This window comes from Candidatus Venteria ishoeyi, from assembly GCF_030378065.1.
Classification (GTDB): domain Bacteria; phylum Pseudomonadota; class Gammaproteobacteria; order Beggiatoales; family Beggiatoaceae; genus Venteria; species Venteria ishoeyi.
Window position 1 is genome coordinate 1 of the sequence record NZ_JAUCGJ010000036.1, and the last position, 50,182, is coordinate 50,182.

General features: G+C 44.6%; 42 protein-coding genes. 20 read left to right on the top strand and 22 right to left on the bottom strand.

Annotated features, from left to right (window positions below; genetic code table 11):
- The first annotated feature begins 7 nt into the window (after window positions 1-7).
- From aroB to QUF61_RS12450, 12 genes are all read left to right on the top strand, one after another.
- Entirely contained in the window at window positions 8-1,093 is a 1,086-nt protein-coding gene (gene aroB / locus QUF61_RS12395) for a 3-dehydroquinate synthase (RefSeq protein WP_289681996.1), read from the top strand.
- A 157-nt stretch (window positions 1,094-1,250) separates the two neighbouring features.
- Window positions 1,251-2,408, top strand: a complete 1,158-nt coding sequence (locus QUF61_RS12400) for a deoxyguanosinetriphosphate triphosphohydrolase (protein ID WP_103921019.1) — start codon at window positions 1,251-1,253, stop codon at window positions 2,406-2,408.
- Window positions 2,409-2,425: 17 nt separating this feature from the next.
- Window positions 2,426-4,036: an AAA family ATPase gene (locus QUF61_RS12405; RefSeq protein ID WP_289681957.1), complete on the top strand. Its 1,611-nt coding sequence runs from the start codon at window positions 2,426-2,428 to the stop codon at window positions 4,034-4,036.
- Between the two features lie 9 nt (window positions 4,037-4,045).
- On the top strand, window positions 4,046-5,251 hold the full coding sequence (locus QUF61_RS12410; protein WP_289681959.1) for a hypothetical protein: 1,206 nt from the start codon (window positions 4,046-4,048) through the stop codon (window positions 5,249-5,251).
- A gap of 158 nt (window positions 5,252-5,409) precedes the next feature.
- Complete coding sequence (locus tag QUF61_RS12415) at window positions 5,410-6,501, top strand: Fic family protein (protein ID WP_289681961.1); 1,092 nt, start codon at window positions 5,410-5,412, stop codon at window positions 6,499-6,501.
- A gap of 13 nt (window positions 6,502-6,514) precedes the next feature.
- Window positions 6,515-7,828, top strand: coding sequence for an aminopeptidase P N-terminal domain-containing protein (locus QUF61_RS12420; protein WP_286019445.1), 1,314 nt, complete (start codon window positions 6,515-6,517; stop codon window positions 7,826-7,828).
- Window positions 7,829-7,943: 115 nt separating this feature from the next.
- The gene (locus QUF61_RS12425) at window positions 7,944-8,726 is read left to right on the top strand and encodes a sulfotransferase family protein (protein WP_289681962.1); all 783 of its coding nucleotides are present in this window, start codon (window positions 7,944-7,946) and stop codon (window positions 8,724-8,726) included.
- Window positions 8,716-10,338 (top strand): ABC transporter ATP-binding protein, encoded by a 1,623-nt coding sequence (locus tag QUF61_RS12430; protein WP_289681963.1) that lies wholly within the window; start codon window positions 8,716-8,718, stop codon window positions 10,336-10,338. The genes QUF61_RS12425 and QUF61_RS12430 overlap by 11 nt, the downstream gene beginning before the upstream one ends.
- Window positions 10,339-10,776: 438 nt before the next feature.
- A complete protein-coding gene (gene aceE, locus QUF61_RS12435) occupies window positions 10,777-13,437 on the top strand; it encodes a pyruvate dehydrogenase (acetyl-transferring), homodimeric type (RefSeq protein ID WP_103921024.1) in 2,661 nt (886 codons plus the stop codon).
- Window positions 13,438-13,448: 11 nt separating this feature from the next.
- Window positions 13,449-14,807, top strand: coding sequence for a dihydrolipoyllysine-residue acetyltransferase (gene aceF, locus QUF61_RS12440; protein WP_289681964.1), 1,359 nt, complete (start codon window positions 13,449-13,451; stop codon window positions 14,805-14,807).
- Window positions 14,808-14,973: 166 nt separating this feature from the next.
- Window positions 14,974-15,345 (top strand): DUF4398 domain-containing protein, encoded by a 372-nt coding sequence (locus tag QUF61_RS12445; RefSeq protein WP_289681965.1) that lies wholly within the window; start codon window positions 14,974-14,976, stop codon window positions 15,343-15,345.
- 17 nt (window positions 15,346-15,362) lie between these two features.
- Window positions 15,363-16,172, top strand: coding sequence for an OmpA family protein (locus QUF61_RS12450; RefSeq protein WP_289681967.1), 810 nt, complete (start codon window positions 15,363-15,365; stop codon window positions 16,170-16,172).
- Window positions 16,173-16,298: 126 nt separating this feature from the next.
- Here QUF61_RS12450 and QUF61_RS12455 read toward each other — a convergent pair whose 3' ends face one another.
- The 6 genes from QUF61_RS12455 to QUF61_RS12480 form a co-directional block, all read right to left on the bottom strand.
- The gene (locus QUF61_RS12455; RefSeq protein ID WP_103921028.1) at window positions 16,299-16,544 is read right to left on the bottom strand and encodes an RNA recognition motif domain-containing protein; all 246 of its coding nucleotides are present in this window, start codon (window positions 16,542-16,544) and stop codon (window positions 16,299-16,301) included.
- 212 nt (window positions 16,545-16,756) lie between these two features.
- A complete protein-coding gene (locus QUF61_RS12460; protein ID WP_289681968.1) occupies window positions 16,757-17,452 on the bottom strand; it encodes a YggS family pyridoxal phosphate-dependent enzyme in 696 nt (231 codons plus the stop codon).
- A gap of 10 nt (window positions 17,453-17,462) precedes the next feature.
- Window positions 17,463-18,416, bottom strand: coding sequence for a homoserine kinase (locus QUF61_RS12465; RefSeq protein WP_103921030.1), 954 nt, complete (start codon window positions 18,414-18,416; stop codon window positions 17,463-17,465).
- A gap of 178 nt (window positions 18,417-18,594) precedes the next feature.
- The gene (locus QUF61_RS12470; protein ID WP_289681969.1) at window positions 18,595-19,320 is read right to left on the bottom strand and encodes an LOG family protein; all 726 of its coding nucleotides are present in this window, start codon (window positions 19,318-19,320) and stop codon (window positions 18,595-18,597) included.
- 71 nt (window positions 19,321-19,391) lie between these two features.
- Window positions 19,392-21,641 (bottom strand): CHAT domain-containing protein, encoded by a 2,250-nt coding sequence (locus QUF61_RS12475; protein ID WP_289681972.1) that lies wholly within the window; start codon window positions 21,639-21,641, stop codon window positions 19,392-19,394.
- A 190-nt stretch (window positions 21,642-21,831) separates the two neighbouring features.
- Window positions 21,832-22,005 (bottom strand): hypothetical protein, encoded by a 174-nt coding sequence (locus QUF61_RS12480; RefSeq protein WP_289681973.1) that lies wholly within the window; start codon window positions 22,003-22,005, stop codon window positions 21,832-21,834.
- 2 nt (window positions 22,006-22,007) lie between these two features.
- On the opposite strand from QUF61_RS12480, the gene QUF61_RS12485 reads away from it, so the two are divergent.
- On the top strand, window positions 22,008-23,171 hold the full coding sequence (locus QUF61_RS12485; protein WP_289681974.1) for a hypothetical protein: 1,164 nt from the start codon (window positions 22,008-22,010) through the stop codon (window positions 23,169-23,171).
- Between the two features lie 66 nt (window positions 23,172-23,237).
- Here QUF61_RS12485 and bioD read toward each other — a convergent pair whose 3' ends face one another.
- On the bottom strand, window positions 23,238-23,942 hold the full coding sequence (gene bioD / locus QUF61_RS12490; protein WP_286019446.1) for a dethiobiotin synthase: 705 nt from the start codon (window positions 23,940-23,942) through the stop codon (window positions 23,238-23,240).
- 60 nt (window positions 23,943-24,002) lie between these two features.
- The gene (locus tag QUF61_RS12495; protein ID WP_103921035.1) at window positions 24,003-24,644 is read right to left on the bottom strand and encodes a thiol:disulfide interchange protein DsbA/DsbL; all 642 of its coding nucleotides are present in this window, start codon (window positions 24,642-24,644) and stop codon (window positions 24,003-24,005) included.
- 307 nt (window positions 24,645-24,951) lie between these two features.
- Between QUF61_RS12495 and QUF61_RS12500 the strand changes: the two genes are divergently transcribed.
- From QUF61_RS12500 to malQ, 3 genes are all read left to right on the top strand, one after another.
- Window positions 24,952-25,344 carry a hypothetical protein gene (locus QUF61_RS12500; protein ID WP_289681977.1) on the top strand — a complete coding sequence of 131 codons (393 nt, stop codon included), beginning with the start codon at window positions 24,952-24,954 and terminating at the stop codon, window positions 25,342-25,344.
- Window positions 25,345-25,902: 558 nt separating this feature from the next.
- Complete coding sequence (glgC, locus tag QUF61_RS12505) at window positions 25,903-27,195, top strand: glucose-1-phosphate adenylyltransferase (protein ID WP_103921036.1); 1,293 nt, start codon at window positions 25,903-25,905, stop codon at window positions 27,193-27,195.
- A 209-nt stretch (window positions 27,196-27,404) separates the two neighbouring features.
- Entirely contained in the window at window positions 27,405-28,886 is a 1,482-nt protein-coding gene (malQ, locus tag QUF61_RS12510) for a 4-alpha-glucanotransferase (RefSeq protein ID WP_103921037.1), read from the top strand.
- A gap of 163 nt (window positions 28,887-29,049) precedes the next feature.
- Here the strand turns inward: malQ and QUF61_RS12515 are convergent, their stop codons facing one another.
- The 13 genes from QUF61_RS12515 to QUF61_RS12575 form a co-directional block, all read right to left on the bottom strand.
- Entirely contained in the window at window positions 29,050-30,012 is a 963-nt protein-coding gene (locus QUF61_RS12515; RefSeq protein WP_103921038.1) for an AAA family ATPase, read from the bottom strand.
- Window positions 30,013-30,029: 17 nt separating this feature from the next.
- Complete coding sequence (locus tag QUF61_RS12520) at window positions 30,030-32,465, bottom strand: response regulator (RefSeq protein WP_289681980.1); 2,436 nt, start codon at window positions 32,463-32,465, stop codon at window positions 30,030-30,032.
- Between the two features lie 177 nt (window positions 32,466-32,642).
- Window positions 32,643-33,281, bottom strand: coding sequence for an endonuclease III (gene nth, locus QUF61_RS12525; RefSeq protein ID WP_289681982.1), 639 nt, complete (start codon window positions 33,279-33,281; stop codon window positions 32,643-32,645).
- Window positions 33,278-33,964, bottom strand: coding sequence for an electron transport complex subunit E (locus QUF61_RS12530; protein ID WP_103921041.1), 687 nt, complete (start codon window positions 33,962-33,964; stop codon window positions 33,278-33,280). Before QUF61_RS12530 ends, nth begins: the two co-directional genes overlap by 4 nt.
- 220 nt (window positions 33,965-34,184) lie before the next feature.
- On the bottom strand, window positions 34,185-35,477 hold the full coding sequence (locus QUF61_RS12535; RefSeq protein ID WP_289681983.1) for a hypothetical protein: 1,293 nt from the start codon (window positions 35,475-35,477) through the stop codon (window positions 34,185-34,187).
- A 276-nt stretch (window positions 35,478-35,753) separates the two neighbouring features.
- On the bottom strand, window positions 35,754-36,629 hold the full coding sequence (locus QUF61_RS12540; RefSeq protein WP_289681984.1) for a glycosyltransferase family 2 protein: 876 nt from the start codon (window positions 36,627-36,629) through the stop codon (window positions 35,754-35,756).
- 11 nt (window positions 36,630-36,640) lie between these two features.
- Window positions 36,641-37,069, bottom strand: a complete 429-nt coding sequence (locus QUF61_RS12545; RefSeq protein ID WP_289681986.1) for a hypothetical protein — start codon at window positions 37,067-37,069, stop codon at window positions 36,641-36,643.
- 56 nt (window positions 37,070-37,125) lie between these two features.
- On the bottom strand, window positions 37,126-38,436 hold the full coding sequence (locus QUF61_RS12550) for an AAA family ATPase (protein WP_289681988.1): 1,311 nt from the start codon (window positions 38,434-38,436) through the stop codon (window positions 37,126-37,128).
- Window positions 38,437-38,448: 12 nt separating this feature from the next.
- Window positions 38,449-39,231 carry a TFIIB-type zinc ribbon-containing protein gene (locus QUF61_RS12555; protein ID WP_289681989.1) on the bottom strand — a complete coding sequence of 261 codons (783 nt, stop codon included), beginning with the start codon at window positions 39,229-39,231 and terminating at the stop codon, window positions 38,449-38,451.
- Between the two features lie 15 nt (window positions 39,232-39,246).
- Window positions 39,247-41,367 carry an SEL1-like repeat protein gene (locus QUF61_RS12560; RefSeq protein ID WP_289681990.1) on the bottom strand — a complete coding sequence of 707 codons (2,121 nt, stop codon included), beginning with the start codon at window positions 41,365-41,367 and terminating at the stop codon, window positions 39,247-39,249.
- A gap of 17 nt (window positions 41,368-41,384) precedes the next feature.
- Window positions 41,385-42,125 carry a UDP-2,3-diacylglucosamine diphosphatase gene (locus tag QUF61_RS12565; RefSeq protein WP_289681991.1) on the bottom strand — a complete coding sequence of 247 codons (741 nt, stop codon included), beginning with the start codon at window positions 42,123-42,125 and terminating at the stop codon, window positions 41,385-41,387.
- A gap of 153 nt (window positions 42,126-42,278) precedes the next feature.
- On the bottom strand, window positions 42,279-43,223 hold the full coding sequence (locus tag QUF61_RS12570; protein WP_289681992.1) for a peptidylprolyl isomerase: 945 nt from the start codon (window positions 43,221-43,223) through the stop codon (window positions 42,279-42,281).
- A gap of 67 nt (window positions 43,224-43,290) precedes the next feature.
- Window positions 43,291-43,875 (bottom strand): peptidylprolyl isomerase, encoded by a 585-nt coding sequence (locus QUF61_RS12575; protein WP_103919663.1) that lies wholly within the window; start codon window positions 43,873-43,875, stop codon window positions 43,291-43,293.
- Between the two features lie 116 nt (window positions 43,876-43,991).
- Here QUF61_RS12575 and gltX point away from each other — a divergent pair, with 116 nt between their 5' ends.
- The 3 genes from gltX to QUF61_RS12590 all read left to right on the top strand — a co-directional run bounded on the left by gltX (window position 43,992) and on the right by QUF61_RS12590 (window position 47,602).
- Window positions 43,992-45,425, top strand: a complete 1,434-nt coding sequence (gene gltX, locus QUF61_RS12580) for a glutamate--tRNA ligase (RefSeq protein WP_286019227.1) — start codon at window positions 43,992-43,994, stop codon at window positions 45,423-45,425.
- Between the two features lie 136 nt (window positions 45,426-45,561).
- Window positions 45,562-46,110, top strand: a complete 549-nt coding sequence (locus QUF61_RS12585; protein ID WP_103919661.1) for a hypothetical protein — start codon at window positions 45,562-45,564, stop codon at window positions 46,108-46,110.
- Window positions 46,111-46,408: 298 nt separating this feature from the next.
- The gene (locus QUF61_RS12590) at window positions 46,409-47,602 is read left to right on the top strand and encodes a cation:proton antiporter (protein WP_289681995.1); all 1,194 of its coding nucleotides are present in this window, start codon (window positions 46,409-46,411) and stop codon (window positions 47,600-47,602) included.
- Between the two features lie 78 nt (window positions 47,603-47,680).
- Here QUF61_RS12590 and QUF61_RS12595 read toward each other — a convergent pair whose 3' ends face one another.
- Window positions 47,681-49,195, bottom strand: coding sequence for an O-antigen ligase family protein (locus QUF61_RS12595; protein WP_103919660.1), 1,515 nt, complete (start codon window positions 49,193-49,195; stop codon window positions 47,681-47,683).
- 131 nt (window positions 49,196-49,326) lie between these two features.
- Between QUF61_RS12595 and QUF61_RS12600 the strand changes: the two genes are divergently transcribed.
- Entirely contained in the window at window positions 49,327-49,794 is a 468-nt protein-coding gene (locus QUF61_RS12600) for a CBS domain-containing protein (RefSeq protein WP_103919659.1), read from the top strand.
- The last annotated feature ends 388 nt before the right edge of the window (window positions 49,795-50,182 follow it).

The following is a 50,182-nucleotide window of genomic DNA, read 5'->3' on the forward strand; positions in this document are numbered from 1 at the left end:
GTCACCTATTAAACTCAATGTTGATCTTGGTAAACGCAGTTACCCTATTTTTATTGGTCGTGACCTATTAGGCAAGGCCGAGTATTTAGCGCCGTATATCCGCAGCAGCCGGGTAATGGTGGTCAGTAACGAAACTGTGGCCCCCTTATATCTGGAAAAAACCCTGGCAGGTTTAACAGATTTTCAGGTGGAAACGGTGATTCTGCCTGATGGCGAGCAATATAAAAACCTGGAAGTTTTAAATCAGGTTTTTGATGGTTTGTTACGCACGCACTGTGATCGGCGTACCACTTTAATTGCACTTGGTGGTGGCGTGGTAGGCGATATGACCGGTTTTGCTGCCGCCTGTTATCAACGCGGCGTACCATTTATTCAGATTCCCACCACTTTGCTGGCACAGGTGGACTCTTCTGTGGGTGGCAAAACCGGTGTGAATCACGCACTGGGCAAAAACATGATTGGTGCGTTTCATCAGCCGCAAGTCGTGTTATGCGATACTGATACTTTAAATACCCTGGAAGATCGCCAGCTCAGCGCAGGGCTTGCCGAAGTCGTAAAATATGGGCTGATTCGGGATTTGGCCTTTTTTGACTGGCTGGAGCAAAATGTCGATGCATTACTGAGTCGCGATCCCGATGCATTGGCTTACGCCATTGAACGTTCCTGCCAGAATAAGGCGGACGTGGTGGCGGAAGATGAATTAGAAGGCGGCGTGCGTGCATTGCTGAATCTGGGGCATACATTTGGGCACAGCATTGAAACCGGTTTGGGTTATGGGCAGTGTCTGCATGGTGAGGCGGTGGCAATTGGTATGTATCTTGCCGCTGATTTATCACAGCGATTGGGCTGGATTTCAGCATCAGTAGTCCATCGCATTGAAACTTTATTGGAAAAATTGCATTTGCCCGTGCGTATTCCCGAGGGTCTGGATAGCCAGACTATGCTGGATTTGATGAAAGTGGATAAAAAAGTACTTGATGGTCAAGTGCGTCTGGTACTACAAAAATCCATTGCTCAAGCGGTGCTAACCACCGATTATGATGCTGACTTATTACACAAAACACTGGCAACAGAGCGGCGTCCTTTGTTTTGATAGAACAATATTAACCTGGGTTCGGCGTAGGCTTATTTCATTGCTAAAGACACTGAAAATTACCTCCACTTCAGGCCAAGTTATTGATAGTACATACTGGATTTTAGTATTTTTTCTTAAAAAATTTTAACATCGAATTCAGGTTAACATTAAGCTTATGAATTATACGCTTGCGCCTTATGCGGCAACCTCAGAGATTTCACAGGGTCGGCAATATACCGAAGCACCGCCTTGTTATCGCACAGAATATCAGCGCGACAGGGATCGTATTATTCATTCCAAAGCCTTCCGTCGTCTGGAATATAAAACCCAGGTTTTTGTGAATCATGAAGGTGATTTGTTCCGCACCCGGTTAACCCATTCGTTGGAAGTTGCACAATTAGGCCGCACCATTGCGCGCAGCCTGAACTTGAATGAAGATTTGGTGGAAGCCATTGCCTTGGCTCATGACCTGGGTCATACACCGTTTGGTCATGCCGGACAGGCTGCCTTAAACGAGTGTATGCAGCGTTATGGCGGTTTTGAGCATAATCTGCAATCGCTGCGGGTGGTGGATAAGCTGGAGCAGAAATATCCGGCTTTTGATGGTTTGAATTTAAGCTTTGAAACCCGCGAAGGCATCTTAAAACATTGCTCGCCTAACCGGGCCAAACAATTAGGGCCGGTTGCCGCGCGTTTTCTGCATGATGAACAACCCACGCTGGAAGCGCAGATTACTAATCTGGCTGATGAAATTGCCTACAATAATCATGATATTGATGATGGTCTGCGCTCCGGTTTAATCACTGTTACGAAACTGCGGGAATTACCCTTGTTTGAGCAACATTATGCTCAGGTATTGGAAGACTGGCCGCAAGCCGATCCCAAGCGCTGGATTTATGAAACCATTCGCACCATGATTAACACACTGGTGGTCAATCTGCTTGAAACCAGTCGTTTGTCGCTGGATGCGATGGAACTGCCGGATCTGGCTGCGGTGCGTAATATGGATGAACCTATGATTAGTTTCAGCGCCCCTGTGTATGAACAACATCTGGAATTAAAACGATTTTTGCAAAAAAATTTATATCAACATCATCGGGTTCACCGCATGTCGGTCAAAGCCAAACAGATCATTGGTCGTTTATTTGACACCTTTACCACAGATATTGAATTATTACCGCGTGAGATGCGTCATTCTTTAACGGCGCAACAGGATAAATTAGGCCAGGATCCTGCGCGTGCGCGTCTGGTCGCCGATTATATTGCGGGTATGACGGATCGGTTTGCGATTGCAGAATACGAGCGTTTGTTCAATCCCAGTGTTTTACCTTAAGAAAAACCATACTTAACATGAATGCTTCTATTGCTTTCAACAGTTTTCGCCCTGGTTCTGAACGTTATCGGGATTTATTTTCACCCGATCCCAAAGTCGGTGCATTTTATACCACGCCGGAACTTAAACAACGTCTGCATTTAATCGCACATCTAATTGATCACAGCGATCAGTTATTGTTGATTCTGGCAGAGTTAGGTTGTGGCAAAACCCGTATGCTGCAACAACTGCAAACCGAAGGCCATTGGAAAGTATTTGCACCGGAAAGCAGTCCGGAGTTGAGCGAAGAGCAGTTATTAAAAAACCTGTTGACAGGTTTTAATGTGCGTAGTGATGGTAAAACCCTGAGTACCTTGCGCGAAACCCTGCGCTCACATATTGCAGCAACCCGCTATAACAATGAGCTGCCCGTCTTATTAATGGACGATGCACATATGCTGCCGCTGGAAACCCTGCACAGCTTGCTGGAGTTGGTGATGAGCGGCGAAGTACAAACGCGGATGCGCATAGTGCTGTTTTGTGAGCCGCAGATTACCAGCCTGTTTGCCACACCTGAATTTGCCATGGTGCAAAACACCCTGATTCACACCCTGGATATTCCGGTATTTAACGAAAAACAGGTGTATGCCTATTTACAGTTCCAGTTGAAGGACGCCCGTTACAACGGTGATTCGCCCTTTTCCGGGATGGCAGTAAAAACCCTGTTCAGAAAATCACACGGTTTACCGGGTTTGTTAAACCATCTGGCGCGCATTTCTTTTAATCAGCACCAGGAACTGGCTGCAAAAAATCAAACTATTTCATTCAAGCATCATGAACATGAGCGCGCCTTGCAAGAAGATTTAGAAAAAGAGCTTGATAGCACGACTCATCATTCAAAATGGTTCTGGTTAGCGATACTTTTTGTGGTGTTGCTAGGGGTATTATTATCCGCCAATCACTTTAAGGCTTATTTCCTGCCACAGGGAGATGGCATAAGTCTGGAGCAATCCTTACCCCTGCCTCCCCCCACACCGGTTGCAAGCCTGGTAGCACAGGAAGATAACCGCACCATGCCGCCATTGGCAACGGGTTTGTTAAGTCCTGCCCAGCCCACACCTGAAAACAGGTCACAAAATCTGGAAACATCAGAATCACCAGTAGCAAACCTGCCTGCATCCACAAATGACTTGGGTTCAGAGTCTGCTATGATAGAATCAAACCCTGATGCAACAACTGCTGTGGCAACGCCTATCGCCAGCGCGATGATGGCAGAAGCTGAGTCAGATAACGCAGAACGCCAGACTGCCACAACAGCAGTGGCGACAAATGCCAGCGAAATTGCTGGTGTGTATTCTGCGCAGTGGTTACAGCGTCAGGCTGAACAGCAGTATGTGATTCAGATATTAGGCAGTCATTCGCTGGAAGGTATACGCCAATTTGTGTTACAGATGGTAGACCCGGCAATGGATAATAGTTTCGCCTTAGTTAAAACCCAATATCGAGGCAAGCAATGGTATGTGCTAACCTATGGTTTATTTGCAAATGCACAGATGGCAAAAAAAGCTTTAAATAACTTACCTGAGCCATTGCGGAAAAAAAATCAACCCTGGGTGCGCTCTATTCGCAGCCTGAAAAAAAACATGTGACCCACCACCATGACTTCTGCAGAACGTATTCAATATCTGGCAAATGTCTTATATTTTTTTCCAAAAGAAAATCCTGAGCTGGTGCAATCGGCCTTATTTACCCAGATATGTAATACGCTTGAAGCCGAAGAAACGGAAGTCTTAAAAGCCCAGCAATATCATCAGGAAAAGGGGTTTAAAGTCACACCTGTTGGCATTTTTTCCAGGCAAGTCAGTAATCTGGAAGATATGTTATTGTTTGCTTTTCAACATGAACAATTGGATGCCGTAGATAAAAAAGTCTTGTTGAGTTTTTCAAAAACCCTGGGATTCAGTCAGCAGCAAATACAAATGCTGGCTAGCCAAAGCCGGGAACGCCTGCTGCAACAAACACAGTGGGAAGCCTGTTGGCAATGTGGCACCCAAAAATTACGCAGTTTCCGTTTTTGCCCGGAATGTGGCGCACACCAGAAACACACGATAGCCTTACTGGAAAGCCAGAAAAAACAATCACCCTGCTTTGATCCCAAAAAAAATAAAGGTCTGTGTCTGGCATTTGACCAGGATATTCACAGTGATGTGTTATTACACCTTGCCCGTAGCGCACCCAAATATCAGGAAATTGCCAAATCGGAACAAGCAGGCGAACATCTTTGGAGTTTTGCCACCTGGCCGCAGCAAAAAATACTGGATGCCTTACCGCTGGCAACGCAGCTTAGCAAACAAAGTGAAACCCAGCGCGGTGTTTATATTGAAGGCGTGCCGCAACCCTGGGAGCGCTGTTTTGCTTTTCTCGATTGCCTGCAACAACGCCAGTGTACCTATCATCCAGCAGAGCATTGTTTTGGTCTGAATACTGATAGCCCGAATATCTGGGGTTGCCAGCGCGCGCAATTGAATTGGGATAAAGATGCAAGCTGGTTATGTGACGGTCAATTTGAAAGCGAGCAGGTGTTTTGTTTGGATAAGGCTAAAATTAACCACCGTCTGCAAACCAATCTGCAAAACTACCATTTATGTCCATTTTTGCAACTTAAAAAAATTGAGCATATGCTCAGTCAATTACCTGAAAAAATATTAATTGATCAGAAAAACTGGGGTTATCAGAAAATCACTAAAGAACGCCCTGGCGCGATTACGCTGGATAAACCCCAACAATTTGCTATCGGGGTTGCGCCTTTGCAATTCGATGAGGCGCAGTTATGGATAAAAAAAATCTTCGAGCCTATGTGGTAAGATTTTTTAGTATCAAAAAATGATATGGTTAAGACTATTATTCGTATCATAACCTGAGTTCGATATAAGATTCATTCATCGCTAAGGCGATGAGTATAAAATTTTTTCCAAAGTGCTTACGTCGAACTGAGACTATCATAAGTGGTTTTTTGTAGAATATGTGGATTTGGCAACAAACAAACTGGCCAGACTTTTCTTATCAGGCAGCGTTGATTTTACCGGCATTGGAGAATGTCGTTAAAAGTGTTGCGCCACTGACGCTGCTGGCAACCGAACTGGATGAAAAGCAACGCTTAACCCTTGAGTCACAGGTTTTGCTGGAAGAAGCGCTGGCAACAGCAAAAATTGAGGGGGAAATGCTGGACCGGGAATCCGTGCGCTCCAGTATTGCCAGGCAATTGGGTATCGGGATTACGCAACAAGCCAGTTCAAAATCAGCCCAGGCATTTGTTACCGTACTATTGGAAGCCGTGCGTACGGCAACACAGACATTGACTGAAAAACAACTGTTTCAGTGGCATCAGCGTATGTTTATAGATAAACCAATATTATATGATATGACAATTGGTGATTATCGTGACGAAACAATGCAAGTGCTTTCAGGACGGCATGGTCGACAAATCGTACATTTTCAGGCAGCTTGCGTTTCTCATGCTTGCGTGAGTGCGGAAATGCACGCTTTTTTATCCTGGCTGAATACAAAACATCAAATGTCAGTTTATATTAAAGCGGCAATTGCAAAATTCTGGTTTGTGAGCATTCACCCTTTTGAAGATGGTAACGGGCGTTTATCGCGTATGATTGCTGAGCGGACGCTGGTATGCTCTGAGTCTGGTGGTTTGCGTTTATATTCAATTTCTCAGCAAATAGATCAGCATAAAAGTGATTATTATGCCTTATTGGAACAATGTCAAAAAGGCAGTATGGATATCACACCGTGGATTATCTGGTTCTTAGAACAGATAGCACTGGCAGCGCAGTCAAGTATGACAAAATTATACAAAATCCGCATTGCGGTCTTATTTTGGGACAGGTACCGTGATGTTGTTTTTAACCCGCGTCAAATTAAATTAATTAAGCGCTTATTGGAAACTGAGGATTTTGCTGATGGTATTGCGCGGAAAAAGTATAAAAACCTGGTAAAAACAACTGATATTACGGCTTCGCGTGATTTAAAGAATTTGTGCGATAAAGCTGTTTTAATACCAGTTGGTGCAGGACGCTCATTAAAATATCGGCTAAAAATCTAAATTTTACAATTTTATGATAAATCAAAAAGAATTTACACAGCGCCGTAAGGCTTTGATGGAACTCATTGGTCCCGGCGGCATCGCCTTAATTCCCACAGCACCGGTAAAAAGCCGTAACCGGGATGTGGATTACCCCTATCGTCCTGACAGTTATTTTTATTATTTAACCGGTTTTGCCGAGCAGGAGGCTTTAGCTGTATTGATTCCAGGACGTGAACAGGGCCAATATCTGCTGTTTTGCCGGGAAAAAGACCCGGAGCAGGAAACCTGGCACGGGCGGCGCGTGGGGCTGGAAAATGCTTGCGATATTTACGGTGCAGATGATGCCTTCCCGATTGATGATGTCGATGATATTGTGCCGGGTTTGCTGGAAAACTGTTCACGCCTGTATTATGCAATGGGTTATGACGCCGCATTTGATGAGCAGGTGCATGGCTGGCTCAATGGCCTGCGGGCAAGGGTTCGGGAAGGGGTTTGCGCACCGACGGAAACCATTCATCTGGATCATTTAATCAATGAATTGCGATTATTCAAAAGTCCGGCAGAAATTGCAACCCTGCGGATCTCCGCCAATATTGCCATTGCCGCACACCGTCGGGCGATGGAATGCTGCCGTCCAGGCATGAATGAATACCAGATTGCCGCACAGATTTCGCATACTTTCATGGAACGCAATGCCCAGATGGCTTACCCTTCCATTGTTGGCGGTGGTGAAAACAGTTGTATTCTGCATTACATGGAAAACAATACACCACTCGCCGATGGCGATGTCCTGTTGATTGATGCAGGCGCGGAATATCAGTTTTATGCCTCCGATATTACCCGTACCATCCCGGTTAACGGGCGTTTCACGCCTGCGCAAAAAGCAGTTTACGAGGTGGTATTAAACGCGCAGGAAGCCGCCATTGCGGAAGTTTATCCTGGTAACCCCTGGATCATGCCACATCTTGCTGCAATTGAAAGTATTACGGAAGGTTTATTAAACCTGGGTTTGTTGCAGGGAGAGCTGGATAGTCTGATTGAAAATGAAGCTTATAAACGTTTTTTCATGCATCGCAGTGGTCATTGGTTAGGTATGGATGTGCATGATGTGGGTGAATACAAAGTCAATCAGGAATGGCGGGGATTTGAATCGGGCATGGTGCTCACTGTTGAGCCGGGCATTTATATTCCTGCTGGTGATGAAGATATTGCACCTAAATGGTGGAATATCGGTATCCGTATTGAAGATGATGTCCTGGTCACTGACACAGGACACGAAGTGCTGACTGCTGCTTTAGAAAAAACGGTTGCCGAAATTGAAAACCGCATGTCCCAGCACTTATAACCTTATTAAATAAAACAAACCTATTATGTCAAAACTTCTCAGCATTCCTGCCAGCCATTCACAAAATCACGGCACCTGGGCGCAAGCTCAATTCCTGCTCTTTTGGTACAGTTGGTTGAGGTGGCAAAGAACGGATGTCAGTGCTTTGCCGCCACCTATCATCATTGGTGCTTTAGGGGGATCGGGAACACGTATGTTAGTCCAGTTTCTGCAAAGTGCCGGGGTGTGGATGGGGACATGGATAAATCCAAGAACGGAAGATGCTATGGCAACCCGCCATTTTTTTCAGAAATATTTTGTAGATACTTTCTGTTTATTAGAACAGCAACAAAAAATTCCAGCACATTTATTGGCATGTTTTCAACAAACCATACGCGCACACCGTTGGCATATACCACAGCCTGAGCAAGCCTGGGGATTTAAAAATCCCCGTAGCATGTGGCTGATTCCTTTTATCCAACAACTTTATCCTGACATGAAGTTTATTCATGTGGTGCGTGATGGGCGGGATATGGCTTTAAGCAATAATCAAAACTTACTGGCTAAACATGCCGGGCTGCTATTAGGTGAAGCTGGCATGAAACAGGATATGCTGCACCAGCAACTGCTGTTATGGGACAAAGGTAACCGGATTGCCCGTACCACAGGAGAAAAACTCAATAAGGGTCATTATTTGATATTAAAATACGAAGACTTATGTTTTCAGCCCAGAGAGACTTTAACCACTTTATTGCAATTTATCGGGCACCCGGTTGATACGACATTAATTGAACAGGGGTGTCAAAAATTGAAACCTTCTCCCGGTATCGGACGCTGGCAACAACAAAGCACGGTGATTGAAGCGGCACTGACAGCCAGCATAAAAGAGACTTTATTGGATTTTGCTTATGATGAATAAGTCCACAACAGCTACGCCCTTATTGGAAATTCGAAAACTCAGTGTTGCCTTTGGTCGCCATGAGCCGCGCAGCAAAGTGGTGCAGCAACTGGATTTACAGATTGCAGCGGGGGAAAAACTCGCGCTGGTTGGCGAATCGGGTTCTGGAAAATCTGTCTCTGCCTTATCAGTCTTAGGTTTGCACGAAGCAGGGCAGGTGCATTATCCCAGTGGTGAAATCTTATTTCAGGGGCAGGATTTATTACATATTCCCGCAGCAGCCTTGCGCCGGGTGCGTGGTAAAGATATTGCCATGATTTTCCAGGAACCCATGACTTCGCTCAACCCGGTTTATCCCATTGGCACACAACTGATAGAACCCTTGCTGCTACATGAAAACTATTCCCGCGCAGCCGCCAAAAAACACATGATAGAGTTGCTGGATCACACCGGCATCCCGGAACCACATAAACGTTTTGATGCCTATCCACATATGCTTTCCGGTGGACAGCGGCAACGTGTCATGATTGCCATGGCGCTGGCTTGTAACCCTAAGTTATTGATTGCAGACGAACCGACAACAGCGCTGGATGTCACTATTCAGATGCAGATTCTGGAATTATTGGAAAAAATCCAAAAAGAATCCAATATGGCGATTTTATTGATCACCCATGATCTTAATATCGTGCGCCGTTTTACGGATCGTATTTGCGTGATGCAACAAGGCCGCCTGGTTGAAGAAAATACTACGACACAATTGTTTGAAAATCCAAAACATCCTTATACCCTGCGTTTATTAGACAGCCAACTGAGCCAGCGTATGATTGTTGATGAGCCGGATAATCAACAAGCGCCCTTATTAAAAGCACAGCAACTGCGTTGTCATTTTCCGATTAAAACCGGTTTTTTTCGCAGAACACAAGGCGTGGTGAAAGCCGTTGATAATGCTGATGTGCATTTACAGCCCGGAGAAACCCTGGGCATCGTCGGGGAGTCAGGTTCCGGTAAAACCACCCTGGGCATGTGTTTATTACGTTTACAGGACTGCGAAGGTGAGATTTATTTTTCAGGGCAAGCCCTGCACAATTTGAAACCCCGCCAATTACGCCCTTTGCGCAAAGATTTTCAGGTAGTTTTTCAAGACCCTTATTCATCGTTGTCGCCCCGGATGACGGTGGAACAAATTATCGGCGAAGGCTTACAGATTCATTTCCCGCAACTCAGTCGTGAGCAGCGCCGCACGCGTATTATCGCCATGCTCGAAGAAGTCGGCTTGGAAGCGGATATGTTATGGCGTTACCCTCATGAATTTTCAGGTGGTCAACGCCAGCGTATCGCGATTGCCAGGGTGGTGATTTTAGAACCCAAGCTGATTTTATTAGACGAGCCAACCAGTGCATTGGATGTCTCTGTGCAAAAACAGGTTTTATCATTACTGCATCATTTACAACAAAAGCATCATATCAGTTACTTATTTATCAGCCATGATTTGAAAGTTATCCGCGCCATGTCACACCGTATTATTGTCATGCGCGAGGGGACTTTTGTTGAACAGGGGCAGACGGAAAAGCTGTTTGCCGCGCCACAGCAGCATTATACCCAACAATTATTACAAGCAGCTTTGTTTGCATAAATAACCTGAATTATGCGCTTTGTCCAACATCGGTTATCATATACGGTTAATTTTTAGGTTTTTGTGAGTTTATGAAGTCCAGAAACTGTTGGTAAACCGTTATAAACGATGGCAGAACAAGACGCAATTAACACGAAAAACCGGAATCTATATAAAATTTATTGCTACACAACCCCGGATTTTTTGTGTTAAGGAACGAGGATAAAGTAAGAACCGAAACTGGGCGCAGGATTTTTGTTCATTTTCAAGGCATGAAAACAGGCGCATAGCAAGCTATGTAACTGTTTTCATAACGCAGAAAATGGAGAAAAAGGCCAGCTTGGTTTCGGGAATTATAAAATCCTCGTTCCTAACTGCAATGCCGCTATGTCAAGCATAATAGGTTTACCAACAGCTTCTCATTTTATAAAACTCCGTTGACGTATTATGGAGAACCATATGACAAGCACGCTTGATCCGGGTATTGATCCCGATTCCCAGGAAACCGAAGAATGGCTGGAAGCCCTGGAATCGGTTATTGAAAACGAAGGCATTGAACGCGCACATTTTTTAATAGAACGCCTGATTAAACGGGCGCGGCGACGCGGGGGACACTTACCCTATTCCGCCAATACCGCTTATGTTAATACCATCCCCGTTAGCCAAGAAGACAAAAAACCTGGGGATTCCACGCTGGAATGGCGTTTGCGTTCTTATATTCGCTGGAATGCGATGGCAATGGTGGTGCGCGCCAACAAGGAAAGCAGCGAACTGGGCGGTCATATTGCCAGTTTTGCCTCTGCCGCCACGCTTTATGATGTCGGTTTTAACCATTTTTTCCACGCTGCCAATGGTAGTCATGGTGGTGATTTAATCTATTTTCAGGGCCATTCCGCGCCGGGAATTTATGCCCGCGCCTTTATGGAAGGGCGTTTATCTGAAGAACAATTAGGCCGTTTTCGTCAGGAAGTAGATGGCGATGGTCTGCCTTCTTACCCCCATCCCTGGCTGATGCCCGATTTCTGGCAGTTCCCCACCGTATCTATGGGTTTAGGCCCGATTCAGGCAATTTACCAAGCCCGTTTCATGAAATATCTCAGCAACCGCAATATCGTCAATAATGAACAGCGTAAAATCTGGGCATTTATGGGCGATGGCGAGATGGATGAGCCAGAATCGCTGGGCGCAATCGGCATGGCGGGTCGGGAAAAACTCGACAACCTGGTGTTTGTCATTAACTGTAACTTACAGCGCTTAGATGGCCCGGTGCGCGGTAATGGCAAGATCATTCAGGAAATGGAAGCCAACTTCCGTGGCGCTGGCTGGAATGTCATTAAAGTTATCTGGGGGTCTTATTGGGATCCCTTATTTGCAATGGACACCCAGGGACTGATGCGCAAACGCATGGAAGAATGCGTAGACGGTGAATATCAGAATTACAAAGCCAAAGGCGGCGCTTATACCCGCGAACATTTCTTTGGCAAATACCCCGAACTCAAACGCATGGTCGCCAATATGAGCGACAATGACATCTGGCGCTTAAATCGTGGTGGTCATGATCCGCATAAAGTCTATGCTGCCTATGCATCAGCCGTGAAACACACCGGGCAACCCACCGTGATTCTGGCGAAAACCGTTAAAGGTTACGGCATGGGTATCGCCGGTGAAGGGCAGAATATTACCCATCAACAGAAAAAAATGGGCATGGAAGCGTTAACCGCGTTCCGTGATCGGTTTAATATTCCGGTTTCCGATGAAGAACTGCCCAATGCACCGTTTTATAAACCAGCGGAAGACAGCCCGGAAATGCAATACCTGCATGAGCGGCGCAAAGCGCTGGGCGGTTATATGCCTGCGCGGGTCAATAAAGCTGCACCACTTGAGATCCCGCCGCTGGAAACCTTTAAGGCACAACTGCAAAGCAGTGGTGAGCGGGAGTATTCCACTACCATGGCCTTTGTGCGTATGCTTTCAGTTCTGGGCAAAGATAAAAAAATTGGCAAATATGTGGTGCCGATTGTCCCGGATGAAGCCCGTACCTTTGGCATGGAAGGTCTGTTCCGGCAAATGGCAATTTATTCCTCCGTGGGCCAGCTTTATGAGCCACAGGATGCTGATCAGGTAATGTATTACCGTGAAGACAAAAACGGTCAGATTCTCGAAGAAGGCATTAATGAAGCCGGTGCCATGTCTTCCTGGATTGCCGCAGCAACGGCGTACAGCAATTACGGCGTGAACATGATGCCGTTTTATATTTATTATTCCATGTTCGGTTTCCAGCGTATTGGCGATCTGGCCTGGGCGGCAGGCGATATGCAGGCGCGTGGCTTTTTGCTGGGTGGCACAGCAGGGCGCACCACGCTGGCAGGTGAAGGCTTGCAGCATCAGGATGGTCATGGACACTTGCAGGCGGCAACGATCCCCAACTGTATTTCCTATGACCCCACTTTTGCCTATGAACTTGCGATCATTTTACATGATGGCATGAAGCGCATGTTCCACGATCAGGAAAATGTGTTTTATTACATTTCAGTGATGAATGAAAACTATGCCCACCCGGCGCTGCCTGAGGGTGCAGAAGAAGGCATACTCCAGGGGATGTACTTATTTAGCGAAGCTAAAAAAGCGAAAGTACAATTACTGGGCAGTGGCACGATTTTACGTGAAGTGATTGCCGCTGCCGAGTTGCTGGAACAGGATTTTGGCATCAGCTCAGATATCTGGAGCGTCACCAGCTTTAATGAACTGCGCCGCGAAGGGCTGGAAGTGGAACGCTGGAACCGAATGCACCCGGAAGACACTCAGCGCAGCACCTGTGTCACGCAAAATCTGCAAAATCGCCAGGGTCCGGTAATTTGTGCCACCGATTATATTAAAACGTATGGCGATCAAATCCGTAATTGGGTACCAGCACCCTACACGGTATTAGGTACCGATGGTTTTGGGCGTAGTGATATACGCAAAAAATTGCGCGAATTCTTTGAAGTCAATCGTTTTTATGTGGTTGTGGCCGCACTTAAAGCCTTGGCTGATCAAGGTGATATTCCAGCCAGCACCGTCAGCGATGCGATCCAGCGCTACGATCTCGACATCAACAAACCTAACCCGACAACGGTTTAAGGGAGTCACAGATGCCAACGATTAAAAACATTCCCGTACCGGATATTGGTGATTTTAAGGGTGTAGAAGTCATTGAAATTATGGTTTCTCCAGGTGACAGCGTAGCCGCAGAAGATTCGCTGATCACCCTGGAAAGCGATAAATCAGCCATGGAAATTCCCAGCCCGGATGCCGGGGTGGTAAAAGAAGTGAAACTCAACATTGGTGATACGGTTGCTGAAGGCGATTTAATCCTGACCCTGGAATTGGCAGAAGCAAGCAAGGAGCAAGCATCCGCAGCAACGACTACGGCAGCAGTTGAGCAAGCAAGTCCAACACCGATAGTTGCACCGCCCGAAGCTGCACCGCCGCCTTCCCAAACCCGCAAACCTTCATTGGCAGAGCCGGTACCAAAAGAAATCAAACAACCGCCACCTGAACCGGTGCGTATTGATGATTCTTTACGTAAAAAAGCCCATGCCAGTCCTTCCGTGCGACGTTTTGCGCGTGAGTTAGGTGCGGCCTTGGAACAGGTTAAAGGCAGTGGGCGTAAAGGCCGCATTATTAAGCAAGACGTGCAAAGCTTTGTTAAAAGTCAGTTACAAAAAGTCAGTAGCGGCGAAGTCGGGCAAGGTGGTGGTTTTGCCGTACCAGCAATGCCGGAAATCGACTTTGCACAATTTGGTGAGATTGAAAACAAAACCCTGTCACGGATTCAAAAAATCTCCGGGCCGGTACTACATCGCAGTTGGGTCACGATTCCCCATGTCACCCAACATGATGAAACCGATATTACCGAGATGGAAGCCTTCCGTAAAAGCATGAAAAGCGAAGCGGAAAGACGAGGCCTGAAACTCACGCCACTGGTTTTTCTGATGAAAGCGGCGGTTGCTGCGCTCAAGGAATTTCCAGAATTTAACGCTTCACTGTCGTCGGATCAAACCAGCCTGATTATGAAAAAATATTTTCATATCGGCTTTGCGGTTGATACTCCCGGTGGCTTGGTGGTGCCGGTGATTCGTGATGTTGATCAAAAAGGTCTGTTTGAACTTTCTGAGGAATTGATCGCGCTCAGCAGCAAAGCCCGTGAAAGTAAACTCAGCCCTGGCGAGATGCAAGGTGGCTGCTTCACTATTTCCAGCCTCGGCGGTATCGGCGGCACCTATTTCACGCCGATTATCAATGCACCGGAAGTGGCTATTCTTGGCGTATCACGCAGTAAAATGCAGCCGGTATATCAAGAGAATGGGCAAGATGGTGAATTTGTACCGCGCCTGATGCTACCCTTGTCCTTGTCTTATGACCATAGAGTCATTGACGGGGCTAAGGCCGCACGGTTCTGTAGTTATCTGGGCTTTATTTTGGCAGATGTAAGGCGATTGTTGATTTAAGTCAGTGGAGGCGTTACTATTTTTTCAGTATTTGGGCGTATGCCCAGCGAAAAGGAAAGCGTCTCCGTTATTCTATTTAGGAATGGGAATAAAAGCTGAAACTGATGCAGGGTTTTTGGCATTATAAAATTCCCGCTTTGTCACAAAATTGAAGAAGGACATTATAATGATGAAAAAATCTATAACATCGCTTGGTCTTTTATTATCTGCTTTGTTACTGGTTGCTTGCAGCAGCATTCCTAAGCCAGTGGCAGAACTGGCCAGTGCACAGACGCTGATTGAATCTGCCGAAACCAGTGAAGCGGGTAGCTATGCTCCGGTAGAACTGGATCGTGCTAAAGGCAAGTTACAACGCGCTAAGGCAGCAGTGGATCGCAGAGATTACAAAACCGCAACCCAACTGGCTAATGAAGCTCAGGCTGATGCTAAACTGGCAGCAACCAAAGCCACTGCCGCGCGTGTTCAACAATCGGCAAAAGAAATGGATGCCACCGTTAAAGGCATGGCGAATGAACTTGAACGCGCTCAGCAGCAATAAGACAAGAGGATGAGAACATGAACAAAATCTATACACAGCTATTTTTTGTTACATTACTGACAGTGCTTCTCAGTGCTTGTGGCGCACTTGAAAAAAGTACCAATTTAAAAGGTGCGGAAGCCGCCTATAATAAAGCGAAAGGCGATCCTGAAGTAATTAAATATGCGGCCAGCCAGCTTGACAGCGCAGAAAAAACCTTAAAGCAGGCAGCCAATGCAGAAACGGCTGAAGAAATGAGATCACTGGCTTATATTGCTGATAACCAAGTTAAAACTGCAATGGAATTAACGGCAACCAAACAAGCGGAAGCTAAAATTGCCCACCTGAGTACAGTTTCCAGTGACCTGGCATTACAAGCACGGGAACAGGAAGCGCAACGTGCGCGTATGGCGGCTGAAAAAGCACGGCTGGCAGAAGAAAAAGCCCGTGCTGAAAAAAACCGTCTGCAACAGGAACTGGCGGCATTACAGGCTAAAAAAACTGATCGGGGCATGGTTATGACCCTGGGTGATGTCTTGTTTGCCACCGGCAAAGCCGATCTGATGCCTGGTGCTGTCAGTACACTGCAACGATTGGCTGATTTTCTGCAACAGCATCCTGAAAAGAATCTGAAAATTGAAGGTCACACCGACTCCACAGGCAGCTCCAGTATGAATTTACAATTATCAGAAAACCGCGCAAATGCCGTACGTAGCGCCTTAACCGCTAAAGGCGTAGACAGTGGACGTATACAAACAATTGGTTTGGGTATGAGCCAACCTATTGCGCCCAATAAGACGAAAGAAGGCCGCCAGCGTAACCGCCGGGTAGACATTATTATTCAGTAATCAACAGGACTTTGAAGCCGGTACATCGCCAAGATTCTAATGACGGCTGGCTTATTAAAAGACCTTCCAGGTTTTCAAAACCTGGAAGGTCTGGGAGGCCAACGGTGTAGAAAGTAAGCGGGGTAATTATTGAAAAAATAATGGAATATAAGCAAATAAATGCTGCCCTTTCCACATTTTATGCTGTAACCGATCAGCAATCACCTGAAGACAAGCGGGGCTTTCATGTGTGTCGACAAAACCAATGACAGTGTCTGTTTGCTTATCATCTCCAATCAATTTAATGGAAGTGACGGCACAATAACTTGTCAAAAAACTTTGTAATTCCTGGGCATTGGTATTGCCAGGTAAGTTATAGAGCATAAGGTGCATGGTGGTGCCTCTTGTTCAGGTAGCGTAAAATGTCCCGGAACCTGATGCGTTGTATTGTGGTTTATATCTGCATATTGCAGTATTGTTTAACTGGCTTTAGGTCTTTTTTATGCCTTTATATAGCCAGTAATGATATTTTTTTTATCTTTATATCATATATTATAACAGGTATTACGCAAAAGCCTCTTTTTCGCAGGTTTTGAAAGTTTGAATTATTTTTTTATGCGGGGGCCAAAAATGGCGGTGCCAATGCGCACTTGCGTCGCGCCTTCAGCGATAGCGGCTTCCAGATCAGCGCTCATACCCATGGATAAGGTATCTAAAGCAAAGCCCTGGCTTTTCAATTCAGTAAATAAGTGAAATAACCGGGCAAAGGGCAAACGCTGTTGTTCCAGCGTATCGGCAGATGCGGGTAAGGCCATCAGGCCACGCAAACGCAGGCGTGGCAGTTGCGATACGGCGCTTGCCAGCGTTTCCAGTTCTGCCGGATTAATACCAGATTTTTGTGGCTCGCGGCTGATATTCACCTGTAAACAGACATTCAGCGGTGCCAGGTGTGGTGGGCGTTGTTGATGCAGACGCTGCGCATGTTTTAAGCTGGACAGGGTTTCCACCCAATCAAAATGCGCTGCAATAGGACGGGTTTTATTAGATTGCATGGCCCCGATAAAATGCCATTCCAAATCATACCCTGCATTTTTCAGGCTTTCGATTTTTGGCAGGGCATCTTGCAGGTAGTTCTCGCCAAAACAACGCTGCCCCTGCGTAGCAGCACTTTTAATGGCTGTTGCGGGATGCGTTTTACTGACTGCCAGCAATTGAATATCTGCCGGGTTACGCTGCCATTTTGTTGCAGTTTGCGTAATGCGCTCGCGTACCTGTTGCAGACGTTGCGCGATGTTGTTCATGATGTGGGACTCATGCCTCAGGTAACTGGCAATCATCGGGGAGTTGACGCCGTGCCAGTAAAATCTGTTTGAAATGTTCCGGATCTTTGGTGTGCGTCAGTTCGCCAGGGCGTGGAAAGTGGTAATCCTTCAAACGCGACAACCAAAAACGCAAGGCTGCTGCGCGCAGCATCACCGACCAGTTTTCCCGTTCCTGAAACGTAAATGGGCGCTGCTGCTGATAGGCATCTAAAAAGATATGCAGACGCGCTACATCCAGTTGCCCTGTTTCCAGGTCAATACACCAATCATTAACCGTAACCGCCACATCGTATAACAACACATCATCACAGGCATAATAAAAATCAATAATACCGCACAGTTCATCATCATTAAATAAGGCATTATCACGAAATAAATCGGCATGAATCACGCCGCGCGGCAAATTATCATGCTGATGTTTTCCCTGAAAGCGAATTTCTTCCTGCAACAGATGATTATCGGTTTCTGGCAGTTTTTCCTGAAGGCGTTTTGCTATCTGCCGCCACCAGTGTGGCCCACGACCATTGGCGCGATATAAGGGAAACCCTGGCGTTGCCGTATGCATATGTCCCAGTGAATGGCCTAAAGCCTGACACTGGGCCAGCTTAGGCTGCAAAATTTCACTGCCAGTTAAGCGCCGCACCAAGGCTGCGGGTTTGTCATAAAAATGCTGCAAATAATGCCCGTCATTATCCGCCAAAGGATGGGCACTGGGGACTTTGTGTTCAGCCAGATAGGCCATGAGCTCCAGAAAATAAGGGAGTTCTTTTTCTCCCATTTCCTCAAACAGGGTTAAAACAAATTCCCCACTGGTAGTGGTCACAAAATAATTAGTATTTTCAATACCAGAACTAATACCCTGGTATTCCAGCAGTTGCCCTAGTGGGTATTGCTGTAAAAAAGTTTCCAGCGCTTCGCGCTCAACAATCGTATAAACAGACATGAATAGTGCTTTAAGTGTTTAACCTGAATTCGATGTCAGCTCGAACGGCACAAAAGATGCCGAAAATCACTTCCATCTCAAACTAAGTTATTGATAAGTAAATGCTAGGAGGCTGTCCGAGAACACAAGACCTACTGCCTCTGTTATCGGACAGCCTCCCAGGTTTAAGCGTTATTCCTTAGAGATAAGACAGCATATCGCGTTCTTCAGCGGAAGGCTCAAAGCTGCGACGTTCATAATAACTGAAGATCAGATCCACCACTGACTGGGCATCATCCACCATCTGAAACAGATCCATATCTTCCGGACTGATGGTTTTTTGAGCATCCCGCATACTGGCTTGTACCCAGTCGATAAATCCCTGCCAGAAATCTGAACCCACCAAAATAATTGGAATTTTTCGGGTTTTTCCGGTTTGTACCAAGGTCAGGATTTCCGCGAGTTCATCTAATGTGCCAAAACCGCCGGGTAAAACCACATAGGCAGAAGCATGTTTAACAAACATGACCTTACGCGCAAAAAAATGGCGAAAGGATAAGGAAATATCCTGATAGGGATTACCGCTTTGTTCATGGGGCAGTTGGATATTCAAACCAACGCTGGGCGAGGGGCCGGCAAAACAGCCTTTATTAGCGGCTTCCATAATACCGGGGCCACCACCACTGACCACGGAGAAACCGGATTCCGATAAACTACGTCCGATTTCTTCAGTCAGTTGATAATAAGGGTGTTCCGGTGGGAATCGCGCAGAACCAAAAATAGTCACTGTGGGTGAAATATTGGATAAGCGTTCAAAGCCTTCCACAAATTCCGTCATGATCTGAAACACGCGCCAGGATTCACGCGATAAAGCCATGGGATCGGAACTGTCTTGATGTAGACGATTGTGTATATTATGTTTCATAGGTGGAATTTTAACATAAGCTGAATACGGTGTAAGCTTCATTCAGTGCTAAAGACACTGAATGAAGTTTCTTAAAGCCAATTACCAATTAATAAAAATGCCCCCCAAAAAGCCGGGTGGCGAAACATACGCTGCTTAAGCAGTGCAAGCTGGGCCTTGCGCAAGGCTTGTGCTTTAGAAGTGTTGGGCTGTTGCAGTTGGCGATAGAATTCAATAATCAGTTTGGAGGTGGCTTCATCGTTGACAAACCATAAGCTGGCCAAGGCACTTCTGGCACCGGCACGAATCGCAACGCCAGCCAGACCCAGCGCGGCGCGTTCATCACCGACAGCAGTCTGGCAGGCACTTAAGGTTAGCAGTTCCACCGGTTGTTTGCGGATGCTGCCCAATCCCAGCAGTGTTTCCAGTTTATTCATGGTGAGTTTGTCGTGATAAGTCAACAGGAAGGTATTTCTGGGATCGGTATCAAATTGTCCATGCGAGGCGATATGTACAATGGAATAAGGTTGATTTTCCAGTGCCTGGTTGATGCTTGTTAAAGAAAACTTTTCATCCAGTAAAGTCTGGCGTTGTTGAAACAAGGACTCAATACCCCGAATTTCCCTGGGCACATTAGGCAATGCCGTGAAATTTTGTACGCCTTTAGACAAGCCGTTGAGTAAAACGCTAATATTTTCATGCGGCAGCGGACGGGGATCGGTCAGATCAAGACTGGGCGTGACTGCCAGCGCATAATCCTGAATCAGAAAATGCCGCGTTTCACGATCATACAAGGTGCCCAGGGGTATCATGCGCAAAGCACCATCCGGCACGATAACCAGGGTATCAATCTGATATTTGGACAATAATGGCAGCAAAGGTTGAATCAGCCATTCATGCAATTGTATGGCTTCGCGAATAAAACGGTTATTGCGGCTGTCTTGCAGATTGTATTGAAAAGCGCGTATGGTCTGGGTCATTTCCCGTTCACTGACTGGCACGCGCAAATGGTGAATACCATCGGCTAAACTGACCAGCAGTTCCATACGATCCGGTAATAAAATCGGGTAAAGCATAGCAGTATGGCGCGTCAGTGCATCAAGATTCACCACGGGTACTTTTTCCAGATTGGAAATTGCCACGCATTCATCCTGAAAATACTCTTCCAGTTCCGCGACTTTAAGTTTTTCCACCGTAGCACGGGCTTGTTTCAGCAGTTGCTCTTTAGCTTCAGCACTGGCCTGCCATGCCTGCTGCAATAATAAATCCGCCAGACCAAAATACACCGGGCGCAGTGATTGTAAAAAAAATTCCTGCACATCGCGCCGCCCTGAGGTTAAACGCATACGAATTGGATGCAGAATATCCAAAGCCTGTTGATAAGCCTGAATAGCCGCCGGAATATCCCCTTCAGCACGGTGCAAACGCCCCAGTTGCCAGTGCCATTGATAGCTTAAGTCGGGCTGTTTTTGTGATAAAAACAACGCCATGCGTGAAAATTTTTGGGCATGAGCTATTTCACCTTTACGCTCGTAGACCTGCCCCAGATAACCGCGTACCTGTGCTTGTAAACGTGGTGTTTCTTTTGCCGTTGCCGGGTTTTGCGCAGCCAGTTGCAAACGATTTTCCGCAAAAGCCAAAGCCTGTGGATGCTGGCTTTCACGGTGGATGCGCAAAGCCAGTTGCGCTAAAGCCAGTTGCTGAGCCAAGGCAAAATTGATTTTTGGCAATAAGGCTTGCGCTTGTTGTAAGTGTTGTAAACTTTGCGTTATGTTTTGTTGTTGCAACGCTAAACGTGCCTGATTACTGCGTATATTAATTTGTAAATCAGCATCCTGAGCTTGTTCCGCCTGTTGATAAGCCTGTTCATAGGTTTCTTCAGCTTGCTTGGTTTTGTCTTGCACACTGAAAAAAGTACCCTGATGATTCAGAATATGTGCCAGCATTTGTGGCTGCTGGGTTTGTCGCGCTAACTTGACGCCTTGTTCAAATTGTTCAGCGGCAGCCAATGTTTGCTGCATACCTAACAAGGTATCGGCAAGTTGGCTGTGGATTAAAATTTGTTGTTGTTGAGTGGCTGATTTTTGATGCTGCAACAGATACTGATATGCCGTGCGATAATCGCCTAAGGCCTGATAAGCACTGCCAATCCGAATGTGTAAGTCCACCTGCGCGTTGCTCTCAAGCTGTGGTAACGCCTGTTGCCAATTGTTAATGGCTTTGGCATACGCGCCCTGGCTAAAAGCCTCTTCACCTTGTCTGACCGTTTGTAATGGGGTTTGGGCATGACTATAGCCAGCAACAAAAAGCAAACAAAATAAACAAAGTTGCATAGTTTTCATTATGACCCACCTCTGTATAATAAAATCAATTCAGCTTCCGCAGGGATAACAGCCCTTCAAGGGATTATCTCTTTAATCGGCTAAGAAAAGTGAATAATTGCTTTTCATAACGTGACTGTATCATGGGCTACTTGGGTTTTACAAACCTGGAGCCATATCATAAGCTGAGCTATCGTTTTTTAGGGGGGACTTAACATTTCAACCACCAAATCCTCTGACACAACATCCCGGCAGGCACTTGTTGAATCATCATCATCCCCGGTAAGTCCGCAACAAGTTGAATACCTGCCAGCAGCATCTGCCCAGACCCCACGTCCCCCCAGGCAGCGTAGTCTCTGGTATCCATTTTTCTGGGTACTGGCATTAATGCTGTTTTTATTTTTATTCAGTTTTTTTGGACGTCAATGGCTGGACAGCATGTTAGCCAGACTGGATCAACAAAAAACCGTGCATCTGGATCAAAGCCATGCTGACAGCGGCGTAAAGCAACAGGTACGCCCCAGTATCCGTTTAATGTTACGCAATGAAAATGGCGAGCTTACAGAACATTTGCTGGATGCTGAAAAATATCAACAGTTTGTACGCGATACCATTCCAAACTTAACGCAAGCCCGTAAACAGGTGCAGGCAGCCTCCCGGCAGCGTTTGCATGACGATTTATTCCGTTTATTTACCCCGATTTCCCAACGCACGGAACGTTTTGCCAATTGGTATTTTGCCTATGACACGACTTACCGTTTGCTCTGGGAAGGGCTGCGCTCAGCCAGCCAACATGCGCTAAGCACTGAAGCGCAAAGCCTGCAAGATGCCGTGGCTTATGATGTCGAGGCCTATTTACAACAACATTATGAAGAGATTGTATTACGCCCGGAAATCACCCATGTGTACTTAAAGCAAGTCTATCAGGATAACCTGCAACAAGCGCATCATGATTATTTACTGGCCTTATCCAAATTACACGACAATTTCCAGCAGTTTGTCGCCCACCAAACCACGCACGCACAAGCACTGGATGTCAGTAAGGTGGCCTTCACCCTGGATTGGGACAGCCAGTTTAATAAAATCAGCATGGCAGATTATGAACGTGGCACGCCGGATGCCATACGCGGTATTGGTCTGGCAGCCGCTGGTGGCGCAACCGGTAAGGCCGTGGGCGGCGTGGCGGGTAAAGCCATGGCATCAGTGGTGGGCAAGGGCTTGTTTGCCAAAGCAGCAGCACCGATTGCAAGCAAAGCCGCGTTATTGGCTGTGCAAGGCACCGCAGGGGCGGCGGCAGGCTCCATTGTACCCGGCGCAGGCACGGCACTGGGTGGCACTATTGGCCTGGGTACGGGGATTGCGGTAGATTATGCGATCAGCAAAGGCATAGAGCAAGTGCAGCGTGAAGAATTTATTAGCGATATTCAGGAAGCCTTAAAAGTCACCCGCTGGGAATGGGAAAATACCATGCAGGCCTCTTTGAGGCAGGGTATCAATATCTGGTTTGAGGATACCTTGCAATTGTTACCTTTGTATACCTTGGATGATTAAGGTCTACGTAGGACTGGCAGTCCTTTAAGGATTGCCAGTCCTGAAGTTATTATTTGTTTTTACCAGTTACTGTATTAGTGGGGTAGTCAGTGATTCTGCCAACTGAGCGACATCTAAAGTTTGACACCAAGGCAGAGTCCCTAGCAAGGGTGCGGGAATGCGTGCTTTTAGACTCTCCAGTACCTGCTGTTGGGCAAAATCTTCCGTCACTGGCGGGGCTAAGCTATTGGCAACCCAGCCAACCAGTGTGCAGCCATCATTAATAATTGCCTGTGCGCTAAGCAATGCGTGATTAATGCAGCCCAGTTTTAAACCGACCACCAAAATAACACCGACATCCAACGCCTGAACCAGATCATTTAAACCTGCTTGTTCATTCAGCGGCACGTACCAACCGCCAACCCCTTCTATTAATAAGTGTTCCTGATTTTGCATACAGTGTTTTTGCATACCCTGGCAGGCTTGCACCAGCTTATCCAACTGCAAGGGTGCACCCATCTCGGTTGCGGCAATATGCGGCGCTATAGGTGGCTCAAATGCAAAAGGATTGACTTGTTGATAGGGCAGGGAGGAACTGCTGTGGGCTTGAATCAGCAAGGCATCCTGGTTGCGTAAAATACCTTGTTCATCACGTTCACAACCACTGGCAACAGGCTTCATGCCCGTGGCTGCGATGCCCTGCCGTTGAAAATGATGCAACAAGGCCAGTGTTGTCCAGGTTTTACCGATACCTGTATCGGTACCGGTAATAAAAAACGTGTTTGCTGACAAGTTTTTTAACGTGAGTTCGGGTTTTTGATTGCACATACTAATTAGATATTTTAAGTCAGCTTATTTAGCACTGACTTGTTTTTGACGTGCCGCGTCAAGCAGCTTATCCGCTTCTTGTAACAGCTGATCATAACCACCGGTCATGCTGCTTGTCATGCGATATTCACCATTAACCACCAGACTGGGTACGGCATTGATGCCATATTTTTGGGTCAAGCGTTTGGCATTACGCACTTTGGCATCAACGGAAAACGAATTCAGTGCCTTGGTAAAGTCTTCTTTGGAAATACCGGCATGTTCTTTGAACAACTTGGCAAAGTCTTCCATGGTGCGCAAAGGACGCTTTTCTTTATGTATGGAGGCAAAGATTTTTTCGTGCATGGTGTCCAGTACATTCAGCTCTTCTGCCACATAATATACTTGTGCCAGGGCTGCCCAATGATTATTACTGAAAATGGCAGGCAGTTTCACCAATACCACGTCATCAGGTAAGTTTTTGGCCCAGGCTTCCAACGCAGGATCAAGCGTATAACAATGTGGGCAGGTATACCAGAACACTTCAACCACTTCCAGTTTACCTTTTTCAGCAACCGGCTGTGGTGGCGTTATTTTTTCATAAGGCAGTTTATCTGCTGCAAAGGCAGCACTGTTAAACAAACAAAGAAAACCCAAAACCCAAAAACTACGAAGGTATCGCTTCATAAAAACCTCTTAAGAAAAAACAAAAAATAATGGAACACCGATAGATGTGTTCTATGTTGTTTTTGACAATCGCCTTATAATGACCGGATAAAGCTTGATGCGCATGGATTGTTACAAGATGTTCATCCCAACGGTTTCCGATTTTACAAAGATTAATTCATAACAGCAAACATATTTATTATGGAATGCTTGCTCAAAGTTTTTTTCAGCACAGCGCCTGCTGCGATCAAATCTGAGATTCAGGCTGCCTGATTTTATACTGGTTCAGGTTTTCCCGTTATAAGTCATATTACTGGCCTGAAAATGAATGGGAGACGAAAGTCTTCCCCACCCTATATTTAAAGTTTGCTGCAACATAAGTTTACTGCTTAAGTTAATGATAGTGGGGCGTCACGGGGGGCAGGAGGTAGTGCCCCCTGAATGTGATTTTTTCAGCAATTCTCAATTACCGCCAGAGTTTGTACAACCCCAGGACAGAGAAGAAAAACAGGATTGTGAGTTAGCCGCAGCCAAGCGCTGGTTAAGGGCTTGGGGAAATCATTATTCTCCTTGGGGTATGACTATACTGGGCGATGATCTTTACTGTCATCAACCCTTTTGTGAGGCAGCTATTGAGCAAGGTTTCGATGTTTTGCTGGTCTGTAAACCTGATTCACATTCAACATTATACGACTGGATTGCTGATTTTGAGCGTATCTGATTATACTGACTTATTTGCTCCATACTGTACTTGACTGGATGGATACTGCTTACCACACTGTACGTAGTCTGCTACCATCACCACGTACATTCTTTGAACATCTACGCGCACTTATTCAGTATTTTCTCTTTGACTCTTGGGAGCATTTAATAAACTTTATGCTTGATGGGCTAAAAAATGAAAATCCTGATTAAAACTGTAGGTTTTAAATTGAGAATTGCTGGGGAATCTCTTAAATTTTTTATTTTTAAATTTTTTCCATATAATCGCTTGATTTATCTAACTGCTTTATGAGGTTCCGAATTACTGAGCGTTACCTAACGACTCCCGTAAAAGCTTAATTTATGCTATGGTATATAGATTAGTTACGATTAGTTACGCAAATATAATATTGTAATTGTTATTTGATCTCACATAATTTTTTTGCCTTCCAGAGATCAAAAAATAAAATGTCCCACAGTGGCAATTTTTTTGACAAATATATCAATTTGCTTCAAAAAAAGAAGTATCTGCGTAACATTAATTATATTGATATGGCTATTATGGAGAATGGAACCCATGGAACAGCCCTCCAAGCAAGAAGAAAATGCACGTTTTATTAGTCGCCTCACCAAAAAAACATTAGCATTAATCCTCGCGGGTGGACGTGGTTCACGTTTAAAGAACCTTACTGATTGGCGCGCTAAGCCCGCCGTCCCCTTTGCAGGTAAATTTCGTATTATTGATTTTCCATTATCAAATTGTATTAATTCCAATATTCGTCAGGTTTCTGTTTTAACCCAATATAAAGCGCATTCATTAATTCTGCATATTCAGAAGGGCTGGAGTTTTTTGCGTGGCGAGTCGGGTGAATTTGTGGAATTAATTCCTGCGCAACAACGTTTATCAGGCAAATGGTATCAAGGTACGGCTGATGCCGTACATGAAAATCTTGATATTATTCGTCACCACGCCCCGGAATATGTTTTGGTTCTGGCAGGGGATCATATTTATAAAATGGATTATGGCCCTATGCTGGCTGCACACGCCTCTTCTGAAGCAGATTTGACGGTGGGTTGTATTGATGTCAGCCTGGAGGAAGCGCGTGGTTTTGGGGTAATGAGTACTGATGAAAATCAGCGCATTACCGCATTTAATGAAAAACCGGAAAATCCACAGCCTTTGGTTGACGACCCCAATAAAGCCCTGGCTTCCATGGGTATTTATATTTTTAATACCAAATTCTTATTAGAGCAACTCAGAAAAGATGCCAGTAATAAAAGCTCTTCACATGATTTTGGTCACGACATCATTCCTTCTATCATTGATGATTATCGTGTATTTGCCTATCCGTTTAACAAACAACGCGAAGGCGACATATTAAAAGACCGTTATTGGCGTGATGTAGGCACCATTGATGCTTTCTGGGAAGCCAATCATGAACTGGTCGGGGTAACGCCCCCTTTAAACCTGTATGATAAGGTTTGGCCTATCTGGACTTATCAGGAGCAGTTGCCACCCGCCAAATTTATTTTTGACGATGATGATCGCCGGGGCATGGCGGTTGACTCTATGGTTTCTGGCGGTTGTATTATCTCTGGTGCTAAAATTACACGCTCATTGTTATTTTCCAATGTTCATTTGCACAGTGGTAGCATATTAAAAGATACGGTGGTATTGCCGGATGTGGATATTGCTGAAAACTGTCGTATCAGCAAGGCCGTGATTGATAAGGGCTGTGCGATTCCTGAAGGCATGAGTATCGGGCAGGATCCTGAAGAGGATAAAAAAAATGGTTTTTATATCTCAGAACGTGGTGTGGTACTGGTAACCCCGGAAATGCTGAAGCAAAATATTCATCATAGTCGCTGATATTAAAAATTTGTCAAAGCCGTTGGTTAAACTTAGAAAGTCAGGAGATAAAAATTTATCTTCTGACTTTTTAAATTTATACTAAAACAAAGGTTCAACAGCATCTGTTATAAACAATAAATTTGGTAAACAATACTTGTTTCACTCCTTGTTATACCTCACATATAAATTTTTATTTACTCTTTCTGCTACAACCCGGAAAATAACGCATGAATTATCTGGATGTCCGTCGCGCCGGTATCTTATTACACCCCACTTCCTTACCAGGCCCAGCAGATGGCGGTGATCTCGGCCCCAATGCTTACTGGTTTATTGATTTTCTCGTTAAAAGCGGTATTTCTGTCTGGCAAACGCTGCCATTAGGCCAACCGCATGGTGATCTCTCACCCTATCAATGTCAATCCGTACATGCAGGTAATACCCGCCTAATCAGTTTGGAATTATTAATCAAGGCAGGTTGGTTAAACCCGCAGGAAGAAAGTGCTTCTGAACAAGAAACAGATTGGGCTAACTATCGCAGCGCAGCACTGAAGGAAGCCTTTCAACTTTTTAGAGCCAATGCTGATGATGAAACCTTATTAAGCTATACCGAATTTCTCAAAGAGAATACAGTTTGGTTAAAAGATTATAGTTTATTTCGAGTACTAAAAACCTTACATGAAGAAGCCCCCTGGTGGGAGTGGGCGGTGGATTACCGAAACCGTTCCAGTAAAGCACTGGACACCCTGCAACAGCGTTTTTCTCAGGAATTGGAACAACATAATTTTGAGCAGTTTTTGTTTTATCATCAATGGCAAAGCTTAAAGCAATATGCCAATGATAAAGATATTTTGTTATTTGGCGACTTACCCATTTTTGTTGCGGCAGACAGTAGCGATGTCTGGGCTGGACGGGAAAACTTCCTGGTGGATGAGCAGGGTAAGCCCAGCGTGGTTGCTGGCGTACCCCCGGATTATTTTTCAGCAACCGGGCAGTTGTGGGGCAATCCGCATTACAACTGGGAATATATGCAAAGCAATGGCTTTCTCTGGTGGCTGGAACGCCTGCGCGCGCAACAGGCTATGTTTGACATGGTGCGCATTGATCATTTTCGTGGTTTTGAAGCTTACTGGGAAATACCCGCAGGTGAAGAAACTGCAATGAATGGCCGCTGGGTGGAAGCACCGGGCGAAGCTTTATTTAAGACATTGCAATTACACCAGACGATTCCTTTGGTGGCAGAAGATTTAGGTATTATCACCGATGAAGTCAATGCATTACGGGAGCAGTTCCAGATTCCCGGCATGAAGGTATTACAATTTGCCTTTGAAGGCGGTGGTGCAGAAAATCCTTATTTGCCGCATAACCATGTTGAAAACTGCGTGATTTATACCGGTACCCATGACAATAATACAACACTGGGCTGGTTTCAGGAATCAGCCCCGGAAACCCAGCAATATGTGTGTGATTATCTGGGGGCCAACCCTGATGCCATGCCCTGGCCCATGATACGTAGCGTATTTTCTTCCGTTGCCAGACTGAGCATCGTACCCATGCAGGATATTTTAGGTTTAGGGACAGCACACCGCATGAATACACCGGGCGTTGCTGAAGGTAACTGGCGCTGGCGCTTTTCCTGGGATGATATTCCCAATAATCTGGATCAGCGTTTGAAAAGTATTATTGAGTGTTACGGACGTTTGCCTAAATAACTAACGCATTTGACTTGTCTTTTTGTCCGTATTCCGTGTTATGAAAACAGTTACATAGCTTACTATATGCCTGTTTTCGTACCTTGAATACGAACAAAAATCCTGTGTCAACGCTACAAGTTATTTAATCCGCGTTCCTAAGGCGCGAGAGGTATATTTTCCATCACATCGCCTCAATATCACTTTGATCTTTCAATAAAGCCCCCAGAAAAGGCAAATCAGCCAAGCGCTCCGGCAAGGGCAGCGGGTAAGTGCCATGTGCGATATTTAGCAAATCAAACCAGACCAGACATTCAGTTAATGAAGGCGGTTTCATTAAATCCTGTTTACGCAGCCTTAATACTTTGCTCAATGCATTATCAATCAGTTCATCATCAAGTTGCGTATAAGCCTGGCGGCGTGCTTGCAAGGCTTGGCGAAAATTTTCTTCGCTTAATTGCAGTGGATGGTAAATGCAGCGTCGCAAAAAAGGATCCGGCAAGCGCCGCTCGCTGTTGGTGGTGATAAATACCAGTGGACGTTGTTGTGGCGTCGCGTTGAAGTGTTTCCCTAATTCTGGAATATGAAATTCCATACGATCCAATTCATACAGTAAATCATTGGCAAAATCACGCGGGGCCTTGTCAATTTCATCAATTAAAACAATACGTACCTGCTTTGCCCCCATCGCCTGCCACAAGGGACGCGGCTCCAGATAGACGGCTTTATTCGGGGGGGCTTTACCTTGCGCACTGGCAAACTGGCTATCCTGAAAATAACGCAGTTGATCAAAATTATAAAATAAATCACGGGCGGCACTGTCTGATTTAACTTGAAAATGTAAAACATTACCCAGTTGTAATTGCTGCGCGACATAATAGGCAACCTGGGTTTTGCCACTACCTGGCTCTCCGCTGAGCAATAGCGGCAGGCCCGTTGCAATAGCCGCATTAATGGCTTGCGTTAGACCCGGTGGTGGTATGAAATAGTTTGCATTCTGAGCAAAGCTTTCCAGCGTTTGGGTCAAGGGACGCCTGGCTAAATTTTCATTTGTTGTGGGTGTTTGTGGCGCTTCGTTGCCACTTTCTCCAGTTTCCACCCTTTGTTTTATTGCCGTTGGGAGCATTAAAAATTGATAATCCGACATTCCTTTATCCCATTATCTTATTGTTCAGTAAGGTGTAATTTAAGCATGTCTCGAATACGCTGAATTTCACAGCGATCAGCTAATTGTAACAAGGCCTGACTAAATTCAGACAACTGTGGATTTGCTTTTTGTAATTCTTTAAGCTGCCTGGTAATCGATTCAATATCACCAATAATGGCAAATTGATATAAACGTGTAAGCAAATCAATAGAAGGTATGATGTTGTTTTGTGCACTCTTGGACTTGCTCTCCAATACCTCAAATTCATCCATGATTTCATCGTGATAATACCACTTTAACTGAAGATGTTGAGCAATCATGTTTAATAATTTGTTAGTTTTCACTGGCGCGCTGAGGTAATCATCACAACCTGCATCAAGGCTGCGCTGGCGTGTTCCAGGAAAAGCGTCAGCCGAGATCATGATAATCCGGGTCTGGTGTAGTTCGGGTATTTCCCGTATTTTCTGCGTAGCGAGCAAACCATTCATACCTGGCATATTCAGGTTCATCAGAATCATATCGGGTTGATATTTTATGGCTTGTTTTAAACTTGCGTTACCATTGTTGGCGAGTTGAACCATAAACCCCAAGGGATATAACAATTTTTTCAGCAGGGTACGATTAACCGTTTCGTCATCAACGATTAGAATTGTACGTACCTGGCCTTCATAACCTCTAATATGCAAAGGGTTAGGTGTATTTGACAGAACTGAGTCAGTGTGTTCTGCAATAATGGGGGCTGCAATCTTAAAACAAAACTGGCTGCCCTTGCCTTCAATACTTTGCACTTCCAGTTGACTGTTCATTAATTCCAGAAAACGTTGACTGATTGCCAAACCCAGCCCTAAACCTTCAGATTTATGTCGCAGTGAGCAAACCTGGGTAAAAGGCAAAAAAATGGCCTCCAAATTATCGGATGAAATACCTGGGCCTTCATCACTGACCTGAAAACAAATATAACCATCCTGATAACAGACAGACAGTTTTACCATGCCTTTTTCGGTGAATTTAATGGCATTACCCAGCAGGTTAATCAAAACCTGGCGCAAACGTGTGGCATCCAGCATGACCACCTCTGGTAAAGGAGAGTCTATCTGGCAATGAAAATTCAAATTTTTATTCTGGGCATTAATTTTGGTAATTTCCACAATATTATGTATAAATTCAGAAAATACCACTTCTTTAGGTATTAATTCTAATTGCTGAGCTTCAATTTTAGACAGGTCAAGAATATCGTTAATCAAGGTTAATAAATGTTTGCCTGATTGTAAAATAGTGCTCACCGCATCATGTTGGCGCGCACCTAATGTATGATCTCGCTTTAATATCTGGGCAAAACCTAAAATACCATTAAGTGGAGTACGTACTTCATGACTCATATTGGCAATAAATTCACTTTTTGCCAGATTTGCGGCTTCTGCACGATCTTTTGTGTGAGAAAGTTGGTGTAGTGTTCTCTGTAATTTATGCTCGACCAGGGTACGTTTTTTTTCTTCTTTATTCAGTGACCAAAGTATGCTGAACAAAACCAGGCTAAAAAAAATAAAAATAACAACAGCCCGGGTACGAAAGATTTTTTGTTCAGTTGTCAACTGATAGGGCAGCGCGGAAATCAATAGTTTCCAACGTGTATTATCAACTTGTTGTATTGCTAAAGCCTGTTGCACGACCTGTTTTGGTAAACGAAAATCAGATTTTTGGGTAAGCTTATTTTCTAAGATTTTTTGATAAAGAACACTGTCGCGCATCAATGGACTTTCTGCCAGTGCTTTTGCATTGTCAAATGGCGCTACTTCAATCTGTTCAGGTGTGTTCATATCCACTAAAAAAATATTTTGCTGTGACGTTTGCGCATGTTTGAGCAATGCTTTTAATCGCTCTAAACGGAAACTGGTAAAAAATATACCTTGTTTTTTAGTCGAAGCCAGGGTTTCTGCTGTTTGAGGCACAGTGATGTACCAGGGAACCATCATGTCAAAATGGGTATAGTCAGAAAAAGGCCCATCATGGATATAAACCTGATGTTGTTCTAATTGCTCGGAAAAGTAGGAAATGTCTGTTTCACAGGCAGGTCCTAAATAACGTTGTTCCACTGGCGGCAGTAAAGAGACGCGCTCTTCATCAATAATAGAAAATTCCAGGTAATCTGGAAAATATTGTCGTACAAGCTGTTTTAAATGCTGAAACTGCGCTTCATCATCTGGTAGTTCCAGCCAGCTTTGAAATTCTTGTTGATGATGCAAGGTAAACAGACTGAGATTATTGCGCAATAATTGCATAAATACTTCAATATCATCAGCAATGGCTTGAGCCGATTGTTTTGCCAGCGACTTTTGAGTACTTTGATATTGTTGGGTCAATGTTTGATCATGCCAAAATAAAATACTGGCAATCAGGGTCAATAATAAGAGACAAAATAAGATTGGTTTAAGCTTACATAATTTTATTTTCATAAACACAAGGTATAGTGATAGTTATGTATTCCGCTAAGCTAGTTTTGGCGGAGTACTGAGCCAATTATCTTACAATAAGGACCTTACAAAATAATCAACAAACATTCCGTGTTTATGATTGGTTTTATTTTTTGTGCTTAAAGGTACAAAAAAATATTTTTTGCTTCATCAAGTTAATTATCTTTTAATGACCTTATCAGAATACTCACATAAGTCTTGAATCAGGCAAAACTCACATTTAGGGCTGCGCGCAACACAAGTATAACGTCCTAATAAAATCAACCAGTGATGCGCGTCAATAGCATATTTTTTGGGTACAACTTTGAGCAATTTCTGTTCCACGGCATCAACATTTTTACCTGGCGCAATACGGGTGCGGTTTGATACGCGAAAAATATGTGTGTCAACCGCAATGGTGGGATGCCCAAAAGCAGTATTCAAAATCACATTCGCCGTTTTACGTCCAACCCCTGGCAGCGCTTCCAGATCTTTGCGATTATCCGGTACCTGGCTTTGGTGCTGTTCACATAACAAAGCACAGGTTTTTATGATATTGCTGGCTTTGCTATTATATAAACCAATGCTTTGAATAGTGCTTTTTAATTTCTCTTCCCCCAAAGCCAATATTTTTCCAGGCGTATTGGCTGCTGCAAATAAGCCCGCAGTGGCTTTATTGACACTTTTATCCGTTGCCTGTGCTGATAAGATGACAGCGATTAATAACTCAAATACTGACTGGTAGTTCAGCTCGGTAGTCGGCTCAGGATTATCTGCCTGCAAACGGGCAAAAATTTCTGCACGTTTTGTTGCATTCATGGATTGGTTTTTTCCATAGACACAAAAGCAACTGGCACCGCCTTAGTTTGAGTCTGCATTATTTTTCTATCAATCCAGTTTTTTAAGACAATTAATAAACCCAAACCAATAAATGCACCTGGTGGCAGCATTGCTAATAAAAACCCCTGATAGTGTTCAAAAACGGTAATCGTCCAGTCAACACCGCCAAACATCAGTTCTGCACCGGTAAACAAAGTACCCTGCCCCAATAGTTCGCGCATTGCACCCAATAACACCAATACTACAGTAAAACCCAGCCCCATGCTTAAAGCGTCCACCAGGGATTTGTTGAGTGGATTTTTAACTGCAAAGGCTTCCGCACGACCAATCACCGCGCAGTTGGTTACAATCAAAGGGATAAAAATACCCAGCACCAGATATAAATCATAATAAAAAGCCTGCATTAAGGCTTCAACAGCGGTCACGGAAGAAGCGATAACCAGTACAAAAACCGGCAAGCGAATTTCCCCGGGTATCCAGTTGCGAATCAAAGAAATAATACCATTGCTGCTGAGCAGAATCAGGGTGGTGGCAATACCTAAACCCAGGCCGTTCATTGCCGTGCCAGTCACTGCCAGCAGAGGGCATAAACCCAGCAGTTGCACCAGACCGACATTGTTGCCCCAGAAGCCTTCCAAAATAATCTTGCGATATGTGTCCATTACCTATTTAACCTGAACTCGATAAACCACACCCACATTGAAAACGACATAAAAGTCTCACCATGAAGGGCATGAAGGACAGGAAAAAAATACCTTCAAGTTCTTCATGTGCTTCATGGTAAAAATGCTGTTCTCAAAATGGAGCAGGTTTAGTAGCATGGCTGCTATGCCGTCAGAATGACGGCATTCCCGGCGGATAATTACCAGCTTTCGCTCTTCCCTAAAACGTGTAGGACCAAGAAAGTCCAAAGCCCCCGTCAGTGGTGTATTTTAAGCCCGCCCCCCAGGCTGTTTGCTGATCTTTATTGACTTTGCCGACCAAAATTCCGAATTCATTGTATTGATCGACAGCCACTTCGTCACCAAAAACCCGTGTATCTGAAACATACGTACTTAATATGACATCCCCAAACAAGGAAAGCTGCCCTAATGGGTGGGTATACATAAGCGAGTTTCTGAGAACGCTGTTTTTAATATCATAGTCCGCTTCAACATCATTCAGTTTAAGCGGTATTGTCTGATAGTAAGCGACCATATTGCCCATTGAGAGTTTTCCTTTCTCGGTAAGGGAAAAAACATAATTACTCCCCAATGAAACGGAAACAACCTGGCCTACAGCCCCCAGATCAACGGAACCTCCAATACCATAGGAAATACCGGGGGTGACAGTCCACTTATCGGTAACTTTCTTCGAGTAACTGATGCCTACACCGGCAGAATAAGCGTCGGCCTCACCTTCGGTTCGTGAAAAGTGGAGTGGTAAGCGGAAGTTGATAGAGTCCCCACTATTCATTTGGTGGCTATAACCCAGGAAAGGGATGCTGAATGATTTGACATCAATACAGTCCGAGGGTTCATCCGAGCCGAACATGAAATTAAAAGTGGCGGGAGCGACCAGGGATCTCAAACCCAGATAATCAAAGGCAATGGCGGCATCATTATCAATCTGGCGGTTTGCCAGACTATTAGGGTTGCCTGCAATAGGATCATATTTTGAGGCTGCGGCAAGTTCGTGGAGCAGGGCGTCCGCATTTTTTTTCAGATAATCTTCAAGTTCATCAACAGCTTGTTCACGATTTTTTCCCACATGACCAAATTGTTCATCAACGATTGTTTTCTGGCCGTCAGCGCTATGCACTTTCAGGTTAAGAATAGATGAATTCGCGGCAAAATCCGCCCACATGTTCAGGCCGCGAAAATCTACTCGTAAGGAAGCGGGAGAATGCGCTTTGTCAAAATTGTCGAAATCCGTTTTTTCTCTAAAATTCTGTTCTATCTGCCCACTTTTAAATGCATCAATTGCATTGTCAAGTTTGTTGAAGCCGACAGTGTAACTGTAATTTTGCGCTTGCAGGTCAGTGCTGTAAACACCGATGTTGAAGATGTGTTCAGCCGCCAGGGTCGGCAGGGTCTGATCTCCTGTAGCTACAGTACAAGCGGCATTGACCGGGATGGGGCAAAATACCCATAAAGCAACTAACAGGAACGGTTTACTGCAGTATTTAACTTTCATTTTTCCATTCTCCATTTTATTTTCCAACATTAGGAAGAGTTTAATAAGGTTTTTTCTCTAAAAATGGGTGTGATTCAAATGAGGGTTACACTAAGTTTGCGACTAAGCCCGTAAAATAACGGATTCTCAAAAATAAGTGTTACCCTGATTTCCAATTAATTGAACCATACCTAAAAATGCTTAAATCTGCTACACACTATCAAAAACTTAGCATGAGACGGAAGCGGTTTTTTGCGTCATAAGCGCAAAAAGAAGCTTACATCGAACTCAGGCTATTTATCTCATAAAGACATTACGCACACTGAGCAGCGCAAAACGCACCCAGATAGCGGCAATCACCGCCCATAATAAAGGACGTGGGTAAGCTTGTTGAAAAAATTTCTGATAATAACGCACCATGCCCCGATGTTTGTACCAAGAAATGCGCAATGGCGTTTTTTGGCTGCAAATACCCTGACTGTGTTCCACGCTGATATCAGGGATAAATAAAATCTTCCACCCGGCCTGCTGAAATCGAATAAACCAGTCTAAATCTTCACAATGTAAAAAATAACGCTCATCCATCGCCCCGACTTGTTCCAGTGCTGTGCTGCGCACAAGCATAAAAGCCCCGGAAATGCCTTCCAGAAAAACCGGTTTTTCTGGTAAAGGCCGCTCGGTATGTTCAAAATTAGACCAGCGGGCATGGTTGGGAAACAGACGATGCAAATGGAAAACCCGTACCAGCGCTTTACCGGGCGTGGGAATATCACGGCGGCAACTGCGTTGCTCGCTGCCATCGGTATTTTTAACCAGCACCCCCGCCATACCTGCTTGTGGCTGTTTTTCCATCTCACTCAGACAGCGTACCAGGGTATCGTTTTGAATCATACAATCGGGATTAAGAAATAATACATAATCACTATCGATTTCATTTAACACGCTATTACTGGCTGCGGCAAACCCCAAGTTCTCTGTTTGTACTCGAATATGCAGCTGGGCATGATTGGGATACGCTTTTTTTAAAATAGCAATACTGTCATCTTCAGAAGCATTATCCACCACAAATACCTGAGCCTGTCCTTGTGCTTGCAGTACATGCTGTACGCAGTTTAACAGGGTTGAACCAGCATTGTAATTGACAATAATGACGCTCACATCAGCTTTTTGCATAATATCAGTGCCTAATTGTTTTGCCAGCCACAAAATGGATTCTTCTCTTTATCCGGTTCATAGTTTTTTAATGCCTTATCGACTGTCCAGATATGTACTTTATTATTTTTATTTTTTAACCGGTTTGCTTCAAAAATCATTGTCGCATCAACTAAACCAATTTTTTGTGGCGCATAAGTATTTGAAAATTCCTGTAGAAATTTGAATAAACGCTCTTGCTCACATTCACAAGACGGTGTGACTGTAAGCCATGATGTAGCCTCAAAACTCCTGGTAATTTTTTGCTGAAGTTTATCTGCTAATACTTTTCTTTGATTTCCATCATTGACATGCGCAATAATGTTGGCAGTTTCATAGACTGAGGGTAAAGGCCAATATAAGCTGGCTTTTTCGTCTCTAGCCTTTGAGAAACGTGCTTTCACTGCTTTATAGGCTTCCAAATCAGACTTGTCGGGAACCTGAAATAACTCCAGCCAGTATCCGGTATCCACGACAATTAAAAGTCTTCCAACCATTTCATTGCCTTTTGTTGACGTTTTTTCTCAAAATTTGGCGCAAGATATTGATCGACAATCTGGTGAGTCACCAAATCACCTAATGCGCCACGTTCAAGCATTTCCTGCTGATAAGGAAATTGTGATAATGCAATTAATTGTGTGCCATTATCTTCCAGATTCTGGTAGCACAAAACAACACCATTTAGTTGATCGGTACTTAATGCATTCAGTGTCGCAGGGTTATGTGTTGTCACAATCAGCTTGAGATTGCGTCGTTGACAGCAATCATCAATTGCTGAAACCAGCATATTAATTCGACTGGGATGTAGACCATTATCAAATTCATCCATGATAATACGCGATCCAGGATGTGCTGTTTCCAATTTAGTTAATAATGCGAGGCAACGTAAAGTACCATCCGATAAGGTTCTGGCTGTTGTCTTATTACCATTTTGTTCAATCAGGGCAAACATACTGTCGTTATAATCTGTTACAGTAAAATGAAAATCTTGATAAGGTGTACCAGGTAACTGATTTATCCAGCTTAATAAGTGCTCCAGGCTTTGACGCTGTGTTTTATTCCCTTTTGATAAGGTAAACAAGATAGCTGAAATATTAGCTGCATTTTTGGTGAGTGGAGAAGCATCCAGGTGCGCATATTGCCGCATCAATTTGGGTTCGGGATCAAAAACAAAACTGGAAAAATAATCCGTAATATTATCAATTAACTTTTCACAAGTCTGTTTTTTTTCAGGCTTCATATGTGTGGCGAAAGTTTTATATTGAAATAATAAGGACTGCTGTAATGATGCTTGTACAGAAGGATCTTGACCCGGTTTGAAATTTTTATAAGATACTGTTCGTGTATGTAAGTCACTTTCATCATTGATAAAAATCCAATCATCTCCGGCCATGAGACATTCTCTTATAATTTCAGGTGTTTTTTCTGTATTGATGGCGAGTTCATAAAATACCCTTTGTAACTTACCTTCAAACTTGATTTCTGCCTTGAATCCCAATCTGAATTCAGTTTTCCCATAAGTGGTGCAAGCCTGCAACCCACCCCGGATTTCCATCCGGCTATTTCTACCCAAATCACTTGTTTCATGCAAAGCGCCACCATGTGCTAAAAAATCAAGTAGTTCCAGTGCTTCAATCAGGTTACTTTTACCTGATCCATTTGGCCCGATTAATGTGGTTAATGGTTGGGATAAATTAAAGCTTATCCATTCAGAAGCCCTTGCGCTAAACCCTTTGAAATCTTCAAGGTAAAGATATGCTTTTTCGATAGTAGTGGTTTCAGATAGCATAATTTTCCTTATTTAACGCTTGTATTCCAAATACAAGATTAAAGCGCCCCAGAGAAAAGCCAGCAGCATTAATATCACGCCCATGCTATCAACAAAACGCGCGATACCATGATCGTAAGCCAGCCAGCCCAGACGTTCCAGTAAATTATGCCAGTCGTGATAATCCGGCGCATCCATGCCGGTGACACCACCCAATAACATAAGCTGTCCGGCACGGGCATCATTAATATAAGGGGCTAAATCCATCAGGCTTTGCCCCAGCCACCACAGGGCGATGGAGGCACCAAAAGTATCGTGATTCTTAATAAGCAGGGCAAATAAAATGATAAGCGGCATAATAAGCTGTCCCAGCGAACCGCCCAACACATGCATGAAATCACCCAGTAACATAAAAATTACATGTCCGGCTTCATGAAACACCAAGTTAATGTTGTGCATGAAGGAATTGCCAACCTGATTACTGGTCATGGGCATATTTAAAAACTGCCAACCCCAGATTAAAAAGAGCACATAAAGCAGTAACTGGCCAGACCAGATTAATCGGTCTGGTTGTGGCTTAACATAAAACAAGGTTTCCAATAGTGAAACAAGGCGCGAGGGTGACTTACTGATAACCGCGTTAGGCAGTTTTCTGAAACGAATTTTCCGTTCCTGCCTGCGCTGTTCTTCCTGTAACCGGGATTTAAGCCATTGCTTAAACACGATACCACAAGCAGGACACCGATCTTTAGGTGAGTCATCGTCAGAGTCACGAACCGCCCCGCAAGCAGGACATTTTGAGTAGTGTACACCCATCAGCTTAATACCACTTTATGCGTGCTGTTGTCTTTCAAACCATGTTCTGGCGGCTTGCTGGGCCTGCGCGATTTGTTCCGGCAGCATTTGTTTGGCAAGGGCATCCCGCTGTCGTATGGCTTCTTCATCACCTTGCATGGCAACCAGTGCCAGCCATTGATAGGCCAGGGCAAAGTCTTGCGGCACACCTATACCCTGTTGATAATAAAATGCAATTTGCAGTTGCGCTTCAACAATACCCTGATTGGCTGCTTGCTGATACCAATGCGCGGCAGGCATGGGGTTGCGCTGAATGCCACGCCCGGTTTCATAACAAATTGCCAGATTATATTGGGCATCAGCATGTCCTTGTTTTGCCGCTTCCTGATACCAATATAAGGATTTTTCCAGGTTGGCTTTACTGCCCAGTCCTTCTTCATAAAAAATACCCAGATTAAACTGGGCATCAATATTGCCTTGTTCTGCGGCCCGCAAATACCAGTGTAGTGCTTTTTCAAAATTCTGGTTGACGATATCACCTTCTTCATACAATACCGCCAGACTCATTTGCGCATCGGCATTACCATGCTCTGCCGCGCGTTTATACCAGTGAATGGCCTGGGACACGTTTTGCAAGGAGCCTTTTACAGTTTCATACAACACTGCAAGATTAAACTGTGCGCCGGTATCGCCATATTGCGCAGCCTGTTTATACCAATAAACCGCTTGTTTGAGATCCTTGGGCGTTTCTGCGGTGCCTTGTTCATAAATAACCCCCAGATTAAAACAAGCATCCAGGTTGCCCTGTTGTCCGGCTTTTTCGTACCAGATGCGCGCCTGTTCAGAATTGGCAGCTAGCCCCTGACCTTGTTCGTACATCACGCCAAGATTGTATTGTGCTTGTTCATGATCCTGCTTTGCCGCTTTTGTATACCATTGTAATGCCTGCACAAAATCCTGAGGCATTTCATTACCCTGCTGGCAAAACAAACCCAGTTGAAACTGGGCTTGCGGATCCTGCTGTTCCACCGCTTGGCGGTGTAATTGCATCAAGCGCCCAAATTTATCATTATTCTCCTGTTGCAGGGCAGATGCTGTTTCCGTACCTTGAGTGACACCAGATTCCGGGAATAAGGTGGCTGTTTTTTTCCCGCCATCCTGTTGACTGACCAGATTTTCTAATGCAACATTGTGACCTGCCGCAGGTGAATAGCCCAATTGCTGTAATAATTCCAGGATATTGCCGGGGATTTCCTGCTGATTGGTTTGTGGTAAATGCAAGGCCAGCCCTTGCGTTACGCCTTGTAATTGGCTGAGTGTCAGACTTTGGCTTAAACTGGACAGGCTTAATGGTTCTAATTGCGCTGTCGTCGCTTGTGCAGCTTTTTGATACCATTGCTCGGCTTGCTGTTCATCCTGACTGACACCCTGCCCCTGTTCATGCATCAAGCCCAGGTAATAATACAGCACGCGCATATTTAAGGTGTTTTGCGCACCGGCCAGGTTTTCCTCAGCCGTTTTACGATACCATTGTAAAGCCTGAATGACTTCCGGGTTTTCCTGTTGCTGGCGCACGCGAATCTGTTGCAAGGGTTTATTGGCAATTTCCAGCCCTTGGTCTGCCGCCTTATGATACCACTGCTCTGCTTCAATGAGATTTTGCGCAACCCCTTTACCCTGAGAATATAAAATCCCCAGATTATATTGTGCGCGTGGATGATTTTGCGCCGCTGCCTGACGATACCAATGCAGGGCTTGAGTGTAATCCTGTTTCACTCCACGACCGTGGGCATACAAGCCTGCCAGATGATAACTGGCTTCGGTATGTTGCTGCACGGCGGCACGATGATACCAGTGAAATGCCTGCGAAAAATCCTGTGCCACACCTTTGCCTTGCTGATACAAAGTGCCCAGATAATACTGTGCTTTGGTTTCCCCCTGCTCAGCGGCAGCGCGATACCAATGCGCGGCGCGTTCCAGATTTTGTGCCATACCTTTGCCATGATGATACATCACTGCCAGCAGATATTGTGCGTGAGCGTGTCCCTGAGCTGCTGCCTGACGAAATAATAAGGCGGCCTGAGAATAATCTTTTTGGTTAAAAGCGGCGATACCTTTTTTATAGGTTGCGGTGCGGGTAACACTTGCTGCGCTCATTATTGCTCCAACTAGGCTTAGGCAGGATGGTAGGCCTGTAACTGACAAGCCTCCGGTTGACAGAATAAAATACTACCCTGTTGATACCAGTCACCTAAAACAATACGTTGCATAATCAGACCGTCTATGACTAAATCATGCGTTGCCGGGCGGTGTGTGTGACCATGAATCAGGCACTTAACGCCTTGCTGTTGATGCTGCAAAAATAACTGTTTTACGGCATCGGCATTCACATCCATAATGTCTGTGGATTTTTGGGTATTCGCCTCACCACTTTGGCTGCGCATCTGCAAGGCCAGAGCACGACGTTCTTCACGGGATTTTGCCAGCACCTGCTGTTGCCAGAGCGGGTTACGCAATTGCTGACGTAATTGCTGATAGGGCACATCATCAGTACATAAGCTGTCACCATGCATTAATACGGTCGGTGTGCCATAGAGATCAATTACGCAGCCTTCATCCAGCAGGGTACAGCCAGTTGCCTGACAAAAACCTTCGCCTAACAGAAAATCCCGATTGCCATGCATTAAAAATACAGGCACGCCGGATTGCGTTAATGCTTTTAAAGCGGCCTTAATGACTTGCACGGCTTCATGATCTTCATCATCGCCAATCCAGAACTCGAACAAGTCACCCAGGATATATAAGGCCTCAGCCTGCTTTGCTTCACAGTTTAATAACTGTAAAAACAATTGAATAATCTCAGGGCGTGAGGCATCCAGATGTAAATCAGAAATAAATAAGGTTGTTTTTGACATGTTTAACCTGAATTCGATGTAAGCTTCATTTTTTTGCACCAAATTAGGTTTGCTAAGGTACAAATAAAAACCAGCGTGAAGCAAAAGCGGTTTTTTCGTATTTCAAAACTTCAAAACCTGCGAAAAAGAAGCTTTTGCGTAACACCAATTACCTTATTCTACAGCAGGTAAATCAGGTTGTTCAGGCAGCCATGCTGCATCGGGATCGGAGGCAGTTTCACTTGAATCACTTGGCGCTGCTTCCATGACTTCTGCTTCATCAACATCTTCTGTATCAACTACATCTTCTGTATCAACCGCATCTTCTGTATCAACTGCATCTTCTGTATCAACTACATCTTCTTCGATGACTTCATCCTCTTCGACTTCCCCTTCGGAATCAGCAACCGCTTCTTCAGTCTCATCTTCTAAAGTTGCTTCAGCATCTGCGGCTTCCATAGCCACTTCCTCTTCAATCACTTCCTCAGCCACTGCTATTTCTGCGTCTTCAGTAGTGACTTCATCTTGTGCCATGGGTGTATCCAGCGTAATTTTATCGATCATGATGAGGGGGTCGGGCAGGTTGCGAAAATTACCCTCTTTAATGACAGCAGCCTGATTCATTTTTTGAATAACGTCCATGCCGCTAACCACTTTGGCAAATACGGTATAACCCCATTTACGGTTGGTTTTTCCGCTATGGTTTAAGTTGGCATTATCACCCAGATTGATAAAAAACTGGGAAGTTGCAGAATGCGGATTGCCGCGACGCGCCATGGCAACCGTGCCAAACTGATTTGAGGCGCTATGATCCGCCTCATTTTGAATCGCAGGAAATAAGGGAGATAATTTTTCCAAGTCCTGATTATAACCCCCGGTTTGCGCCATATAATCGGCAATAACCCGGTGAAAAATAACACCGTCATAAAAGCCTTCCTCGATATAAGCTAGAAAATTCTTAACTGCGCCAGGGGCTTTCTCCGGCATCAATTCCAGCGAAATTTTACCCAATGATGTATGGATATGGGCGCGTGGTGCTTGTTCTCCGGCCATTACCGGAACCCCAAACAAGAACCAAAATAAATAGGCGAGCAAGAACAGAAATGACAGTTTTTTCATGACAACTCCTGGTAATGTGGTGTAAAGACGTAGCGATGCTACGTCTTTACAGGCAATAATAATGTAATTATTTTAAGGTTACTTTTTCAATAATAACCATGTCTTGTGGCACGTCTGTTGGAAACGGGCCACCAGAACCTGTGGCAACGGATTTAATTTTATCCATGACATCCAGACCTTCAACCACTTTACCAAATACGGCATAACCCCAACCATCCTGGCCTGGATAGTTGAGAAAATCATTGTCTTTAACATTGATGAAAAATTGTGCAGTACCGGAATGGGGATCGCCTGTGCGTGCCATGGCAATGGTGCCACGGTCATTTTTTAAACCATTTTTTGCTTCATTTTGAATTGGTGCGCGGGTTTCTTTTTGCTGATATTTTTCATCAAAGCCCCCACCCTGAATCATAAAATTACCAATAACCCGATGGAAAATCGTGCCATCAAAAAAACCATCTTCAACATATTGTTTGAAATTTTTGACGGTTTCCGGGGCTTTGTCTGCATCCAGTTCCAGCACCATCGTGCCCATATTGGTTTGCATGTTAATCAATGTTGACTCCTTTTTCGTTTTGTCTGCGCTGAAAACCTGGCTTGAAACCATTAACAAGCAGCTTGCCAGCAGGGATATAAAAGTGTGTTTTAACATAAGTTCGTTTTCCTGTTCAGTTTTTTTATTACGAATCTTGGTATGATAAGCGAAAAACCACTGCTTTACTAAAAAAACTTACGTCGAGTTTCAGATTAATATAAAAGGAAATCTCTGTGATCAAAACCCGTTTTGCCCCTAGCCCGACCGGACTGGTTCACTTGGGTAACATCCGTACCGCTTTGTTTAATGCATTGCTTGCTTACCATAATCAAGGTATTTTTCTGTTGCGTATAGAAGACACGGATCAGGAACGCAGCGAACAGCGTTATGTCGAACAACTCATGGCTGACCTGCGCTGGCTGGGCCTGGATTGGCAGGAAGGCAATATTGAAACGGGCAGCGGGCAAGGGCAGTACGCGCCTTATGCGCAATCACAACGGGGTGATATTTATAATCACTATTATCAGCAACTAGAGCAAAGCGGTTTGGTTTACCCCTGTTTTTGCTCGCCTGAAGAATTGAGTATTTCCCGTAAACTGCAACGCAGCGCAGGTCAGGCACCGCGTTACACCGGCACCTGTTCACATTTACAAGCTGATGAAGTGGCAAATAAGCTGGCGCAGGGACTTAAACCCACCTTGCGCTTTCGCGTACCACGCGGTGAAGTTATTCAATTTGATGATGTGGTGCGTGGCCTGCAAAAATTTCAAAGTGATGATATTGGTGATTTTATTATCCGTCGTGCTGATAATACCCCCGCATTCTTTTTCTGTAATGCGGTGGATGATGCTTTAATGCAGGTAACGCATGTCTTGCGCGGTGAGGATCACCTGACCAATACCCCGCGTCAGTTATTAATTCTCAACGCATTGGGATTGACTGCACCGCAATATGGACATATCTCCTTAATAGTGGGTACGGATAATACACCCTTATCCAAACGCCATGGCAGTCGCAGCATTCAGGCGCTGGCAGCGGAAGGCTGGCTGCCGATTGCGATTAATAATTACCTGGCGCGCCTGGGACATTCCGGTGGTCGTAATGAATTACTGCCTTTAACGGAACTTGCTGCTGATTTTGATATAAAACGCCTGGGTAAAACTCCGGCAAAATACGATGAAGACCAGCTATTATATTGGCAACAGCAAGCGGTACTGCATAGCGATGAGCAAACTCTGGCAGACTGGCTGAATGATACCAGAACGCTAGTGCCGGAAGCACAATATGCTGAGTTTGTCAGTGCAATACGTGGCAATATTACGTTTCCCAAAGATGCCATATTATGGGCGCAGATTTTATTTGCACAACATTTTGCAGAAACAGAAAACTGGGATTACAGTGACCCAGCCAGAGAACAGATACAACAAGCGGGGTCGGCTTTTTTTCAACAGGCAGTAAACGCATTGGAAACAGCCAATGGAGCATGGTCTGAATTAACAAAAGTTTTGAAAAAAACCACTGATAAAAAAGGCAAAGCCTTGTTTATGCCCCTGCGCGCCGCACTCACCGGGCAGACTCACGGCCCGGAAATGGGTCGGCTTCTGCCCCTGCTGGGACAGCAGGAAGCGAGTTTACGTTTACAGCGTGCCGCTGATATGTCAGGATAGGCTTCTAAAAATTAGAGATTAATAAACATTGTGCAGTAGCGATTTTTTTAACACCAGTAATCAATATCATTCAAAAAAAAGCGGCTGCATAACATCAAAAAACAACAACAATGGGCATTAGGAATTCGAATAAACAATGACAAGTTCTGAACAACCGCCATCACAAACGCCATCACAAGACAGACCCCCTGCAACTGAGAATATGGGGAGTATGAATACCGGTCAGGTTGATCGTTTTCTGCAAACTTTTGAGCGTAGCGCGCGGCGCTGGGAATTAGTGGTGTATCCCGCGCTGTTTGCTTTTGTGGTATTGGCAGGTTATGGCTTTTTCCTCATTTATAGCCTCACTAACAGCGTGGCAATGATGGCACATAGCATGGATCCACATATGGGTGAAAACATGTTGAGCATGAGCAGCAATATTGAGCGCATGACACAGGATATGCATACCATGTCAGCCACCATGCTCGATATTGCAGTGAAAATGGACAGCCTTCCCCCCATGCCTGAACAACTCATTGTTATGAATAAAACCATGCATGCCATGAATACCTCAATTACACAAATGAGCACGTCCATCCATACCATGACTTTGGATATGAACCAGATGCGTGGTGAACTTGGTAATATGGAGCGTAATATTTCACGCCCCATGTCTTTTTTTAATAATTTTGCACCTTGGTAAGGAGTGAGGATGAAATAAATACAGAAACTGGGCGCAGGATTTTTATTCATTTTCAAGGCATGAAAACAGGCGCATAAAGGTTATGGGCAGGTCGTACAAAGCTTATCTCAGGTACTTGGCTTCTAACAAATAACTCATTATTCACACATTTTTTCTATTGTTACTCCCCTTACCTGTGGCATCTGGTCATTGATTTCTGCCAAATACTGTTTTTTCCATCGGGCAACAGTAACGCCAATCAAAGGTAGACTGCAAACTCGCAGTGATCAACAAAATTCGTTATCAACAGGATTTTTTAATGAGCCCAGAACCTGGATTGACCTCCCCATTTTTTATGATTGCCGTGGTATTTTCTGGTGCGGCATTTATTGCAACCCTGGCCTTATATGCAAGGCAGGCGCTGCTGCTGGCTTATATTGCGGCAGGTATCTTACTGGGGCCCTGGGGCGTGAATTTTATTACGGTGGAGGATGCCCCCCGGCTGAAAGAATCGGCCCATATCGGCATTGTGTTTTTACTGTTTTTACTGGGCATGAACTTACAACCCCGCAATTTACTGGATATGCTGTCTAAAACCAGTTTGCTGACCCTGCTGACTTCTTTTATTTTTTCTTCGATTGGGCTGGTTTTAGGTTTATTATTTGGCTATAACATGGTTGATGCTTTAATGATAGGTGTTGCCATGATGTTTTCCAGCACTATTCTGGGCTTGAAACTACTTCCCACCACCGTGTTACACCACAAACACACGGGTGAAATCATTGTCAGTGTTTTATTATTACAAGATATTATTGCAATTTTAGTTTTGTTGGTACTGAAAGGCCTGAACCACGATCAGGATAATACCCCTTTTATTGATATCGCTATTTCCATCGCGTCTTTACCTTTTTTAATTGCACTGGCCTGGGGATTCGGACGTTATGTTTTATTATTTCTGATGCGTCGTTTTAATAAAATTCAGGAATATATGTTTTTGATGGCAATTGGCTGGTGCATGAGTATGGCTGAACTGGCGGCGCATCTGAATCTCTCCCACGAAATCGGGGCTTTTATCGCAGGCGTGGTATTAGCGACCAGCCCCGTTGCCTTATTTCTCACGGAAAGCCTGAAACCTCTACGGGATTTTTTCCTGGTAATGTTTTTCTTCTCGCTGGGTGCCAGCCTGCAACTGGAAATGCTGCAAAATATCTTCTGGCCCGCGTTGTTACTGGCAGGTTTAATACTTTTAATCAAACCTTTTGTTTTTAAATATATATTGATCTTCTTTAAAGAAACGCCGCAATTATCCATGGAAACCGGGGTAAGGCTGGGCCAAGTCAGTGAATTTTCGTTACTGATTGCGGTGATGGCACAAGATTTTCAGGTTATTAGTTTGAATGCTTCTTATCTGATACAAGTGGCAACAATTCTGACTTTTGTTGTGTCCTCCTGGTTTATTGTGATGCATTATCCAAATCCAATTGCAGTATCCGATAGGTTACGACGGGATTAATTCGCTGTGCTGCATTCCCGGAGCAAAAACTGGGAAATTTATTGTGCGAAGATAAACGTAGCATAATGCAGTGAATTTTTATTCTATAATTTTACGGTGTTTTTCCTTCATCAATAATAATTGCTTGCCGCTGGTTGCAGCAAAAATTGTTAATATTGCAATATGGCTTAAATGATCAACAAAGCCTTTACCTGTCCAACCTTGAATGAGAATCGTAATCAATCCCAATGCCATTGCCAGATGCGTCGCTCGCGCTAACTGTGACAGCTCTGGTGCGATTGCACACTGTATTGCAGCCCACCCGGTAACAAAAATGATGGACATAAAAATCAACAAACCTGGAATACCTAACTCTGAAGCAATTAATAAATACAGGTTATGCACGGGAAGATGAAAACGGGAAATATTCACTTCAGTATTATCATATCGATCCTGGACTAATACATAATTTCCCCACCCCACGCCCATCATCGAATGCTCTGCAATCACCCGATAAGCTACTTGGCGCATGGGTGCGCGGGTATCACCTGAGCCATGATCATTTTCCATGCGACTGGCAAGTTTATCACCCGCAGCCGCCATCACCACACCAATTGCGACAACAATCATTAATACAAAAACTGAAAATAATGGCAGCATGGTACGCAGGCGCACAATTTTGAGTACTGCCAAGCCCATGGGAAACAAAGCAGAAGTCATGAGCCAGGAACCCAAACCCGCGCGGGAAACAGTCATTGCCAGTGCCGCTACTGCGGTTAACCATGCAAACAGCCCCAGTACGCGCCAGTAGCCTTTGGCAAAAAAGGCATAAGCCAGCGGTACGGTAGCAAATAAAGCGGTAAATTTGGAAAAATTACTGGAATGTCCCATGGTGCCGCCCGGGCGATAACCAACACCTTCAATATCTTCCAGTACGGTTTCATCCGCGCTGTCCTGCCCAGGTAAAAAAATCAGTTGATCATGGGTTACTTGCTGCGCTATGATTAACAGGCTCTGAAACTCCAGCGTTAATATCAGCCCCAGTATAATCCAGCGCAAATCTTCCGGTTTTTTCATGAAATGAAAAATCACAAAAAAAATCATCAGAGCACGTCCCATACGGTTATAAATCCCGACCCATACCGCAGCAACATTTTCTGCGGGAAACGCGGAAACCAAAGTAATAAGCAAAAATAACAGCAGGGGAATAACCGTATAAGTGTCCCAGATGGAAAGGTGGCTTAAGCTTCTTTTATAAATCAGCCAGATATAAAGCCCCAGCAGTATAAACATCAGAATATCTGCCAGTTGCAGCAGTACAAAATGATATAGTGGTGGCACGGTGTCGGTCTGATAGTCGACAATGGACTGCCCCGTACCCAAAGATATGGCAAATAAAAACATCAACATCAATAACAGTTCTTTACGCGGTATCACGACAAATAATGGCGCAACACAGAGTATCATGGCAATTTTGGCATATTTTGAAGGGCCGCCCAGTAAAGCTGCCACAATATAAGCGGCAACAATGGCAACCAATACCGTAAAGCCAGACAATGCCAAAGAACGGAAAGAAAAATTGTCCCGGATTTCCGCTTTCAACCAGCGTAGCATAAAGAAAGTTTCCTGAAGTCGATATAAAAAATAGTATCAGCCCGTATAAATCTTTACCGTGCATATACTATCGCGGTATGATGTTATGCTTATAGAGTATACTTTGATTTTAATCACACAAGGAGGAAAGTATGCAAGTCAAAGATATTATGGTGCGTAATGTCAAAACTGTTCAGGAAGACACCGGGATTCTGGAAGTCAGTTCCATGATGTGTTTATATCGTATCAACGGCTTACCTGTAGTGGGTGATGACGAGACGCTACTGGGTTTTATTGCTGAAAAAGATATCCTGCATTACCTGTTCCCCACCATGGAAGAAGTCATGGAAGGTGGTGGCAATATTGCGGGTATGGATCTGGATGCAATGATGGGAAAATATCAGGATGTTGTCAACCTGAAAGTCTCTGATCTGATGACCCGCTCAGTGATCACTGTTGCTCCCGACATGCATATCTTAAAAGCCACTTCCATTATGGTACGTCATACCTTTCGGCGTATTCCGGTTGCTGAAAATGGTAAGTTACTGGGTGTTATCAGCATGGGTGATGTACACAAAGCCATATTCCAGAGCAATATCGTTAATATTACCGCAAAATAAATAATAAAAATACACATTGAACTCAGAAGCTGAATTCAATGTGTCATTATTTGTATTATAAAATTGCGCACCAAGCTGACAAAAACCTCTGATTTGCCATAAAAAAATTTCCCTGATGCAATAAAATCGCTTGCGTTTAAATTTTCTACTGGGGTGATGCTTTTTATGCGCGCTTCAAATCAATAAATCTCCTTAATTGCAATAGTAATATTACGACTATTGCCTGCTACGATATATACAGTAAGCGGTGCTTGTTCTTGTGCTAGGAGGCTGTCCGAAAACACAAGACCTACTGCGGAAAAGCTGGATTTGGTCAGATTTCTCCCTTATTTTCGTTAAATATACCCAATATTCGCCTCAAATAATGAAAAAATCTGCCTCAAACCAG

What these genes read in the sequence shown, in the direction of transcription:
- QUF61_RS12570 (WP_289681992.1), bottom strand. Translation starts at nt 43,223, where the DNA reads ATGAAAAAACTGTCATTTCTGTTCTTGCTCGCCTATTTATTTTGGTTC.
- QUF61_RS12600 (WP_103919659.1), top strand. Translation starts at nt 49,327, where the DNA reads ATGCAAGTCAAAGATATTATGGTGCGTAATGTCAAAACTGTTCAGGAA.
- QUF61_RS12565 (WP_289681991.1), bottom strand. Translation starts at nt 42,125, where the DNA reads ATGTCAAAAACAACCTTATTTATTTCTGATTTACATCTGGATGCCTCA.
- nth (WP_289681982.1), bottom strand. Translation starts at nt 33,281, where the DNA reads ATGAATGCAACAAAACGTGCAGAAATTTTTGCCCGTTTGCAGGCAGAT.
- QUF61_RS12420 (WP_286019445.1), top strand. Translation starts at nt 6,515, where the DNA reads ATGATAAATCAAAAAGAATTTACACAGCGCCGTAAGGCTTTGATGGAA.
- QUF61_RS12430 (WP_289681963.1), top strand. Translation starts at nt 8,716, where the DNA reads ATGATGAATAAGTCCACAACAGCTACGCCCTTATTGGAAATTCGAAAA.
- QUF61_RS12480 (WP_289681973.1), bottom strand. Translation starts at nt 22,005, where the DNA reads ATGCCAGTACCCAGAAAAATGGATACCAGAGACTACGCTGCCTGGGGG.
- QUF61_RS12485 (WP_289681974.1), top strand. Translation starts at nt 22,008, where the DNA reads ATGCTGTTTTTATTTTTATTCAGTTTTTTTGGACGTCAATGGCTGGAC.
- QUF61_RS12400 (WP_103921019.1), top strand. Translation starts at nt 1,251, where the DNA reads ATGAATTATACGCTTGCGCCTTATGCGGCAACCTCAGAGATTTCACAG.
- QUF61_RS12535 (WP_289681983.1), bottom strand. Translation starts at nt 35,477, where the DNA reads ATGAAAGTTAAATACTGCAGTAAACCGTTCCTGTTAGTTGCTTTATGG.
- QUF61_RS12500 (WP_289681977.1), top strand. Translation starts at nt 24,952, where the DNA reads ATGGGAGACGAAAGTCTTCCCCACCCTATATTTAAAGTTTGCTGCAAC.
- QUF61_RS12455 (WP_103921028.1), bottom strand. Translation starts at nt 16,544, where the DNA reads ATGCACCTTATGCTCTATAACTTACCTGGCAATACCAATGCCCAGGAA.
- QUF61_RS12590 (WP_289681995.1), top strand. Translation starts at nt 46,409, where the DNA reads ATGAGCCCAGAACCTGGATTGACCTCCCCATTTTTTATGATTGCCGTG.
- aceF (WP_289681964.1), top strand. Translation starts at nt 13,449, where the DNA reads ATGCCAACGATTAAAAACATTCCCGTACCGGATATTGGTGATTTTAAG.
- QUF61_RS12450 (WP_289681967.1), top strand. Translation starts at nt 15,363, where the DNA reads ATGAACAAAATCTATACACAGCTATTTTTTGTTACATTACTGACAGTG.
- QUF61_RS12445 (WP_289681965.1), top strand. Translation starts at nt 14,974, where the DNA reads ATGATGAAAAAATCTATAACATCGCTTGGTCTTTTATTATCTGCTTTG.
- QUF61_RS12415 (WP_289681961.1), top strand. Translation starts at nt 5,410, where the DNA reads ATGTGGATTTGGCAACAAACAAACTGGCCAGACTTTTCTTATCAGGCA.
- QUF61_RS12520 (WP_289681980.1), bottom strand. Translation starts at nt 32,465, where the DNA reads ATGAAAATAAAATTATGTAAGCTTAAACCAATCTTATTTTGTCTCTTA.
- QUF61_RS12475 (WP_289681972.1), bottom strand. Translation starts at nt 21,641, where the DNA reads ATGAAAACTATGCAACTTTGTTTATTTTGTTTGCTTTTTGTTGCTGGC.
- QUF61_RS12585 (WP_103919661.1), top strand. Translation starts at nt 45,562, where the DNA reads ATGACAAGTTCTGAACAACCGCCATCACAAACGCCATCACAAGACAGA.
- aceE (WP_103921024.1), top strand. Translation starts at nt 10,777, where the DNA reads ATGACAAGCACGCTTGATCCGGGTATTGATCCCGATTCCCAGGAAACC.
- malQ (WP_103921037.1), top strand. Translation starts at nt 27,405, where the DNA reads ATGAATTATCTGGATGTCCGTCGCGCCGGTATCTTATTACACCCCACT.
- glgC (WP_103921036.1), top strand. Translation starts at nt 25,903, where the DNA reads ATGGAACAGCCCTCCAAGCAAGAAGAAAATGCACGTTTTATTAGTCGC.
- QUF61_RS12575 (WP_103919663.1), bottom strand. Translation starts at nt 43,875, where the DNA reads ATGTTAAAACACACTTTTATATCCCTGCTGGCAAGCTGCTTGTTAATG.
- QUF61_RS12515 (WP_103921038.1), bottom strand. Translation starts at nt 30,012, where the DNA reads ATGTCGGATTATCAATTTTTAATGCTCCCAACGGCAATAAAACAAAGG.
- QUF61_RS12495 (WP_103921035.1), bottom strand. Translation starts at nt 24,644, where the DNA reads ATGAAGCGATACCTTCGTAGTTTTTGGGTTTTGGGTTTTCTTTGTTTG.
- QUF61_RS12460 (WP_289681968.1), bottom strand. Translation starts at nt 17,452, where the DNA reads ATGAACAACATCGCGCAACGTCTGCAACAGGTACGCGAGCGCATTACG.
- QUF61_RS12465 (WP_103921030.1), bottom strand. Translation starts at nt 18,416, where the DNA reads ATGTCTGTTTATACGATTGTTGAGCGCGAAGCGCTGGAAACTTTTTTA.
- QUF61_RS12550 (WP_289681988.1), bottom strand. Translation starts at nt 38,436, where the DNA reads ATGCTATCTGAAACCACTACTATCGAAAAAGCATATCTTTACCTTGAA.
- QUF61_RS12530 (WP_103921041.1), bottom strand. Translation starts at nt 33,964, where the DNA reads ATGGACACATATCGCAAGATTATTTTGGAAGGCTTCTGGGGCAACAAT.
- QUF61_RS12470 (WP_289681969.1), bottom strand. Translation starts at nt 19,320, where the DNA reads ATGAAACATAATATACACAATCGTCTACATCAAGACAGTTCCGATCCC.
- QUF61_RS12560 (WP_289681990.1), bottom strand. Translation starts at nt 41,367, where the DNA reads ATGAGCGCAGCAAGTGTTACCCGCACCGCAACCTATAAAAAAGGTATC.
- QUF61_RS12540 (WP_289681984.1), bottom strand. Translation starts at nt 36,629, where the DNA reads ATGCAAAAAGCTGATGTGAGCGTCATTATTGTCAATTACAATGCTGGT.
- QUF61_RS12595 (WP_103919660.1), bottom strand. Translation starts at nt 49,195, where the DNA reads ATGCTACGCTGGTTGAAAGCGGAAATCCGGGACAATTTTTCTTTCCGT.
- QUF61_RS12410 (WP_289681959.1), top strand. Translation starts at nt 4,046, where the DNA reads ATGACTTCTGCAGAACGTATTCAATATCTGGCAAATGTCTTATATTTT.
- QUF61_RS12555 (WP_289681989.1), bottom strand. Translation starts at nt 39,231, where the DNA reads ATGGGTGTACACTACTCAAAATGTCCTGCTTGCGGGGCGGTTCGTGAC.
- QUF61_RS12405 (WP_289681957.1), top strand. Translation starts at nt 2,426, where the DNA reads ATGAATGCTTCTATTGCTTTCAACAGTTTTCGCCCTGGTTCTGAACGT.